Source organism: Bradyrhizobium sp. CCBAU 51745, from assembly GCF_028128715.1.
GTDB lineage: Bacteria > Pseudomonadota > Alphaproteobacteria > Rhizobiales > Xanthobacteraceae > Bradyrhizobium > Bradyrhizobium manausense.
In genome coordinates this window covers 1-57,671 of sequence record NZ_LBJP01000067.1, presented here as the reverse complement: position 1 = coordinate 57,671, position 57,671 = coordinate 1, and the positions used below count along the sequence as shown (strand labels likewise).

Genomic DNA, 57,671 nt, shown 5'->3' with positions numbered 1-57,671 from the left:
GCAGCAGTACGCCACCTCTGGCGATCCCGTCAGTCTGACACCGCCGATGCAGCCAGCGCGGCGCTACGACGACAATTACATCTATCCCGCCGACGGCAGCGACACCGGCGCGCGCTATCCGTCGCCGCGCCCGATCACCCGCCCCTATGGCACCCAGGTCTACCAGCAGCTGCCGCAACCGCAGCAGCCGACCTACGACCCGGCCTATAGCCAGCAGGGCTATTACTATCAGCCGCAGCCGCGCCAATACTATCAGCCGCGCAATTACTACTACCAGAACTGACGCTATTGCTTGAGCTCGGCATCGCCCCGACGCTGAACTCTCACGGGGTGGACGGCGCTGTCGATGCCGATTATTGGTCGGTGCGGCTTAGGCTGCCGTCCCTCTTGCCCGTCGCGGTTCACGATGTCATTTCGTCCTGCACACCTGCTCGGCACGATCTGTCTTCTCGCTGCAGGAGGAGCCATGACTGGCAACGCGATGGCTTTCGATCTCGAGGCGCATCGCGGCGGACGGGCGCTGCTGCCGGAAAACACCCTGCCGGCCTTCGCCAACGCACTCACGATGGGCGTGGACACGCTCGAGCTCGATGTCGGCGTGACCTCGGACGGCGAGGTGGTCGTGTCGCATGAGCGCGGGCTCAATCCCGACCTCGCGCGGGATGCTGGTGGCACCTATGTCGCGGCACCAGGCACGCCCTTCGTCAAGCTGCGGTTCGCCGACGTCAGGACCTACGACGTCGGCCGGATCCGGCCGGACAGCGCCTATGCGAAGCAGTTTCCCGACCAGCGTGCCGTGCCGGGGACTCGCATTCCCACGCTGAAGGAGCTGTTCGCGCTGGTGCGCAAATCCGGCAACGAACGCGTGCGCTTCAACATCGAGACCAAGATCGATCCCGATCATCCCGATGAATCGCTGGAGCCGCAGGCCTTCGTCACGAAGCTGCTCGGGGTGATCGAGGAGGAAAAATTCTCGGGCCGCGTCATGATCCAGTCGTTCGACTGGCGGACCTTGCTCCTCGTCCAGCAGCAGGCCCCGGCCATTCCGACGGTTTATCTGACACTGCAGCGCGGCCCGGCACCGACGATCGCCCTCGACAAGGCCACCAGCTGGACGGCGGGTTTCAACCCGGCCGATCACGGCGGCTCGCTGCCGCGGACCATCAAGGCCGCGGGCGGCGCGGTATGGTCGCCCTATTTCGGTGACGTGACCGCGGCACTCGTCGCTGAGGCGCATACGCTTGCGTTGCCCGTCGTGGTCTGGACCGTCAACAAGCCCGACGACATGACCCGGATGATCGAGCTCGGCGTCGACGGCATCATCTCCGACAGGCCGGACCTGCTGCGGCAGGTGGCCGGCGAGAAGGGCATAAAGCTGCCGGCAGGAACACCGGTCCAGCCGTAGGCCCTCCACCTTGTAGCCCGGATAGAGCGCAGCGAAATCCGGGAGCGGTGTGGCCCAAGGCGCAGGGGGGTCCCGGGTTGCGCTTCGCTCCATCCGGGCTACAAAGCGCTACTGCTCCCCGAACCGCAAGCGCCGGTACAGCGCGCCGAGGATGTTGGAATAGTCGTCGGTCCAGACCCCCACCTTCTCGTCCGCGTCGGTCTCCTCCCACTGCTTGGAGAACGCGAGCTTGCCGATGTCTTCAGCCTCGCGCGCGGAGATGACGACGTCGGTCGAGAAGATGTAGTCGGCATCGCGCCCCGAATCCTCGTCATAGACCCAGCTCTTCAGATCGTTGGCATCGGCAATGCCGACCACGACGGGCTCGAGATCGAGATGGCGGTTGGAGACGTGCATCACCACGGCGCCGTGAGGGGCGAGCTTGTCCTTATAGATCTTCATTGCCTCCTGGGTCGCGAGATGAATCGGGATCGCATCCGACGAATAGGCGTCGACGATGATGAGGTCATAGATGCCGTCGGGTTCTCTGGCGAAGGTGAGGCGCGCGTCGCCGATGACCGGCTTCAGGTCCGGCAGGCAGCTCGAGATGTAGCGAAAGTTTTTGGGATCGCGCGCGGCATCGACCATGGACTGGTCGATCTCGAAGAATTTCCAGTCCTCGCCGGGTTCGGCGGCGCAGGCGAGCGTGCCTGATCCAACGCCGATCGCCGCGACCTTGAGCGGCGCGCCTTTGCGCTCGCGGATCGCGGTGATGGCCTGACCGATGCCGCCATCCCGGTGATAGTAGGTGATCGGCTCCGGCCGGCCGGTGACCGGCGTGCCGTCATTGTTGCGGAAGCGCTCGGCGCCGTGAATCGTGGTGCCGTGCATCAGCACATGGAAATAGCCGCCCGGCGTCTCCACGATCTTGTGCACGCCGAAGAAGCTGCGCACCGTGGTGACGCGGCCTTCGTCGGCCGGATAGATTCGGATCAATGCGAGCGCGAGCGCGACAGTGGCAAAGATCTTCCAGCGACTGGCATTGAGTGCGAGCGCCAGCAGCGCAGCCAGCACGCCGACGGCGCCGGCGACCCAGACGCGCTGATCCTCGAGCCAGGTCGAAACATTGCCCGTCGTATAAGACGGTGCAATCAGCACGACCGCGAGCACGGCCAGTGCCAGCCAATACCATTTCACGATGACCGCAAGACGCTCGTTCGCCGACGGCCGGCACAGCGCGGCAAGCGCGATCAGGATCGGATATTCGGCGATCCATGAGAAGGTGAAGGGTGCGACGAGGCCCGCAAACAGGCCGCCGACCATGCCGCCGAACGACAGCGCGACATAGAACCCGGTGAGATATTTGGCGGCCGGGCGGGTCCGCGCCAGCTCGCCGTGGCAGGCCATGGCGATGACGAAGAAGCAGAGCTGGTGGCCGCCAAGCGTCAGCAGCAAATTCTGCTCGCCGCCGAAGGCCAGCAGGATGACGACGCCCGCGATCGCGACAGGCTGGAGCAACAGCATCCATTTGTGCGGCAAAAGCGGCCGCGACTGAAACACCACCACCCAGGTCAGCAGATACAGCGACAAGGGCAGCACCCATAGCAGCGGCGCCGCCGCGACGTCGGTGGAGATATGCGCGGTGACCGCGATCAGCAGGCCTGACGGGACTGCTGCGAGGAAGATCCAGCGCAGCCGCGTCACGATGCCTGGCGCCGGCGCATTGGACTGTTCGGCACGCATATCGGCCAATACAACCTTCGGCGAGCGCAACAGCAGCACGCCGCAAGCGGCGATCAGCAGGATCAGCAGGCCATAGCCGCCGGTCCAGAGCCGGTTCTGCGTGTGCAACGTGAATATCGGCTCCAGCAGAAAGGGATAGGACAGCAGCGCGAGGAAGCTGCCGATGTTCGAAGACGCATAGAGGAAATACGGATCGTGGCCATCAGGGTGGCCGGTGCGAACGAACCACGCCTGGAGCAGCGGATTGTTGGCAGCGAGCGCGAAGAAAGGCAGCCCGATCGACATCACGAACAGGCCGAGCAGCCACAGCGCATAGCCCGACGCCGGCGGCTCGCCATAGGCGCTGGCGATGCCGAGCGGCAGCGTCACGAAAGCCGCGATCAGCAGCACCAGATGCACCACGACCGGAACCACGCGGTTATTCACCTGCATCAGCAGATGCGCATAGGCATAGCCCGCCAGCAGCAGCGACTGGAAGAACACCATCGCCACCGACCACACCGCCGGCGAGCCGCCGAGCCGCGGCAGCACCATTTTCGTGAACAGCGGCTGCACCGAGAACAGCAACAGCGCGCTGACGAAAATCGCGGCCGTGTAGACCGTCAGCAGCAGCCGGTTGCGCGAGGCGGACGGCTGCTCCGTGGCGGCGGGTTGCACGATCGAATCCATGGGAGCTCCGGCATTCCTCCGGCGCGCGCCGGGCGCGCGCAATGGAGCACACCACGCCTGAACGGGCAATAAATGGTCTCGTGATGTTGCAGGCAGGAATGCTTGATATAGAGATGTCATTCCGGGGCGATGCGACGGGACCGCGAAGCGGGGCCCGGGGCATCGAACCCGGAACCTCGAGATTCCGGGCTCGCGCTTTGCGCGCCCCAGAATGACGGCAGGCAGAACAACGCGAATCCCTCATGACCGAAACCGACGTCGTCATCATCGGCGCTGGCCATAACGGCCTCACCTGCGCGGCCTATCTCGCGATGGCGGGCTTGCGCGTGCATGTGGTCGAGCGCCGCAGGGTGGTCGGCGGGGCGGCTGTTACGGAGGAGTTTCATCCGGGCTTTCGCAACTCGGTCGCGGCCTACACGGTGAGCCTGCTCAATCCGCAAGTGATCCACGACCTCGGACTTGCAGAACAAGGCCTGCGCGTGGTCGAACGGCGCGCGCAGAATTTTCTGCCCGCGCCTGACGGCAGCTATCTCCTCACCGGCGAGGGGCGGACCAAGGCGTCGGTTGCGCGGCTCAGCGCGCGCGATGCCGATGCGCTCGATGGTTTTTCGCGCGAGCTCGAGGACATCGCCGACGTGCTGCGACAGTTCGTGCTGCGCGCGCCGCCGAACCTGCTCGACAGTTTTGGCATCGGCGCGATCCGCGAGGCCGCGAATGCGCTGGCGACAGCCAACATCCTGCGCGCCCTGACGCTGGAGCAAAGCCGCAGCCTGCTCGATCTCTTCACCCGATCGGCCGGCGAGATGCTGGATGAACGCTTCGAGCACGATCTGGTCAAGGCGCTGTTCGGCTTCGATGCCATCGTCGGTAACTACGCGAGCCCTTATGCGGCCGGCTCGGCCTATGTGATGCTGCATCACGCCTTCGGCGAGGTGAACGGCAAGAAAGGCGTCTGGGGCCACGCCATCGGCGGCATGGGTGCGATCACGCAGGCCATGGCGCGCGCCGCCCGCGCGCGCGGCGTCACGATCGATCTCGATGCCGGCGTGCGCGAGGTAGTCGTCGAGCGCGACCGCGCCGCCGGCGTGGTGCTGGAGAACGGCACCATGATCCGCGCAAGATACGTCGCCGCCAACGTCAATCCCAAACTGCTCTACACGCAGCTGGTCGCAGCCGACGCACTGCCCGCAGATTTCCTCGCCCGCATCCGGCACTGGAAGAACGGCTCCGGCACCTTCCGCATGAACGTGGCGCTGGACCGCCTGCCCACCTTCACGGCGCTGCCTGGCGACGGCGATCATCTCACCTCCGGCATCATCGTGGCACCAAGCCTGGCCTACATGGACCGCGCCTGGCTCGACGCGCGGGTGCAGGGCTGGAGCAAACAGCCGATCGTCGAGATGCTGATCCCCTCGACGCTCGACGACACGCTCGCGCCGGCGGGCAAGCATGTCGCCAGCCTGTTCTGCCAACACGTCGCGCCGGACCTGCCCGACGGCAGATCCTGGGATGATCATCGCGAGGAGGTCGCCGATCTCATGATCGCGACGGTGGACAGTTACGCGCCGGGCTTTGCGGCAAGCGTGCTCGGCCGCCAGATCCTCTCCCCGCTGGATCTCGAGCGACAATTCGGCCTGCTAGGGGGCGACATCTTCCATGGCGCGCTGACGCTGAACCAGCTGTTCTCGGCGCGGCCAATGCTGGGTCATGCCGATTATCGCGGGCCCCTGAAGGGCCTCTACCATTGCGGCTCAGGGGCCCATCCCGGCGGCGGCGTCACCGGCGCCCCCGGCCACAACGCGGCGCAGGCGATCCTGCGCGATCACCGCAGCCTGTTCGCAGGCCGTGGATAGGTCTGTGGATGGGCTGTGGACAGACCTGTTGGCAGGGCTGTGGTGAAGCGGTGGGATCCTCACGTGACCGCCAGGTACATCGAGGGATCAAGCTGTGGAGAAGGGGCTGGATAGACCGCGGACAAGCCGGTGGAAGACTTCACGATCGCGATTGGACAACCTGTGGGCACAGGCGGCGATGTCAGCCTCGCTCGCTCCCAAAACGACATCGCCCACCAGGGGGCAACTCCCTAGCAGGCGGTCGTCGAAAAAAGCCGTCTATGAAGAAAATGGCCCCGCTGGGAAATGGGAGGCAGAAATCACTTCAAGGAGGTGCTAATCGAACCGAACTTGTCGTTCATCGTGGTACCCAGGCTGTTCACCACGGTGATGATGGCCAACGCGATGCCGGCCGCGATCAGGCCGTATTCGATCGCAGTCGCGCCGGATTCATCGGACCAGAACTTCAAAATCATGTGCTTCAAGACTCGCCTCCGTTTTTCATTCCGAGCGGTGTTGGTTGGAACGTCGGGGAATCTACGGAGCACAACCTACAGTTCGGTTAACCCGGGAACCGCAAGTTATGAGGAAAATTGGGAACAAAAGTTCTCCAAATTGAATCCAATGGAACCCTGAGCATGCAGCCTTCTCCCACCCATCGCGCCAGCTTTTCCATCGGCAACGAGGCTGCTGCCAGGCGTGTCGTCGACGTGCTGACGGAAGTCTTTTTCGAGGGCGATGCTGCGGTCGCCGCTTTCGAACGACCGGATGGGCAATGGGATGTCACGCTGCATTTTGCAGAGTCGCCCAATCACGAACTGCTCCGTGAACTCGTTGCAACTTCAGCAGGAAATGACATCGCCGCGACGCTTGCATTCGACACGGTCGAAGCCAAGGACTGGGTCAAGGCCAGCCTGGAGGACCTCGTGCCGGTGCCGGCCGGACGCTTCGTCGTCCATGGCAGCCACGACCGCGACCGCGTGGCGCCAAACAAGCTCGCCATCGAGATCGAGGCGGCCCTCGCCTTCGGCACCGGACACCATGGCACCACGCGTGGCTGTTTACTTCTGCTTGACCATGTCCTGAAGCGCGCGCAGCCGAAGCGCGTGCTCGATCTCGGCACCGGGACCGGCGTGTTGGGCATCGCCGCGGCCAAGGCGCTGCATCGCGCGGTGCTGGCCTCGGACATCGACCCGCCCTCGGTGCGGGTTGCAGCCGAGAACGCCGCCCTGAACGAAACAGGTCAATATGTGCGGGTGATCCGCGCCACCGGCTTTGCCGCGCCGGACTTTGCCAAAAGCGGCCCGTTCGACCTGGTGCTGGCCAACATCCTGGCCAATCCGCTGCGGCAATTGGCGGGCCCGATGGCCCGGCATCTTGCGCCCGGCGCTCGCGTCATCCTCTCCGGCCTGTTGACCCACCAGGCCCCCGCCGTGATCGCCGCCTACCGCGCGCGCGGCCTGGTGCCGCTGCGGCATCTGCGGATTGCGGGGTGGAGCAGTCTGCTGTTGCGGAAGATGGATTGAGCGAGCTGCCGCAGGATGGGCAAAGCGTACCGTGCCCACCGCTTTCGTCCGTGAACAGGAGATAGATATCGTGGGCACGGTGCTTTGCGCCTTTGCCCACCCTACGGCACCGTCGATGTGGCTACTTGATCGGCTTCTCGTCACCACGCGCCGAAGCGCGCAACGCCTGCCTCGCACGACGTTCGGCGAAACGCTCGATCATCTGGCTGATGAGGCCGCGCGGCTTCTTCGGTGTCGTTGCAGCCGGCGCGCGGCGCACCGGCGGCGAAATCTTCTCAAAGGTAAACGCTGGCATCGTGTGTCCCCTCGCCGTTGAGATGAACCACTTGCTCGAACTTCCCTGTTATCCGGACGAAGCGCAACTGCCGCATCCATTACTCCACTCAATTCGAATGGAACATTTTCAAGCACAGTCCATGCCAGATGAAAGGGTAATTGCGTCTACATTGCGGACTGATCCTCATGATCCTAAACTGAGCCATGTTCGAAGCACACTTCCAGACATTCGAGGAGCCCGAGGCCGGCGTCGCATTGACGGCGCGTCTGGCTGCGCTCCGTGAAGAACTCGCCCGCCGCAAGCTGACCGGCTTCGTCGTTCCGCGCGCCGATCAGCAGCAGAATGAATATGTGGCGCCCTCCGAAGAGCGGCTCGCCTGGCTCACCGGCTTCACCGGCTCGGCGGGACTTGCCGTGGTGCTGGCCCAGGAAGCCGCTGTCTTCGTCGACGGCCGCTACACCATCCAGGCCGCCAAGCAGGTCGACCCCAAGGCATGGGCGGTGGAATCGCTGATCGATCCGCCGCCGGAGAGCTGGATCTCGGCGCATCTCAAATCGGGCGATCGCCTAGGATTTGATCCGTGGCTGCACACTTTTTCGGCAGTCGAACGCCTTTCCGCCGCCTGCACCAAGGCCGGCGCCGAACTGGTGGCGGTCGACAGCAACCCGGTCGACGCAGTCTGGCAGGACCGGCCACATCAGCCGATCGCACCGGTCGCGATCCACGGCCTGCAATATGCGGGGGTCGCCGAGGCCGAGAAGGTGGCGCAGATCAAGAGCGAGATCGAGAAGCTCGGTGCCGAGGCGCTGGTGCTGTCGGACAGCCATGCTGTCGCCTGGACCTTCAACATCCGCGGCGCCGATGTCGCGCATACGCCGCTGCCGCTGTCCTACGCGCTGGTGCCCAAGGTCGGCCGTCCCACCGTATTCATCGACCACCGCAAGCTCTCCAATCTGACGCGCGACCATCTCGAGCAATCGGCCGACGTGCGCGAGCCCGACGCGCTGACGCCGACGCTGATGGCGCTGGCCAAAAGCGGCGCGGCGATCGCCCTCGATGGCGCTACCGCGGCCGAGGCGCTGAGCCGGTTGATCACGGAGGGCGGCGGCAAGCCGCTGCGCGGCAGCGATCCGATCGCGCTGCTGAAGGCGGTGAAGAACGCCACCGAGATCAAGGGGACGCAGACGGCGCACCGGCGCGATGCCATCGCGCTGGCGCGCTTCCTGGCGTTCATCGATCGCGAGGCAGGAAGCGGCAAGCTCACCGAGATCGACGCCGTCGAGGCGCTGGAGACCTTTCGCCGCGACACCGGTGCGTTGAAGGACGTGTCGTTCCCGACCATCTCGGGAACGGGGCCGAACGGCGCCATCGTGCATTACCGCGTCACCCGCAAGAGCAACCGGCGCATCGTGCCGGGCGATCTCCTGTTGATCGATTCCGGCGCGCAATATGAAGACGGCACCACCGACGTGACCCGCACCATGGCGATCGGCGAGCCGACCGACGAGATGCGCGACCGCTTCACCCGCGTGCTGCGCGGCCATATCGCGATCGCGCGCGCGGTCTTCCCCGACGGCACCACGGGCGCGCAGCTCGACACGCTGGCGCGGCAATATCTGTGGGCCGCCGGAATCGATTTCGAGCACGGCACCGGCCATGGCGTCGGCAGTTATCTCAGCGTGCATGAAGGCCCGGCGCGGATCTCGAAACTCGGCACCACGGCGCTGAAGCGCGGCATGATCCTCTCCAACGAACCAGGCTATTACAAGACCGACGCCTTCGGCATCCGCATCGAGAATCTCGAGCTGGTGGTCGCGGCCGACATCAAGGGCGCCGAGAAAGCGATGAACGCGTTCGAGACGCTGACCTTGGCGCCGATCGATCGCCGGCTCATTGACACAGCGATGCTGAGCAAGGACGAGCTGGCCTGGCTCAACGCCTACCACGCCCGCGTCCGTGCTGAAGTGGGGCCGGCACTGGACGAGGCGACCAGGGCGTGGCTGGATCAGGCCACAGCGGAGCTGACGGCCTAGACGATGCGCGCATAGCGCCACGCAACTGGCGCAACGCTCCAGCATCGCGCATAGCCGCATACCGAAACGACCATGTTCGCGGCCGCAGCGATGCGGCTAGTGTCGATCCATGCACGGTATGATCAGCCAACCGCCGGGAGCGGCAACCAACATCGCGACCTCGCGCGTGGTGTTGCTGCTGCTGGTCGTCATGACCGGCATCGCGCCGATCTCGCTCTACATCCTGGTCCCGGCGCTGCCCGTGCTGGCGACGAATTTCGGGCGGGACATCTCGATCGCGCAGATGACGGTATCGCTCTACATGGTCGGCATCGCGCTATCGCAGCTCACCATGGGGCCGCTGTCGGACAGATTCGGCCGGCGTCCGGTTCTGCTTGGCGGCCTTGCGCTGATGGTCGCGGCGAGCATCGCCTGCATCTTCGCGCAAGACCTGCCGCAACTGATCGCGGCGCGCTTCTTCCAGGCGCTTGGCGGCGCCTCCGGCATGGTGATCAGCCGCGCCATCATCCGCGACATCTACGAACGCGACCGTGTCGCCTCGATGATCAGCCTCGTGGTTGCCGCCCTGATGATCGGACAAATGGTTTCGCCGCTGACAGGCGGCCTGATCGAGACCGCATTCGGCTGGCGCGCGATCTTCTACGCCGTCACCTTCGGCGCGGTTGCCGTCGCAATCGGCATCGCAATCGCACTGCCCGAAACGCGCCGCGACCGCGCAGTCGGCAGCGGCGGCTTTCGCAGCGACGTCGGCGGCCTGATCAAGAGCCGCGCCTTCATCGGCTATGTGATGTGCCAGGTGCTGGCCTCGCAGATCATCTTCACCTTCGCCGGCGGCGGACCCTACATCGTCGTGACGCAGATGGGCCGGACCAGTGCCGAATACGGCGCGTGGTTCGCCACAACAGGCTTTGCGTATCTCGTCGGCAATCTGCTCTGCGTGCGCTTTGCGCCGCGGCACTCGCTGGAGAAGCTGATCTGGTTTGGGCTGGCCCTGCAACTCTGTGGCAGCCTGCTGAATCTGCTCTGGAGTTTGACCGGCTGGAACGAAGCTCCGAGCTGGCTGTTCGGCACGCAGATGATCGTGATGGTCGGCAACGCCTTCGTGATGGCGAACTCTGCTGCGGGCGCCATCAGCGTCCGCCCCGAAGCCGCCGGCACCGCGTCGGGCGCCATGGGCTTTCTCCAGCAGGGTATCGGCGCGCTGATGTCGCAATTCGGCGCCTATCTCGGCGGCCATTCCGCAACGACCCTGCCGCTGACCTCGGCCGTGCTCGCGATCTCGCTGCTCTGCGCCTGCATGATGATCTTCGTCGTGCCGCGCCGGGAGGTCATGGTGAGCGAGGAATTGATCGAACAGGCGGAGGAGGAAGAGAGCGGGATGATGTGAGGAGCGGCAAGCCGCCTCCGCCGTCATTGCGAGCGCAGCGAAGCAATCCAGAATGTCTCCGCGGCGGCAGTCTGGATTGCTTCGTCGCAAGAGCTCCTCGCAATGACGGGGTGAGAGCTCACTCCCCGATCAGCGCCAACCACTCATCCTCGGTGAGCACCTTGACACCATGCTTGTTGGCGTCCGCGAGTTTCGAGCCGGCACCGGGGCCGGCGACGACGAGATCCGTCTTCTTCGACACCGAGCCCGAGACCTTGGCACCAAGCCGCTCCGCGGTGGCCTTGGCCTCATCCCGCGTCATCTTCTCCAGCGAGCCCGTGAACACCACCGTCTTGCCGGCGACCGCCGAGTTGCTCTTCGGCTGTTCGGCGTCGACGATCTCGACCTCCTTGGTCAGCCGCTCGACGATGCCGCGGTTGTGGCTCTCGCCGAAATAATCGGCGATGCTCTTGATCACGGTATCGCCGATCTGGTCGAGCGCATCCATCTCCGCCATCGCCTCCTCGTCGCCCTTGGCGACCTTGAGGCAGGCGTCGTGGAAGGCATCCCAGGAGCCGTAGCCACGCGCCAGCGCGAGCGCGGTGGTTTCGCCGACATGGCGCATGCCGAGCGCATAGATGAAGCGCTCCAGCGCAATTCTGCGCCGGCTCTCGATGGCACTGAACAGATTGCGCACCGAGGTCGCGCCGTAGCCCTCGACCTCCTCGAGCTTGAGCCTGGAGTTGCGCTTCTCCAGCGTGAAGATGTCGGCGGGCTCCTTCACCCAGCCCTCATCGAAGAAATACTGGAGCTGCTTCTCGCCGAGGCCGTCGATATCGAAGGCGCGCCGCGACACGAACAGCTTGAGGTGCTCGATCTTCTGATAGGGGCAGGCAAACTCGCCGGTGCACCGCGCGCGCGAACCCTCTTCGCCGGTCGCGGTCTCCTCGCGCACGACGTCGGTATGCAGCGGGCACGGGCACTTCTTCGGGAAAGCGAATTCCTTCGCACCCTTCGGCCGCTTGTCGAGCACGACGTCGACGACCTGCGGGATCACGTCGCCGGCGCGCTGGATCACGACGGTATCGCCGATCCTGATGTCGCGCCCCTCGCGCAGCACCTCGCCCTTGTTGCCGATGCCCTTGATGTAGTCCTCGTTGTGCAGGGTGACGTTCTGCACGATCACGCCGCCGACACCGACCGGCTCGAGCTTGCCGACCGGCGTGAACGAGCCGGTGCGGCCGACCTGGATCTCGATGTCGCGCAGCACGGTCATGGCTCGCTCCGCCGGGAATTTATGTGCGATACCCCAGCGCGGCGTGCGCGAGACGAAACCGAGCCGCTCCTGCCAGTCGATGCGATCGACCTTGTAGACGACGCCGTCGATGTCGTAGTCGAGTTCGGCGCGCTGCTCCTCGATGCTCTGGTGGAACGCGATCAGTTCCTCGACGGAGTGACAGAGTTTTGTCAGCGGATTGGTCTTGAAGCCGCAGCGCTCGAACCAGTGGATCATGCCGGTCTGCGTCTGCTCCGGCATCGCGCTCATCTCGCCCCAGGCGTAGGCGAAGAAGCCGAGGGGACGCGAGGCGGTGATACCAGGATCCTTCTGCCGCAATGAGCCGGCGGCCGAATTGCGCGGGTTGGCGAAGATGGTGTCGCCCGCCGCCTTCTGCCGCTCATTGAGCGCGAGGAAGGCCTTCTTGGTCATGTAGACCTCGCCGCGCACCTCGCAGATATCAGGGATGTTGCGGCCCTTCAGCTTCTGCGGCACGTCCTCGAGCGTGCGGATATTGGCGGTGACGTCCTCGCCGACCGCGCCGTCGCCGCGCGTCGCCGCCGTGACGAGCTCGCCGCCCTCGTAGCGCAGCGACATCGACAGGCCGTCAATCTTGGGCTCGGCCGAAAAATTGATCTTGTCGTCGTCGAGCTTGAGGAAGCGCACGATGCGGCCAACGAAGTCGCGGACGTCCTCCTCGGCAAACGCGTTGTCGAGCGACAGCATCGGAACGGAATGCTGCACCTTCCTGAAGCGCCCTGACGGCGCCGCGCCGACCTTTTGCGACGGTGACTCCGCACTGACGAATTCCGGAAAGCGCTTTTCGATCGCATTGAGGCGCTGACGCAGGGCATCGTACTCGGCGTCGGTAACGGTGGGCGCGTCCTCTTGATAATAGCGCTCGTTGTGCCCCTCGATCTCGAGCGACAGCCGCATATGCTCGACCTTGGCCTGCGCCTTGGTGAGATCGGCGACGTCACGAAGCGGTTTGGATTTTGCTGCTCTGGCCATTATTACTTAAGGTTGTGGCTCGTCGTTCCGGGATGGTCCGAAGGACCAGACCCGGAACCTCGAGATTCCGGGTTCGCACTTCGTGCGCCCCGGAATGACTGTTGGGATGGGCTCGGAAATCATGGCGTACTACGTCTATATCCTAGCAAGCCGGCGGGACGGAGCAATCTATGTCGGCGTTACCAATGACCTTGTACGCCGCGTCTACGAGCATCGAATCAAGGCCGTGCCAGGCTTCACGAAGAAAATACAACATCACGCAGCTAGTTTGGTTCGAGACCTATGATGATCCAATCTCCGCAATATCGCGCGAGAAAGAACTCAAGAAGTGGAAGAGAGTTTGGAAAACCCAACTTATCGAGAAGGACAATCCGAACTGGAATGATCTCTACGAATCGATCTGCAAATGAGACGTCATTCCGGGGCGGCTCGAAGAGCCGAACCCGGAATCTCGAGATTCCGGGTTCGATGCTGCGCATCGCCCCGGAATGACGGTGGAGGTCTAAGCCGTCGCCGCCTTCAGCAGCCGCTCCGCGGCGGCCCGCGCCTCGGCCGTGATCTCGGCGCCGGCGAGCATGCGGGCGATTTCCTCGCGGCGGTGGTCGGCGGCGAGCGCATTGACGCGGGTGGCGACGCGCTTGCCCTTGTCGAGCGCGTCCTTGGAGATCAGCAGGTGCTGGTCGGCGCGGGCTGCGACCTGCGGGGCGTGGGTCACGGCCATCACCTGAACCTTGCCGGCGAGCCGTGCCAGCCGCGCGCCGATCGCATCCGCGACCGCGCCGCCGACGCCGGTGTCGATCTCGTCGAACACGAGGGTCGGTGCCGAGCCGCGGTCGGACAGCACGACCTTGAGCGCCAGCAGGAAGCGCGAGAGCTCGCCGCCGGAGGCGACCTTCATCATCGGCCCCGGCTTGGTGCCCGGATTGGTCTGCACCCAGAACTCGACGCGATCGAAGCCTTGCGGCCCCGGCGCGGCCTCGTCCGTCGTGACCTGGGTGATGAATTTGGCGCGTTCGAGCTTGAGCGGCGCGAGCTCGGCGTTGACCGCCTTGTTGAGCTTCTCGGCCGATTTCTGCCTGCCCGCGGAGAGCTTTTTCGCAGCGGCAGCATAGCGTGCGTCGGCCTCGATCGCGGCCTGCTCCAGCTTCTTCAGGCGCGAGGCGCCGGCATCGATCAGCACGACATCGGCAGCGTATTTGGCGGCGAGCGCGGCGAGGCCATCGACCGGCGTCGAATATTTGCGCGAGGCTGCGCGCAGAGCGAACAACCGCTCCTCGATGCGTTCGAGCTCGGCCGGGTCGAAATCGGTTGCGGCGAGGGCGGCCAGGAGATGCTGGTCGGCCTCCTCCAGTGCATTGATCGCGATGTCGATCGCCTTCACAGCAGGCTCGACCAGCGCCGGCGAATTGACGCCGCGACGCTCCAGCCGGCGCACCGCAGCCGACAGCGCCGCGACCGGCGAGTTGTGGCCGCCGACGACCTCCTGCGCCTCGCGCAGATCGGAGGCGATCTTCTCGCCCTGCATCATGGTGGTGCGGCGATGAGCGAGCGAGGTCTCCTCGCCGTCCTTGGGCGCGAGCTGCTTCAGCTCGTCCGAGGCATGGCGCAGATAGTCGGCTTCGCGCGCGGCGCGCTCCATGCTGGCGCGATGCTCTTCCAGCTCGGTGTTGGCAGTCCGGCGCGCATCCCAGAGCGCTTCGACGGTAGCTACGTCCCTTTCGAGGCCGGCAAAGGCATCGAGCAGGCTGCGATGGGTGGCGGCGTCGACCAGCGCCCGTTCATCATGCTGGCCGTGGATTTCGACCAGAGCGGCGCCGACCGCCTTCAGCGTCTGCACGCTGATCGCCTGGTCGTTGATGAAGGCGCGGGTGCGGCCGTCGGCGAGCTGGACCCGGCGCAAGATCATTTCGCCGGTATCTTCGAGCCCGTTCTCGGCCAGGATCTTCGTTGCGGGATGATGCTTCGGGATATCGAAGACGGCGGTCACCTGCCCCTGCTCCGCACCATGGCGCACAAGACCCGCGTCACCGCGGCCGCCGAGGGCCAACGCGAAGGCATCGAGCAGGATGGATTTGCCCGCCCCGGTCTCGCCGGTCAAAACCGCAAGTCCGGTGGCGAATTCGATATCGAGCCGTTCGATCAGGACGATGTCACGGATCGACAGACGCGCCAGCATGGAACCAGATTTCCTAGCCGAGACTTAAAGGCCAATCTTCTTGAAGGTCTGGCTGATCCAGGACCCCTGATTCTCGCTCGGCTCGAGACCGCCGGATTTTACAAGATTATAGGCGTCCTTGTACCAGCGGCTGTCAGGAAAATTGTGGCCGAGCACGGCCGCTGCCGTCTGGGCCTCGCCGACGATTCCGATCGACATATAGGCCTCGGTGAGGCGGTAGAGCGCCTCCTCGACGTGCCGGGTGGTCTGATATTGCGTCACCACGGCCTTGTAGCGGTTGATCGCGGCCGTGTAGTCGCGCTTCTGCATATAGTAGCGGCCGACCGCCATTTCCTTGCCGGCGAGCTGGTCGCGCGCGCCCTCGATCTTGGCCTTGGCGGAGGTCGCATATTCGGAGTTCGGATATTTGCGCACCACCTCTTCCAGCGAGGCGATCGCCTTCTCGGTGCGGCCCTGGTCGCGGTTGATGTCCGGGATCTGGTCGTAATGCGAGGCGGCGATCAGATATTGCGCGTAGGCGGCGTCCGGGCTGCCGGGATGCAGGGTGATGTAGCGGGTCGCAGCGCCGATGCAGCTGTCATAGTCGCCGCCCTGGTAGGACGCATAGGCCGACATCAGCAGCGATTTGCGAGCCCAGTCGGAATAAGGATGTTGGCGGTCGACCTCCTCGAACTTCTTGTTCGCCGCCTTCATGTCCTTCTTTTCGTTCATGAGGTACAAGCCCTCATTGTAGATCTTGTCGGCAGGCTCCTCGACGAAGGTGTCGTCCTTGTTGAGGAACTTGTCCCAGAGCGCGCCGGTGCCGCAACCGGCCAGCGGCAATGCGAACAGGAAGAGAGCAGCGGCTTGAAGCAGCCCACGGGCTCGCGGTGAGACCAAGAGAAATCCGCGCGTCATACGCTGTGCCGACATGAATTTAAGACCTGACGCCCTTTGGTGCGGTGCCCGCCAGCCCATGATCCCCGTCATGGGCGCGAAATGTGTCGTGGTGCCTGCCATGCGACCACGTCGGTGTGACCGGAAAACGATCGTTAACCCATCGGATAGGCAGGCATTCCGCCCGGATTAAGGCGAAAACGCCGCAATCCTAGTCGATCATGGTTACCAGGAGTTTCCCGGAGAAATCGCCGCTTGGCTGCCTGCCGCAGGCTTGGCTGCCTGCCGCAGGCTTGGCTGCCTGCCGCAGGGCTTGTCCGCCTGCGGGAACTGCCCTTCAGGACACGTCCGGCCCGTAGGCCGCGGCGATCCGGCCGCCGACGATACCGCTGCCAACCTCGACCACGGGCCGGCTGGTGCGGCGAGCTGCCTCACCCTCGACCACCCGCCATGCGGTGCGGTCGGCGAGCAGCGCGGTCAGGACGGCGTGGTTCAGCTTGTGGCCGCCACGCACCGAGCGATAGGCGCCGAGCAGCGGCAGGCCAGCCAACGCAAGATCGCCGATCGCATCCAGCACCTTGTGGCGGGCGCATTCGTCGGCGTAGCGCAGGCCCTCGGTGTTGAGCAGCCGCTCCTCGTCAAACACGACGGTATTCTCGAAGGAGGCACCGAGCGCGTAGCCAGCGCCCCAGAGCTTGGCAACATCGCCCATCAGACCGAAGGTCCGGGCGCGGCCGACTTCGCGGCGAAAGCGCTCAGGGCTCAGGTCGAAGCCATAGCTCTGCTGGCCGATGACGGGATTGGTGAAGTCGATTTCGACCTCGGCACGGAAGCCGTTGGCATAGGGCCGGAGCTCACCGAAGGAGTCGCCCATCTTGACCGAGACAGGCTTCAAAACCTGGATGAAGCGGCGCTGGGCCGGCTGGGTCACGATGCCAGCCTGATCAATTGCTGCGATGAAGGCCGCAGCGCTGCCGTCCATGATCGGCACTTCGGGACCATCGACTTCGATGATGGCGTTGTCGACACCCATACCCCGCAGCGCAGCAAGCACATGCTCGGCCGTGGAGATCAGCGGACCAGTGCGATCACCGAGCACCGTCGCGAAATCGGTTGCCACCACCTGATCGGCAGTCGCCTGAATCTCGCGGTCACTTCCCTCAAGGCCGGTACGGACAAAAATAAGACCTGCGTCCACAGGTGCAGGTCCAAGCGTGAGGGTAACCGGAAGACCGGAATGAACGCCGACGCCGGCCACGGTGGCTTGCGCACGAAGCGTTGTTTGCCGGCTAAACTTCATCAGGAACCGCCCCACTACGACCCATTGCGACTTATACGAGATCTGATTGATCGACCGAGATCGACCGTTCGAATCTCCGTATCCCCAAGTCACGCCAAACCATAGTCACTGCCCTAAACAGCGCCAACTCACGCTTTTTTACCGATTGTTACCCCAAACCCGCCGTATTCGCGCCAAGGCTTAACCAAATTGCACCTCGGTTTGGGGGCGTTACGAGCAGCTTTACTGAAACACCCAACAGGTAATTAATGATTTAAAATCAGTTGCTTGAAGATGAAATCCGGACCTGCATTGGGAAAAAGGAAAGGCCCCGGCAAGCTTCCCGCCGGGGCCTTTTTGCGTCTGCCTTATTGTAACAATTCTCAGGTTGCCTGCCGCCGCAGGAAGGCCGGGATATCAAGATGGTCGTCTCCCTGTGGCGCCGGCGCAACAGGTGCCGGGCGGCCATGGGCGTCGAGACCCTGCGGCGCGGGCCGGCGGGCGTACTCCGAGACCGGCTCGTTGGCGGCGATTTGCTGCGCCACCGACCGCTGCGGCTTGCGCTCGGGCAGCGCCGGCATCGCGGGACCAGCAGTGCGGGCGGCGATCGGGGCCTCGGTCTCCTCGTCGCGACGGCCGAGGCCGACATTGGCGAGTCGCTGGAGCAGCGACAGGCGGGTCTTCTGGGGCGTCTCTTCTTCCACCTCGCCACGGGCCTGACGCAGCTCGGCCTGGGCCGGCATCGGCAGCTCGTCGAGGCGCGGCATCCGGGGCGCGCGAGGCGGCGCACGCTCGGCCTGCGGCGGGATGAAGGTTTCCGGCGTCATCGGCTCCTGGATGGCAAGCGGGGCCTGCTCGGGTTCCGGAAACAGCGTGGGCTTCTGCGCGATCGGACGCACGGTGACGTCGCCATAGGTCTGCGGCGCGGGCGGGACTTCGGAAACGGCCGCTGCGATGGCGGCGAGCGCCGCACGCTCGACATTGGGACGGGCGGCGGCGGGCGCGGCCGCAACCGGGGCGGCGGCCGGGATCTGCGCTTCCATCTTCTGGGCACGCTCGGCCAGGCGCTGATTGTCGGCGCGAAGGCGCGCGGTGAGATCGGCAAGACGGCTCTCGGCAACAGCAGCGGGAGCCGCGGGGGCCTGCTGCAGCTGCTGCGGCGCGGCGTTCGCGACCGGAGCGGAGGTCGCCTGGCTGTTGCGGGCGATCGCGGCCTGCTCGATGCCGGTGGCAACGACCGAGACGCGGATCAGGCCGTCGAGCGCTTCGTCGAAGGTGGCGCCCACGATGATGTTGGCGTCCTGGTCGACTTCCTCGCGGATGCGGGTCGCGGCTTCGTCGACCTCGAACAGGGTGAGGTCCTTGCCGCCGGTGATCGAGATCAGCAGGCCCTTGGCACCCTTCATCGAGGAATCGTCGATCAGCGGGTTGGCGATCGCAGCTTCCGCGGCGGTCAGCGCGCGCTTGTCGCCGGAGGCCTCGCCCGTGCCCATCATCGCCTTGCCCATTTCCCTCATCACCGCTCTCACGTCGGCGAAGTCGAGGTTGATCAGGCCTTCCTTGACCATCAGGTCGGTGATGCAGGCGACGCCCGAATAGAGCACCTGGTCCGCCATCGCGAAGGCGTCGGCGAAGGTGGTCTTCTCGTTGGCAACCCGGAACAGGTTCTGGTTCGGGATGATCAGCAGCGTGTCGACCACCTTGTGCAGCTCGGCAATGCCGGCCTCGGCGGTGCGCATGCGGCGGCCGCCCTCGAAGTGGAACGGCTTGGTGACGACGCCGACGGTGAGGATGCCCATGTCGCGGGCGGTCTTGGCAATGACGGGGGCAGCGCCGGTGCCGGTGCCGCCGCCCATGCCGGCAGTGACGAACACCATGTTGGCGCCCGACAGATGATCACGCAGCTCGTCGATCACTTCTTCAGCAGCCGCAGCGCCGACGTTCGGCTGCGAACCCGCGCCGAGCCCTTGCGTTACCGCCGTGCCCATCTGCACGATGCGCTGCGCCTTCGACATCGTCAGCGCCTGCGCGTCGGTGTTGGCGACCACGAAATCGACGCCCTGAAGGCCCGCCGTGATCATGTTGTTGACGGCGTTGCCGCCGGCGCCGCCGACGCCGAACACGGTGATGCGGGGCTTCAACTCGTGAATATCAGGAACGTTGATGCTGATGGTCATGTTTGCCTCTCGATCACGCGCGCGTGGGTTCGCCCCGGCCTGCGGCCGCGGGAGTTGGTGAAATCAGACATTTGCGGAAAGCGGTCATCAAAAGCCCTCGCGTAGCCATCGTCCGACCTTTCCGAAATAGCCGCCGGTCCCTGTCTTGACCTGCTGCCGCGTATGCCGCGGTTCGACATGTTCGAGGTGAACATATTGCGGGTAGACGAGAAGTCCGGCCGGCACCGCGAACGCGGCGTTCTTCGCCTCGTTGGGCAGCCGGCCAAAACCGAGCGGACGTCCGACCCGCACGGGCCGGCCGAGAATTTGCGTTCCAAGCTCGACGAGGCCGGTCAGCTGCGAGGCGCCGCCCGAGAGCACGACACGGCCCTTGGGCTCTGCCGCGAAGGGCGAATCCTTCAGCTTGTCCCGAACCATTTCGAAGACTTCCTCGGCACGATGCTTGACGATGTTGGCGATAGTGGCGCGCGAAACGATCTGCGGCAGATCCTGGTCGTCACCGGCCGTCGGTACAGACATCAGCTCACGCGAGTCCGATCCGCCGGTGATGACGGTGCCGTATAACGTCTTGATTCGCTCGGCATCGGCAATGGTCGCCGAGAGTCCGCGCGCAAGATCCATCGTGATGTGTTGCCCGCCGACCGCAAATCCGGCCGCGTGCACGAAGCGGCCGCCGGAATAGACCGCGATCGTGGTGGTGCCCGCGCCCATCTCGATCACGGCGGCGCCGAGATCGGCCTCGTCGTCGGTCAGCACCGACAGGCCGGCCACATAGGGGCTCGCTGCCATGGCTTCGACATTGATGTGGCAGCGTTCCACCGCCAGCATCAGATTCCGCGCCACGGTGGCATCGCAGGTGACGACATTCATGTCGACGCCGAATTGATGCGCGACCATGCCGCGGGGATCGCGGATGCCCTTGACACCGTCGAGCGTGTAGCCGACCGGCAGCGCATGCAGCACGGTGCGGCCCTCGCCGGTGGCGTGGCGCATGCCGGTGGAGGTGACGCGGCTGACATCGGCCGGCGTCACCGCGCCGCCGCGGATATCGGCTGCAGCTTCGACGAGCTGGCCGGAAAGCCTGCCGCCGGAGACGGACAGCAGCACGGACTCGACCCGCACCTTGGCCATTTTCTCGGCAAGCCCGACGGCCTGGCGCACCGACTGCTCGCATTCGGCGAGATCGATCACCGCGCCGGCCTTCATGCCGCGCGACTGGATCTGGCTGTAGCCGATCAGTTCCACCGCATGGGTGCGGCCTTGCAGGGCTTCGCTCGGCGCCGACGGTTTCAGCCGCGCGATCATGCAGGCGATCTTGCTGGTGCCGATGTCGAGGCAGGCAACGAGGCCCCCGCGCTTGTGCGGCATCGGGCGCGTCTTCGGCGTCTGGGTGCGATCAAGACCGGTCATGCGGCGTCCCCGGCCTTCTTTTTCTTCTTGTCCTTGAACAGATCCTCGCGCGCCTTGGCGGCGTCGTCGGACAGCTGCACCACCAGACGGTCAGGCAGGCGCATGTCGATCGCGACGATGTCCTTCGAGAACAGGCGCTCGTCCTTGTCGAGCTTGGAGAGCGCGGCAAGTGCGTTGCCGACGTCCTGCTCCGGCAGGCGGACGTCGAGGCCGTCCTTCAGCCTCAGGTTCCAGCGCCGCTCACCGACATAGATCGCGGCCTTGGTCACCGAATTCACCTGCGGGTAGCGCGCCAGCAGCGCCAGGAAGTCGCGTGCCTGGGTGTCGGCGCCCTTGCCGACCACGAGCGGCAACGACAGGAACCGGCGCGAGACATAGGGCTCGAGCAGCGCGCCGTCGTCGGCGATGACGGAGAGCCGGCCGGCCTCTTGCCACAGCGCGAACGCCTTGCGCTCGGTGATCTCGATCAACAGCTGGCCCGGATAGAGCTTCAGCACGGTCGCATCCGCGATCCAGGGATTGGCCTTGAGCTTGTCGCGGACGTCGTCGGCATCGAGGAACAGCAGCGAGGAACGGCCGCTGACGCCGCCGATCGCGAGGATCTCGTCCTGGCTCAGCTGCTTGCGGCCGTTGATCACGACCGAGGTGATGCGGAAGCCGGCCGAATTGGCCATGGCGTTGCGCGCATCGCTGACCGCGGTGACGAAATCCTGGAGATGGCCGCCCTTGACGATGCCGAGGCCGCAGCTGCCGATCAGCAGCAGCACGGTCATGGTGATCCCGACCCGGCGCGGCAGATAGCGCTCGACCAGCGCCACCAGGCGCGGCGGCGGCTCACGCTCGACGACGACCCTGGGCTTGGTTTTCTTCTTGAGGGCGATGCGCTTCTCGGCGCGTTTATCTTCCACCCACTCGCGCAAAAGCACGACCGCTCCGATAGCGGCCGCCTTCAGGTCAGCTTGGGGCCTCAGCGATCTCATAAACGATCGGGTGAGGCTTCCTGCTCCATCCATTGCACGAGCTCGTCAACAGTTTGCCCACGACATTGCGCGGGTCCTGGCGAACATGACGTCTCGGACGTGCCGGGCCGGGTGATGGTCTTCGGCAGAAGAAGCCGCTCCCCTTCAAGCGTTCACCGATCGGGAACAATCCGAAACGGCTCACGCGCCGGCAGCCAAAACGCCATATGCGCCGCCAGCGTTAACCTTCGGACGTCCTGGTAAACAAAAGGTAAAATTCGTTAACGCGGGATGCTTTTTGCCCAGGCAAGTGAGGCAGTTGCGCCACGATGTCCGGCATTTTACCGGCTTTGGGCACCAAACTGGGCGTTTTTGCCGGTCCGGCCGTTAACCAATCCTAATTATTTCCGCACCCGCCGCTCGGCGAGCTCGATCAGGCCGCGGAGGAAGTCGACGAATGCGATGCCCTCGGCTTTCAGCGCCTTGGGGTAGAGCGAGGACTTGGTCAGCCCGGGCAGCGTGTTGGTTTCGAGATAGACCAGCCCCTTCTCCGAGACGATGAAGTCGGAGCGGGAATAGCCGGTGCAGGACATCGCCCGATGCGCCAGCATCGCCTGCTCTTTGAGCGCGGCGGTGATTTCGGGCGTGAAGCGGCCCGGGCAGATCTCCTGGGTCGTCGACAGCAGATATTTTGCGGCGTAGTCGAAACTGCCCTCGCCCGGAATGATCTCGATCGGCGGCAGCGAGATGATCGATCCATCCGGCCGCTCCAGCACGCCGCAGGTCGCCTCGATGCCCGCGATGTAGGGCTCGATCACATATTCTTCGTGCTTGGCGGCGTTGCGGACGGCGACGAGATCCTGCTTGGCGTTGACGAAGATCAGGCCATAGCTCGAGCCGTCGCGCGCCGGCTTTGCGATCAGCTTGCCGTATTCGGCGAAGGCGTCGTCGATGTTCTCGAGCGCGATGCCCACAGGCGGCGTCACGCCGCCGATCGCGGCAAAGCGCTTGGCCGCGATCTTGTCGAAGGCAAGATGCGAGGAGGCGGAGCCGGAGCCGGTGAAGGGCACGCCGCGCGTCTCGCACATCACCTGCAATTCGCCGTTCTCGGCGCTTCCGCCGTGCAGGCTCAGCACGAGAACACGGTCTTCCACCCTGGCCTGGTCGAGCGCCTGCGGAAGCGGAATGCCACGCGTGCCGGGCTTGAACTCGTCCTCGAACGGACGGCCATGCTCGAGCAGCTGCTTCGATTGCACGACATGCACCTTGTCCTCGACGTCCCAGAACCAGAGATCGGCCTCGGGCAATGCCTGATGCAGCGCCTGGGCTGATGCCACGGAAACCAGACGTTCGCGGTTGGAGCCGCCGAAGAGGATGGTGATACGCATGTTTCCTCGCATTTCGTCATTCCGGGATGGTGCGCAAGCACCAGACCCGGAATCTCGAGATTCCGGGTTCGCGCTCCGCGCGCCCCGGAATGACCGTTAAATAGGGATTCCAATCCGCTTGATTTCCCACTGCAGCTCAATTCCGGAACTTGCCTTTACCCGTTCGCGCACGGTCTCTCCGAGCGTCTCGATGTCGTGCGCGGTGGCATCGCCGGTGTTGATCAGAAAATTGCAGTGCATCTCGGAGACCTGGGCACCGCCGACCCGCAGGCCGCGACAGCCGGCCGCATCCACAAGCTTCCAGGCTGAGTGGCCGGGTGGATTCTTGAAGGTCGAGCCGCCGGTCTTTTCGCGGATCGGCTGCGCGCTCTCGCGGTGGCTCTGCACCTGCGCCATCCGCGCGCGGATCGCCTCTGCATCCCTGATCTCGCCGCGGAAACGCGCGGAGGTGAAGATGATGGAAGGATCGACGCCGCTATTGCGGTAGACGAATTTCATGTCGGCGTTGGGGAAGATGTACCTGGTGCCGTCGCGCCCGACGCCGCGTGCCTCGATCAGCACGTCCTTGGTCTCGCCGCCATTGGCGCCGGCATTCATCCGCAGCGCGCCGCCGATCGTGCCGGGAATGCCGAAGAAGAATTCGAGCCCACCGATATTGGCGCTGGCCGCGACCTCCGCGACGCGCTTGTCGAGCGCGGCCGCACCGGCGGTGACGGTATCGCCGCTCGCGGTGGCCTCACCAAAGGCGCGCGGCGCAAGACGGATCACCACACCGGCAATGCCGCCATCGCGCACGATCAGGTTGGAGCCGACACCAACGACATAGACCGGAATGTCGCTGGCGAGATGCGCGAGGAAATAAGCAAGGTCATCCTCATCCACCGGCGTGAACAGCACCTGCGCCGGACCGCCGACGCGAAACCAGGTGAGCTCGGCGAGCGATTGGTTCGCCAGCAACCGGCCGCGCAGATCCGGCATCGCGGCTTTGAGTGAGGGGGTGATGTCGGGGAAGGTCACGGCCTTACCCCAACGCCTTCAATTGATCCGGCAACGCATAGGCCCATTGCGTGATGTTGCCGGCGCCGAGACAGACGACGAGATCACCCGACTTTGCCAGCCCCTTGACGATTTCAGGAAGCTCCGTCGCCGCCGGCAGCGGGATCACCTCGCGATGGCCGTGGGCACGCAGACCTGCGACGAAATGATCGCGGTCGATGCCGTCGATCGGCGTCTCGCCCGCGGCATAGACATCGGCGACGACAACGGCGTCGGCATCGTTGAAGCAGGTGCAGAATTCCTCGAACAGCGATTGCAGGCGGGTGTAGCGATGCGGCTGCACCACGGCGATGATCTTGCCGTTGGTGGATTCCCGCGCTGCCTTGAGCACGGCTGCGATCTCGACGGGATGATGGCCGTAATCGTCGATCACGGTGACGCCGTTCCACTCGCCGGTCTTGGTGAAGCGGCGCTTGACGCCGCCGAAGCCGGCGATCGCCTTGCGGATCGCATCGTCGGAGACGCCGAGCTCGCGCGCCACCGCGATCGCGGCGGTCGCGTTGGAGGCGTTGTGGCGGCCCGGCATCGGCAGCATCAAATCAGGAATCTCGTGCACGGCGCCGGTCTTGCGATCGCGGAAGGCGACCTTGAATTTCGACCCGCCACCCATCGGCGTCAGGTCGAGCAGTCGCACGTCGGCCTGCGGGTTATGGCCGTAGGTGATGATACGGCGATCCTCGATCTTGCCGACGAGGGTCTGCACCACGGGATGATCGATGCACATCACGGCAAAGCCGTAGAACGGCAGGTTCTCGACGAAATGGCGGAACGCGTCCTGCACCGCGTCGAATGTCTTGAAGTGGTCGAGATGTTCAGGATCGACGTTGGTGACGATTGCGACATCGGTCGGCAGCTTCAGGAACGTGCCGTCGCTTTCGTCGGCTTCCACCACCATCCAGTCGCCGGCGCCTAGACGCGCGTTGGAGCCATAGGCGTTGATGATGCCGCCGTTGATCACGGTGGGATCGAGCCCGCCGGCGTCGAGCAGGGTCGCGACCATCGTGGTGGTCGTGGTCTTGCCATGCGTGCCGGCAATCGCGACGCAGCTCTTCAGCCGCATCAATTCGGCCAGCATCTCGGCGCGGCGCACCACGGGAATGCGCCGCTCGCGCGCCGCCATCAATTCCGGATTGTCGCGCTTGATCGCGGTAGAGACCACCACGACCTCGGCGCCGTCGACATTCTCGGCCTTGTGGCCGACGCAGACCTTCGCGCCCTTCTTGCGCAGGCGGTCGAGATTGTAATTGTCGGAGGCGTCCGAACCCTGCACGGCATAGCCGAGATTGACCAGCACCTCGGCGATGCCGCTCATGCCGATTCCGCCGATCCCGACGAAGTGGATGGGTCCGATCTCGCGCGGCAGTCTCATGTGGTTTCCTTGGGGTCATCGTCCGCGAAGGTGGACGATCCAGTATTCCGCGACGCCTGAGATTCAAATCAGCTGCGTCGTGTACTGGATGCCCCGCTTTCGCGGGGCATGACAAGGGGCTTTTTTGGCCATTCCGGGGCGGAACAGGCGTCAGAGTCCCGCAACCTTAACCACCAGATCGGCCAGCCGCTCGGCGGCATCGAGCCGGCCTGCCCCTTTGGCTGCGGCCGCCATGGCGGCGAGGCGCGCCGGCTCGGCGGCAAAGGCGGAGATCTCCGAGGCGAGCCGATCGGAGGTGAACTCGGTCTGCGGGATGCGGATCGCGCCGTCAACCCTGGCCAGCACGCCGGCATTGGCGAACTGGTCCTGGTCGATCGAGCCCGGCAGCGGCACCAGGATCGAGGGCCGCCCGATCGCGGCGAGCTCGGCCACCGTGCCGGCGCCGGAACGCGACACGATCAAATGATTGGAGGCGAGCCGCGCCGGCAGATCGGTGAAGAACGGCGCGAGCTCTACCTTGATCTTGAGCTTGTCATAGACCGCGCGCACGCGGGTCATATCCTCGTCGCGTACCTGCTGGGTCAGCACGAGACGGCCCCACAAAGCGGGCTCGAGCCGCTCGATCGCGCCGGGCACGATGTCGGCCATGATGCGCGCCCCTTGGCTGCCGCCGACGACGAGCAGGCGCAACGGTCCGTTCCCTTCAGGTGCGGCATAGGGCACCGCCGCCGCGGCGAGCACCGCGGGCCGCATCGGCGTGCCAACCGTGGTGGTCTTAGCCGCAAGCGCGGGATCGCGATCGAGCACGCCCGGAAGCGACGTCGCGATGGCCTCGACGCGACTCGACAGGAAACGGTTGGCGCGGCCGAGCACCGCATTGGCGTCGTGGATGATGCCGGGCACGCCGGCGAATTTTGCCGCAACCAGTGGCGGCAATGTCGGATAGCCGCCGAAGCCGACGACGGCAGCGGGCTTCAATCGCTTGATCAGGCTGTAAGCGGACAGCGTACCGGTGGCGAGCGTGAGGCCGGCATAAGCGAGCTGGATCGGATTGCGGCCGCGCGCGGTCTCGCTCGCGACGACGTCGATCATGTCCTTGCTGAACAGCCCGCTGTAGCGCAGCGCGCGGTCATCGGTGACGAGACGCACGCGAAAGCCGCGCCGGATCAACTCGACGCCGAGCGCCTCGGCCGGAAACAGGTGGCCGCCGGTGCCGCCCGCGGCGAGAAGAATCAGGGGAGATTGATCCATAATTCACGTTTTACAGTGTCTCCCCCGTCATTGCGAGCGCAGCGAAGCAATCCAGAATCCCTCCGCGGGGACAGTCTGGATTGCTTCGCTGCGCGCGCAATGACGAAGAACTACGCGTAGCTCCGCATCGCCTCGGCGTGGCCACTCGCCTCAACCTCGGTGCGCGGGCGCAGCCGCGTCAGCGCCAGCATCATGCCGACGCCATAGGCGAGCGACACGATCGAAGAGCCGCCATAAGAGATAAACGGCAGCGTCATGCCCTTGGCGGGGATGAGCTGGAGGTTGACCGACATGTTGATGGCGGCCTGGACGCCGAACAGGATCGCTAGCCCAGAGGCCGCAAAGCGCGAGAACATGTCCTCATTGGCATAGGCGCGCGACAGCGTGCGGATGACGACGAAGGCAAACAGCGCCAGCATGGCAAGGCACAGGATGATGCCGAACTCCTCGGCGGCGACCGCAAACACGAAGTCGGTGTGACTATCAGGCAGACTGCGTTTTGCGATGCCCTCGCCCGGTCCGAGCCCAAACCAGCCACCGTTGTAGAAGGCCTCCATTGCGGTATCGACCTGAAAAGTGTCGCCGGAGGCCGGATTCATGAAGCGCTTGATGCGGCCGGCGACGTGCGGGACAAACAGATAAGCGCTGAACAGGCCGGCGGCGCCGAGGCCGGCAAGCCCGAACACCCAGATCATGCGCATGCCCGCGATGAAGAACAGCGAGCCCCATACCATCAGGATCAGCATGGTCTGGCCGAAGTCCGGCTCCATCACCAGCAGCGAGACCAGCATCAAGAGCAACACCAGCGCCATCGAGGTCGCCGGCATCTCCGGTCGCCTGGTCGATTCCGCGAACAGCCAGGCGGCGATGACGACGAAGGACGGCTTTGCGATTTCGGAGGCCTGGATATTGACGCCGACGAGCGTGATCCAGCGCCGCGAGCCCTTCACCTCGGGTCCAATAGCGAGCGTCACCACGATCAGGATGATGCTGAGCGCGAAGATGATCAGCGCCGAACGCCGGATCGCGCGCGGCGACAGGAAGGAGACGCCGAGCAGGACCATGAAGGACGGCGCCAGGAACATCACGTGACGGCTGAAGAAATGGAAGGGATCGAGCCCGATGCGGGTTGCAACCGACGGGCTCGCCGCCAGCGACAGGATGACGCCGGTCAGCATCAAGAGCAGGATCGCGCCGAACAGCGGCTTGTCGACGGTCCACCACCACTCGGAAAAGGGGGTGCGTTCTTCACGGGAGAGCATGGGCGGCCGCTTTCGGACAGAGGTCCGTCCATTGGTCGCCGAGGTTGGTTACCGGAGGGTTAAGGGAATGCGGATGTTTCGAGATGAGCTCCGCAGACGCCACAAAACACTCTGTCATGCCCCGGCTCGACCGGGGCATCCAGTACGCCGCGGCCCCTCGGCTCAAGCACGGTCTCTGGAATACTGGGTCCCCCGGTCCTACTGCGCAATTGGGCACTGGCCGGGCGACGACAGCGGAGGAGCAGCCGCGCCCTCACACCACCGGCTTCACGCCCGGCAGCGCCTGCACCAGGTCGCGGAACTTGGTGCCGCGGATTTCGAAGTTGCGGTACTGGTCGAACGAGGCGCAGGCCGGCGACAGCAGCACGACGGCGTCGGCAAGCCCTGACGCTTCCGCATCGCGCGCGGCGTGCTCAACCGCGACATCCAGGGTCTGGCTGATCTCATGCGCGACCGCGCCCAGCGTACCCGAAAATTCCTGCGCGGCCTCGCCGATCAGATAGGCCTTGCGGATGCGCGGGAAGAATCCCGTCAGGCTGGTGATGCCGCCCGCCTTCGGCTTGCCGCCGGCGATCCAGAAAATGTCGGCAAAGGACGAGAGCGCATGGGCTGTAGCGTCCGCGTTGGTGCCCTTGGAGTCGTTGACGAACAGCACGTTGCCGCGGCGGCCGACCTGCTCCATGCGATGCGCCAGCCCCGGAAAGCTGCGCAGGCCGTTCTGAAGCACATCGAGGCTGATGCCCATCGCAAGCGCAGCGGCAGCGGCGCACGCCGCATTCTGCGCATTGTGCAGGCCGCGCAGCGAGCCGATGCCGCCGAGCTTGGCGATCTCGCTGCGGGCGCCGCCCGCGGTCCGCACGATGCTGCCGTGCTCGACATGAATACCTGAAGCGAGCGGATTCTTGACGGAGATCCGCACCACGTTCTTGCCGGCGCGATCGAGCCGGTCGGCGATGTCGCGGCACCAGCCGTCATCGACACCGACGATGGACGTGCCGCCTGCCTGCACGCTCGCAACCAGGCGCTCCTTCACTTCGGCGTAATGCTCGATCGTGCCGTGACGATCGATATGGTCTTCGCTGACATTGAGCAGGATGCCGACGGAGGGATCGAGCGAGGGCGTGAGGTCGATCTGGTAGGACGACATCTCGATGACGTGGACGCGGCCCGTGCGCGGCGGCTCCAGCGACAGGATCGCGGTGCCGATATTTCCGCCTATCTGGGTGTCGTAGCCGGCAACCCTCGTCAGATGCGCGATCAAGGCCGTCGTCGTCGACTTGCCATTGGTGCCGGTGATGGCGACGAACGGCGCGTTCGGCGCGTGACGACGCCGCTCGCGGCAGAACAGCTCGATGTCGCCGATCACCTCGACGCCCGCCTCGCGCGCCTTCAGCACGCTCCAGTGCGGCACCGGATGGGTCAGCGGCACGCCGGGCGCGAGCACCAGCGCTGCGAAATTGTCCCAGGAGGCGTTGCGCAAATCCGCGGTGATGAAACCCGCCTGCGCCGCCTTGGTGACATTCTCGGCATTGTCGTCGGCGGCGATCACTTCGGCGCCACCGGCCGTCAGCGCATGGCACGAGGCCAGCCCCGAGCCGCCGAGGCCAAACACCGCGACCGTCTTGCCGGCAAAGGATGTGACCGGGATCATGAATTCTTCTCCGTCATTCCGGGGCTCGCGAAGCGAGAACCCGGAATCTCGAGATTCCAGATCGCCGCTTCGCGTCGTCCGGAATGACGATTCAGAGCAGACAACATCATCACCGCAGCTTCAGCGTGGAAAGGCCGGCGAGCGCCAGCATCACCGAGATGATCCAGAAGCGGATCACGATCTGCGGCTCGGTCCAGCCAAGCTGCTCGAAATGGTGGTGGATCGGCGCCATGCGGAAGAAGCGCTTGCCCGTCAGCTTGAACGATACCACCTGCACGATCACCGAGACCGCCTCCAGCACGAACAGGCCGCCGATCACCGCAAGCACGATCTCGTGCTTCACCGCGACCGCGATCGAGCCCAGCATGCCGCCGAGCGCGAGCGAGCCGGTGTCGCCCATGAAGATCGAGGCCGGCGGCGCATTGAACCAGAGGAAGCCGAGCCCGGCACCCAGCAGCGCGCCGCAAAGCACCGCCAGTTCGCCGGTGCCGGCGACATATTTGATCTGGAGATAGTCGGCGAACACCGCGTTGCCGGCGAGATAGGCGATCAGCCCAAAGCTCGCGGTCGCGATCATGACAGGCACGATCGCGAGGCCATCGAGACCGTCGGTGAGGTTCACGGCATTGCCGGCACCAACGATGACGAAGGCGCCGAACACCACGAAGAACCAGCCGAAATGCAGCACGGTGTCCTTCAGGAAGGGGACCGTCAGCGCGGTCGAGGCGGGATCGCGGTTCAGCCGCACCAGCGCGTAGCAGGCGACCAGCGCGATGATCGCTTCGATCAGCAGGCGCAGCTTGCCGCCGAAGCCGCTCGTGGTCTGCTTGGTCACCTTGAGGTAATCGTCATAGAAGCCGACGAAGCCAAAGCCGAGCGTCACCGCCAGCACGATCCAGACGTAAGGATTGAGCGGATTGGCCCAGAGCACCGTGGCGACTGTCAGTCCGGACAGGATCATCAGCCCGCCCATGGTGGGCGTGCCCTTCTTGGCCAGATGCGATTGCGGACCATCGGTGCGGATCGGCTGGCCCTTGCCCTGGCGGATGCGCAAATGATCGATGATCCAGGGTCCGAACAGGAACACGAACAGCGCGCCGGTGGCAATTGCACCGCCGGTTCGGAAGGTGATGTAGCGGAAAACGTTGAGAACGGTGCGCACGGCACCGAAGCCCGGAAATGTGTTGGAGAGCTCTATCAGCCAGTAAAACATTCAGTCGGTCCTATGGCGCCTTTCGCGCGGCCTTCGCTCAGGCCCCAACCTCTGACGCGCATTCTCTGGTCTTCATCAGGGGTCGGGCGACCCCAAAAAAACCGGACGGCGCAAAGGGTGGGATTCGGAAACTGCGCCTTCCAAGCAGTTTACGCCTTTGCCTGCAAGGCGGCCACTAGGCCCGGCACAAACTTGTTGACCCAGAACATCTTCTTGCTGCCCTTGACAACCACGACATCGCCTGCCTTCAGCAGGCTAGCGACCTCGCTGGGTTTAAGTGTGGCAGGATCGTCGTGCCAGCCAAGCCCCTTGCCTGATGGAAGCGTGTCGTAGAGGTGCCGCATCAGGGGACCGACGCAATAGATGCCGTCGATGCCTTGGAGATGCGAAGCCAGCGCGGAGTGGTAGCGCGGGGCATCGTCGCCCAGCTCCAGCATGTCGCCGAGCACCGCAATGCGGCGACCGCCGGTCACGTTGCGCGCCTGCAGGCTTTGCAGCGCGGCAGCGACGCTCGCCGGATTGCCGTTGAAGCTGTCGTCGATCACGGTGACGCCGCCGACCGCCTGCTCGACGCCGCGGCCGGTCATGATGCCGACGCGATCGAGCTTGATCGCGAGCGTCGCGACGTCAAGATGGGCGGCATGAACAGAGGCGAGCGCGGCGAGCGCATTCTGCACGCGGTGCGGCGCGCCCGGCGTCAGGCTGAAGGCGATCTCCTTCTTGCCGATCGCGGCCACGACCTGCCAGCTCTCGCCATGCGGCGCGTGCTTGACCTCGTGCACCTCGGCATGCTCGCCGAAGCGCACCACCTTGCCCTTCCATTCCGACGCCTTGAGCCCGGCGGGGAGCACCAGCACGCCGTCGTCGGGCAGGCCGAGCGCGATCGACACTTTCTCGCGCCTGATCGCCTCCAGCGAGCCGAGCTTTTCCAGATGCACCGGCTGGACGTTGACGACGAGCGCGACCGTCGGCCGCGTCAACTCGCTGAGCCGCGCGATCTCGCCTGGCTGGTTCATGCCCATTTCGACCACCCAAAGGCTGGCGTCTGCCTTCGCATTGCACAGCGTCAGCGGCACACCCCAGAAATTGTTGAAGCTCGACGGGCTCGCATAGGCATTGGGATAGGCCGCCAAAAATTCCTTGGTGCTGGTCTTACCGGCGCTGCCGGTCAATCCGATCACGGGGCCGTTGAAGCGTGCGCGCGCGGCGCGGGCGAGACCCCAGAGGCCGTCGATCAGCGTGTCCTTGACGACGATCTGCGGGACACTGATGCCCGCGATCTCGTGCGGCACGATCATCGCGGCCGCGCCTGATGCTTCCGCCTTGTCCGCGAACTCCCAGCCATCGCGCGCACTGGCGAAGGCCGAGATGAAGCCGCCGCTCGGCGTGCCTGATAGCGCCACGAATAGACTGCCCGGCTTCACCAGGCGGCTGTCCTGGGTGACGAAGTCGATCGGGGTATCAGGGAATGATCCTGTTGCACCCAGCGCACGCGCCACCTCGGCAACCGTCCATAATGGCCCGCTCATGCGACCCTCGTTGCTAATGCGGCGGCGACCGCCTCGTGATCACTGAACGGCAGGACCTCGCTGCCGACGATCTGCCCGGTCTCGTGGCCCTTGCCGGCGATGAGCAGCGCATCGCCATCTTCCAGCTCCTCGATCGCTGCACGGATCGCGGCCGCGCGATCGCCGATTTCGCGCGCGCCCTTGGCGGTGGCGAGGATCGCGGCGCGAATGGCTTCCGGCTTCTCGCTGCGCGGATTGTCGTCGGTGATGATGACGCGATCGGCATTCTCGGCCGCGATCTCGCCCATGATCGGCCGCTTGCCGGCATCGCGATCGCCGCCGGCACCGAACACGACGATCAGTCTCCGCCTGGCGTAAGGCCGCAGCGCCTGCAGCGCCTTCGCCAGCGCATCGGGCTTGTGCGCATAGTCGACGAAAACAGGCGCGCCGTTACGCTCCCCGACCCGCTCGAGCCGTCCCTTGGCGCCTTCCAGATGTTCGAGGCTCGCAAACACATGGGCTGCATCGCTGCCGGTGCCGATGGCAAGGCCGGCCGACACCAGCGCGTTCTCGATCTGGAATTCACCGACCAGCGGTAGCCGGACTGCATGATGCTTGCCGCGATGTTCGAGGCTGAGCCTTTGCGAAAAGCCTTCGACCACGGCCTCGAGGAGGCGGATACCGTCGCCTGCCCCATCGCCGTTGCGTCCCACCGCCATCACACGCAGACCACGCGTCTTCGCGGCGTCGATCGCCTCCGCCGAGCAATCATGATCGGCCGAGATCACCGCGGCGCCACCCGATGGAACGAGCTCGCGGAACAGCCTGAGCTTTGCTGCAAGATAGTGCGCGACGGTCGGATGGTAATCCATATGGTCGCGCGACAGGTTGGTGAAGCCGCCGGCGGCGATGCGCACGCCGTCCAGGCGATATTGATCGAGGCCGTGCGACGATGCTTCGAAGGCGAGATGCGTCACGCCTTCCCGCGCGATCTCATCGAGCTGCCGGTGCAGCGCGATCGGATCGGGCGTCGTCAGCGAACCGTAGACGGTGCGCTTGGGCGAGACGAGACCGATGGTGCCGATGCTGGCCGAAGCGTGGCCGAGCCGTTCCCAGATCTGGCGCGTGAAGGCGGCGACCGAAGTCTTGCCGCTGGTGCCGGTTACCGCCGCGATCGTCGCGGGCTGGGCCGGGAAAAATCTGGCCGCCGCCAGCGCCAGCGCGCGGCGCGGATTGCCAACCGTGATGAACGGGACCTTGCACCCGTCGGGTGCGTGATCCCCGACCACGGCCAGCGCGCCGGCCGCGATGGCAGCGTCGATGAAGCGCGCACCGTCAGTCTTGCTGCCTGAGAGCGCAAAGAAGAGATCGCCCGGCTTGACCGCTCGGCTGTCGAGCGCAACGCCCGTCACCTCGAGCGCCCCCGCTATAGGCTCGATCGCGGCTTCATGGCCCAAAGCGTCTTGGCCTAAGAGGTCACGCAGCTTCATGGTCTTCCAGTCGACATGCCGCGCCGGAACGCCGAATCGTCAGGAAAAGCCGAATCAGCGGCGGCGGCGGCCACCCCAGTTGATTACTGGGTTGTCCTGGATGCTGCAAGAATAAGGCGGTCCGCGGGCGGCAAGTCGTAGCGGGGCTCGATGCCGAGCAGCGGCCCGATCCGGGTGATGACGTTGCCGGCGGTGGGAACAGCGTTCCAGCCCGAGGTGATGAAGCCGTAGGTCTCCTTCAGCGGCTGCGGCTCGTCGAGCATGATCAGGAGCTGGTACTTTGGCTTGTCCGCCGGCAGGATCGCGGTGAACGCGGTCAGCACTTTCTTCTTGGCATAGCGGCCATTGATCACCTTTTCGGCGGTGCCGGTCTTGCCGCCGATATAGTAACCGGGAACGTTGGCCCTCTTGGCGGTGCCGATCTCGGCATTGAGCCGCATCAGGAACCGCATCTTGTCCGACGTCTCGGGCTTGATCACGCGCTTTGCGACCGCCCGCGCCTCCTCTTCCGACCGCTTGAGGAAGGTCGGCGGAATCAGCAGGCCGCCATTGGCCAGCGCGCTGACGCCCATCACGGCCTGCAACGGCGCCACGGCCATGCCGTGGCCGAACGAGATGGTGATGGTGTTCAGATCGCCCCAGCGTTTCGGCACGATCGGCGAGGCGCTTTCCGGCAATTCGGTCCGCAGCCGTTCGAGCTGGCCCATCTTGCGCAGGAAGGCCTTGTGGGCCTCCACGCCCTGCGACAGCGCGATGCGCGCGGCGCCGACGTTGGAGGAGAAGGTGAACACCTCTTTCATGCTCAGGAAGCGGCCCTTCGGCTCGTCGTCATGAATCGCGAACTTGCCGTAGTGCAGCGGCCCGCGCGCATCCCACATCGAATCGAGGCCGTACTTGCCGGTATCGAGCGCCATCGCGAGCGTGAAGGCCTTGAACGTCGAGCCCATCTCGTAGACGCCCGTGGTCAGGCGGTTGATACGGTCAGGGTCGTGGGCTTCCTTGGGATTGTTCGGGTCGAAATCCGGCACCGACACCATGGCTATGATTTCGCCGGTGTTGACATTGGTGACGAGGCCGGAGGCCGCCTTGGTGTGGAACTTTTCCTTGGCCTTCAGCAGTTCGTCGCGCAAGGCGTGCTCGACGCGCAGATCGACCGACAGTTCGACCGGCTTTTGCAGGCGATCGGTCGCAAAACCGGCGCGATGGAGATCGGCGAGGCCCTGGTTGTCGAGCCACTTCTCCATGCCGGCGATGCCCTGGTTGTCGATATTGACCAGACCGATGAGGTGGGCGACCTCGTTGCCGGTCGGATAGACACGCTTGTTCTCGCGCAGGAAGCCGATGCCGGGAATGCCGAGCTTGTGGATGTCCTGCTGCTGCTTTGCCGTGATCTCGCGCTTCAGCCAGACGAAGCCCTTGCGCGTTTTCAGGCGGTCACGCACCTCGGCCTCGTCGAGATCGGGCACGGTCGCGGTCAACAGCTCGATCGCCTCGTCCTTGTCGATGATGCGGCGCGGCTCGCCGAACATGCTGGCGGCCTTGACGTCGGTCGCGAGGATCGCGCCGTTGCGGTCGACGATGTCGGGACGCGCGGTCGCAACCACTTCCTGCGAGGCGGCACGACGCGCGCTGTGGGCGTCGGCGCCGATCGCGAACATCACGAGGCGGCCGCCGATCAGGGTGTAGACGGTGGCAAAGGCGAGTATCGCAAGGCCGACGCGCGCACGCGCCTTCGCGGCGCGATCGACATTGCGCCCGTAGAGCAGGCTGCGGATCAGACGCCGGCGCCAAGGCTCGGCTGGGCGCGCGGCGGGTTTGGCCGGAACAGCGCTCATTGCTTGTCCTCGGGCTGGGGCACCGAGCCGGTCACGCTATCGGGATCGCTCGCGGCTTCGATGGTGTTGATCATGGACCCGATCGGATCAGGCTCGCCCGGCCGGAACATCCGCGGCGGACGATCCGGCAGGTTCTTCAGTGAATCATATTGCGTGCCGTTGACGGGCTTGAGCGGCAGATGCCGCTCGACCAGGCCTTGCAGGCGCAAGGGCGCATCGAGCCTGGCCCATTCGGAGCGCAGCTGCGCGATCGCGTCGCGCTGCTCGCGGATCTCCGCATGCAGCCGCAGCACCTTCTCGGTGCGCGCGGTGGAATCCATCTTGATCCGGTAGACATAGGCCGCCGCGAAGATCAGCGCGCCGATGACGAGAAGGTGGATGAAGCGCATCTGCTAGCCGCCCCTCATCACGTCGGAGAGTTTTGGCCAGGACGATGGCTCGTCGTCGTGATGCGCAGGCGCCGTGGTGCGCTCGGCGGCGCGCAGCTTTGCGGAACGCGCCCGCGGATTGTGCGCGACTTCTGCTTCGCCGGCGATCAGGGGCCGCCGCGTCAGCAGCTGGAAGCTCGGTGCTGTTTGCGCCACCTCCGGCAGATGCCGCGAGCCGCCGCCGGTCTTGGAACGCTCTGCGAGGAAATTCTTGACGATGCGGTCTTCCAGCGAATGGAAGGAAACCACGACGAGACGGCCGCCGGGCTTGAGCACGCGCTCTGCCGCGGCGAGCGCTGTCTGGAGCTCTTCGAGCTCTTCGTTGACGAAGATGCGCAGCGCCTGGAACGTCCGCGTCGCCGGGTGAATCTCACCGGGCTTCGAGCGCACCACGCGGCCGACGAGATCGGCGAGCGCGCGCGTGGTGGTGAACGGCGTCTCCTGCCGGTCCGCCACAATGGCACGGGCGATTCGGCGCGAATGCCGTTCTTCTCCGAAGAGGTAGATGATGTCCGCGAGATCGCCTTCCGAGGCACGCGCGACGACGTCGGCGGCCGTCGGCCCGGTCTGGCCCATCCGCATATCGAGCGGACCGTCGAGACGGAACGAGAAGCCCCGACCCGCCTGGTCGAGCTGCATCGAGGACACCCCGACATCCATCACGACGCCGTCGACCGTCTCGACGCCTTGCGAGGCGCAGACTTCGGCGAGATTCGAGAAACGGTCTTCGACCAGTGTCAGCCGGCCCGAAGCGCGCGCAACCAGCCCGGCGCCGCCGGCAATCGCGGTGCGATCGCGATCGATCGCGATGACGCGGGTTCCCGGCACATCGAGGATGGCGCGGCTGTAGCCGCCGGCCCCGAAGGTGGCATCGACATAGATGCCGCCCTCGCGCGGCGCGAGATGCGCGACCGCCTCGACGCCGAGCACGGGAATGTGCGGCGCGTCGCTCATGCGTCGCGCCCGCCGGGCAGACAGGTGAAATCGGCGGCGAAGCAGCCCATCACGCCTCGAATAACTCCGCGTCGCGGCGGTTCCACGACAAAGCCCCTCTTCAGCATGCTTGCCAGCATGCGCGCCGCGCCCGGTCGTCCCAGGCCTCAATCCCGGTGTTCCCAGTGGAATATGTCGGGCAGCCATGGGGATTCGAGCCAAAAACGCTTTTGGCCGCCTCCGGACGCGGGTCGGCTCTTCACCTCTCAGTAACGGCGCTTAGCGTTAAGAAAGCGTTGATCGGCTCACGACATCTCGAAAAGGTGCCTGGGTGGTGATGCGTCATCCACACACCAGGCGCAAAATGCACGCATTAACCGACCTGCGCGATTGCGCGGACCGGACAGTAAAGAAATAGTAAAGAGAAGGGCTTGGCCCAGCCGTCCTCCGATTCTGAGCTGTTTATGTCGTCCGGTCCGTCAACACCGTCGGGTACTGATTCGAAGCGTCAGCGCGTTCTCCCGGTTCCAAAGGCCGCGGCGAACATGCGGACGTTCGAGCCGGATTCGTCGATCGTCTCGGACATCATCCCGTCGCCCAATCACGGCGAGCGCAATAAGGGACGGCAGATCGACATGATCTTGCTGCACTACACCGGCATGCCCGACGTCGAGGGCGCGCTGGCGCGGCTGTGCACGGCCGGCACCGAAGTGTCGGCTCATTACGTCGTGCTGGAGGACGGCCGCATCGTGCAATGCGTGCCGGAATCGCGCCGCGCCTGGCACGCCGGCGTCTCGTCCTGGGCCGGCGAGGACGACATCAACTCCTGCTCGATCGGAATCGAGATCATCAATCGCGGCCATGATTGGGGCTATCCGGAATATCCGCTGCGCCAGATCGCGGCCGTGATCGCGCTGTGCCGCGGCATCATGCTCCGCCGCAAGGTAGCGCCGCAGCGCGTGCTCGGCCATTCCGATGTCGCGCCCGCACGCAAGAAGGATCCCGGCGAGAAATTTCCCTGGCATTCCCTGGCTAATTCCGGCGTCGGTCACTGGGTGACGCCGGCGCCAATCGTGCGCGGCGAGACCCTGATGCTCGGCACCATCAGCGACGCGGTGCTGAACCTGCAGCAGGCGCTCGCACGCTATGGTTATGGCGTGCCGCTGTCAGGCAAGTACGATGCCGCGACCATGGAAGTCGTTACCGCCTTCCAGCGCCACTTCCGCCCCGCGCGCCTGGATGGTATTGCCGATCACTCGACGCTGTCGACGCTGCAGGCGCTGCTGGCGAGCCTGCCGGCGGATGGGACGACGGCGGCGTCGAAATAAAACGGTCATTCCGGGGCGGTCCGAAGGACCGAACTCCGGTGCGCAATTGCGCACCTGAGAATCTCGAGATTCCGGGTTCGATGCTCCGCATCGCCGCGGAATGACGGTACTAGTCGCCCATCTCCCTTACCCGCCGCGCATACAGACGCCGCAACGGTTCCAACTGCGTTGCCGCCGTCGCTGCCGCATAGGCCTCGCGCGCTTCCTGCTTCCGCTCGAGGCGCCGCAGCAAATCCGCGCGCACGGCCGGCAGCAACTCGTAGCCGTCGAGGCCGCCGCGCGCGGTGATCGCCTCGACGAGATCGAGCGCGCGCGCCGGGCCGTCGACCATCGACACGGCGGCGGCGTGGTTGAGCTCGATCACCGGTGACGGATTGATGCGCAACAGCACTTCATAGAGCCCGGCGATCTGCGGCCAGTCGGTCGCCTCGAAGCTCGGCGCGCGGGCATGCAGCGCGGCGATCGCGGCTTGCACCGCATAGGGCTGCGGCCGGCCTGGCAGGCGCAGCGCGTCGTCGACGAGGCGCAAGCCTTGCTCGATCTGCGCGCGATCCCACAGCGAGCGGTCTTGCTCTTCCAGCAGGACGATGTCGCCGGCCGCGGTCTCGCGGCCAGCGCGGCGCGCATCGTGTAACAGCATCAACGCCAGCAGGCCCTTGATTGCGGCGCGATCGGGCATCAGACGGTCGAGCAGGCGCGCGAGCCTGATTGCCTCAGTCGCGAGATCGGGCCGCATCAGGTCGGCGCCCGAGGTTGCGACATAACCCTCGGTAAAGACGAGATAGATCACGGCGAGCACGCCGTCGAGCCGCGGCACCAGCGCCTCGCGCTCCGGCACCTCATAGGGGATGCCGGCGAGCCTGATCTTCTGCTTGGCGCGGACGAGCCGCTGCGCCATCGCATCCTCACCGACGAGGAACGCCCGCGCAACCTGCGCGGCAGAGAGGCCGCAGACGGTGCGCAGCGTCAGCGCGACCTGAACCTCGGCTGCGAACGCCGGATGGCAACAGGTGAAGATCAGCCGCAGCATGTCGTCGTCGAGCATCGCCGGCGGCTCGACCGGCGTATTCGCGTTGAGCTCGAGCTCATGCAGGAGCGCCTGCTGCTTGCCGCGAAAGGCGGCCTGGCGCCTGATACGGTCGATCGCCTTGTTGCGGCCGACATTGACGAGCCAGGCGCGCGGATTGTCGGGGATTTCGCCGGCCGACCAGCGCTCCAGCGCGACCGCGAACGCATCTTGCAGCGCGTCCTCGGCCAAATCGAAATCACCGACGAGGCGGATCAGGGTGGCCAGCGCCCGCCCCGCCTCGTCGCGGAAGATCCTGTCGATGTCGCTTGGTGTGATCAATTGTAGATCATGACCGGCCGGACCTCGATCGAACCCCGCTTCGCCTCGGGAACTCGCGCGGCGAGCGCAACGGCCTCGTCGAGATCCTTGGCCTCGACCAGGTAATAGCCGCCGAGCTGCTCGCGCGTTTCCGCGAACGGACCATCGGTGGTCATGGTCTTGCCGTCGCGCACGCGCACCGTGGTCGCCGTCGTGGTCGGCTGCAGGCCGTCACCGGCCTTGAAATGGCCGCTCTGGATGATCGACTGCGTGTAGGCGCCGTATTCTCCCATTAGCTTCTGGCGGTCGGCGGCGCTCATGTCGGTCATGTAGTTTTCGTTCCGGTAGATCAGCAGCAGATATTGCATCGCTTCACTCCTGTGGTTCGGCGGGATCGCCGACATCAGTCGAACGGGGCCGGCACCAAACGACATCTTCAGGATAAATTATTTCCGCCGCCGCGTGCGCGACGATCTTGGCTTGACGAAACCGTCACAAATGCCCATTGCGTTGTCAGTCAGTCGGCCGGACGGCCGCTCCGGCAGGTGCCGAAAGGCCGCCGGGGAGGAAAGTCCGGGCTCCCTTGACATACGGTGCCGGATAACGTCCGGCGGGGGCGACCCCAGGGAAAGTGCCACAGAGAACGAACCGCTCCCTCCTCGGAGGAAGTAAGGGTGAAAAGGTGCGGTAAGAGCGCACCGCGGGTCCGGCAACGGAGCCGGCATGGTAAACCCCACCGGGAGCAAAACCGAATAGGGACGGCGTAGCGGGCTGTTCGCTTTGAGCGATAACGCCGCGGGGCGATGTCAGGCCCGCCGTCCGGGTAGGTTGCTCGAGGCCGTGTGCAAACACGGTCCCAGAGGAATGGCCGTCACGTATCGCCTGCGCAAGCAGGCGGTGCCCTACAGAACCCGGCTTACAGGCCGGCTGATATCTTGCAACGAGGGGTTCGATGCTAGCGCATCGGACCCCTCACCATTTTGGACCGTGCGCGCAACCATTCAATTGCCGTCATTCCGGGGCTCGCGAAGCGAGAGCCCGGAATCCATCGTGCGACAGAGTTGGTGGAGGGATGGATTCCGGGCTCGCGACTTCGTCGCGCCCCGGAATGACGGCTGTGGGTTAAGCCACGATCTCCTGCAATACACCCATCAACGCCTCTGGCGCCGTCACGTTCGGCGCGTGGCTGGCGTCGAGCTCGAAATAGCGCCAACCATCCTCGCTCTTCGCGCGCCTTGCGAATTGGCCGAACACGTCGCCCGGCGGAATGCGGGCGCAATAGATGTAGCTCCGCGGCATCGCCGGTTCGCCGTGCTGAAGCTTCAGCTTCGTTTCGAAACATTTGATCGGCATGTTGATGCGGCGCGCGTTGAGCCAATCGAGATCAGCCTGCGGCGTATCTGATGGCGGCGGGTTCGGCGGGATGCGGTAGCCATCACCGGCGGCGGCTGCCTTGCGCATCGGCTCGCGTCCAGCTTCGTTGAGATCGAACAGCGACTGGCCGTCACGCGGCACGAAGGCGTCAAGATAGATCAGTTGCGTGATGCGCTCACGCGCGCGGTCGGCAACGCCGGTCGCGACCATGCCGCCATAGCTGTGGCCGAGCAGCACGATGTCGTCGAGATCCTCGAATTTGATGACGCCCAGGATGTCCTGGATGTGCGTGTCGAGATCGATAGCGGGACTGGCAAGATGCGCGCGTTCGCCGAGCCCGGTGTAGGTCGGCGCGACCAACCGGTGACCCGCCTGCGCCATCAGCGGATGCATCTTCCGCCACGACCAGCCGCCGGACCACGCACCATGACAGAGCAGGAAGGTTCTTGCGCGTGCGGCCATCGGCGTTTCCATCGTTCTTGTTTTGACGCGATGGAGTGTAGCGATGGCCGGCGCGATGTAAACGCCGCGAGCCGCCTCAGGCCGCGCGCGGCGCCTTCACGAGCACGGGCGCAAGCTGGCCCGCTTCGCGCCGCAGCTTGCTCGCCTCGAACCCGTGCATGCCGATCTGCCACTGCAGGCCGACGATGGCGCCCTTGGTCGGTTGTAGCAGCGCGAGCGAGGCAAACAGCGTCACCGGCAGCCACACCGCCAGTTGCAGCCAGACCGGGGGCGCATAGGCGGTCTCCACCGCGAGGATCGCCGGCACCACGAGATGGCCGACCACGACCATCACCAGGTAGGCCGGAAAATCGTCGGCGCGCTGGTGGGACAGCTCCTCGCCGCAATGATCGCAAGCGTGAGCCACTTTCAGGAAGCGGCCGAACATGTGCCCTTCGCCGCAGTTCGGGCACTTGCCGCGAAAACCGCGCCACATCGCCTTTGCCAGAGAAACTGAACCGGTCGCCATGACGACACCTCTTCCGTTTTGCTGATCCATACAATAATATACAGTTTCCATACATTCAAAGGATATGGACCCAAATTGCATGGATTGGACCCCTACAATCTCGGAGCTGTCAGGGCCGCGCTACCAGCGTATCGTCGAAGCCATGGAGGCCGACATCGCCGCCGGCCGGCTGGTGCGGGGACAGCAACTGCCGACGCAGCGCGCGCTCGCGAAAGCGCTGGGCATTGACCTCACCACGGTGACGCGCGCCTACACCGAGGCGCGGCGCCGCGGCATCATGGAGGCCCGGGTCGGCCAGGGCTCGTTCGTGTCCGAGACCAGCGCGCGCCGCGCCGTCGACCTGCCGCATCCGGTCGCGATCGATCTGTCGATGAACGTGCCGCCGCATCCGCTGGAGGCGCAGCTCGACGAGCGCATCCTCGCCGGCCTTGAGGCCCTTCGTGCGCAATCGGGTCTGACCGCGTTCCTGAACTACCAGCCGCCGGGCGGCAGCGCGCATGAGCGCGAGGTCGCCGCGCGCTGGATGCGCTCGCGCGTTCCACATGCGCAGGCCGACAAGCTCGTGATCTTTCCCGGCGCGCAGACGATCCTGTTCAACCTGCTCGCGCACCTTGCGCGGCCGGGTGACGTCGTGCTGACGGAGGCTCTCACTTTCCCTGGCATCAAAGCGGCGGCGGCGCAGCTCGGCGTCAGGCTCGTCGGCGTCGCCATGGATGACGGCGGCATCTTGCCCGATGCGCTGGCGAAGGCATGCCGCAGCTACAAGCCGAAGGCTGTCTATCTCATTCCGACGTTGCACAATCCGACCACCGCGACGCTCTCCGCCGATCGTCGTAACGCCATCGCAAAGATCGTCCGCGATGCCGATACAGACCTGATCGAAGATGATGCCTACGGGCTGCTCGAGCGATCGGCCTCGCCGATTGCGAACCTCATCCCTGACAGGACATATCTCGCGACCACACTGTCAAAATGCATCGCGCCGGCGCTACGCGTTGCCTATCTGCTGGCGCCCGACAGCGGCGCGCAGCTTCAGATGCGAGGCCATCTGCAAGCGACCGTGCAGATGCCAGCACCGCTCATGGTCGCGCTGGTGACGCACTGGCTCGAGGGTGGGATCGCCGACCGCATCATCACGGCCATCCGCAGCGAGGCCGTCGGCCGCCAGCAATTGGCGCAGCGCGCGCTGAAGGGGTTTCAGTTCCAGGCCAGGCCCGCCGCGCATCATTTGTGGCTGCGGCTGCCGGAGGGATTGGGCCGCCGCGATGTCACCGCGCAGCTGCTGCGCGAAGGGCTCGCCGTCGTGGCCAGCGACTCCTTCGTGGTCGATGGCGACCCGCCGAATGCGGCGCGGCTGTCGCTCGGCGCCGCGCGCAATCGTGCGGAACTCACGCAAGCACTCCGGATTCTGACCGGCGCGCTGCAAAGACCCGCTGATACCAGGCAGATCGTCTAAGGCGCGTTAGCCACCTTGTCTCACGCTGTCGAGAAATTGCTCGCGTTCGCCGGGTGCGTAACCCTGGGAATCTCGCGGATACATTCCATAGTCTTCACCGTATGGTGCCGCGCGGGGATAGATCGCCGGCCCGGATGGCGCGTAACCAAAAGCCGAAGCGGGGTCTGAGGCGCCCTGATCGGGACGAACAATATGGTGCCGGTGCGCGTGGTGCACCGTGGCCGCGTTCACAGAGCCCGCCAAGGCGATCAAGAGGCTCGAAGCCAGAATCATACGCATCGTTTTTCCTCCAATCGACAGCCGCCCGCCTCAGATACGAATCAGGTCGCGCTTTTCCAACAAGGAGCGGGTTCACGATTAATCACATCGGTGGCATCACCGGCGCGCCCCACCTATGGTTGTTGTCCATTGTCCACCCTGGACTGCGGAATCAGCGGGGCTACGCTCATCGAGCCGCGAACCCGAACTCCTATGCGGACGACCTGGGCATGTCGTTCGAAAATGCCCGACGATTGCAGGTCGCGGTTGCGTGCAAGCATGCATTGACCGCCACGTCCGCGGCCGTGCTATGCACGGTGCGGTGATCACGAGATCGCGCCAACAGGAACCTAAGGCTTGGAAACGTTCACGATTGCGCTGCTGCTGTTCGGCGCGCTGGCCGGTGGCTTCGTCTCGGGGCTGGCCGGGTTCGGCACGGCGCTGATGGCGCTCGGCATCTGGCTCTATGTTCTGCCGCCCTCGCTCGCGGTGCCCTTGGTGCTGATCTGCTCGGTGATCGCGCAGAGTTCGACGCTGCCATCGATGTGGAAGAGCTTTGACCTCTCGCTGGTGTGGCCGTTCCTGATCGGCGGGTTGATCGGCGTGCCAATCGGGACCACGCTGGTCGCCTCCGCCGATCCCAAGGTGTTCAGGCTGAGCGTCGGCGTCCTCTTGCTGATCTTCTCGAGCGCGCTGTACTTCAACAAGAAGCAGTTCGCCGTGACCTTCGGCGGCCGCATCGCCGATGGCGCGATCGGCTTTGCCGGCGGCATTCTGGGCGGCCTTGCCGGCCTGTCCGGCCCGCTCCCGATCCTGTGGGCCAACATCCGTGGTTGGAACAAGCACGAGCGGCGCGGCATCTTCCAGTTGTTCAATTTCACCGTGCTTGCTACCGCGCTGGTGTTTCAGACGGTCTCGGGCCTGGTCGCATTCAAGGTCGTCTGGCTCGCGATGGTCGCCTTCCCGGGCACGCTGATCGGCGCGTGGCTGGGAGCGCGTGTCTATCACGCGCTCAGCGACAAGCATTTTGGCGACGTCGTGCTCGGCCTGCTGTTCCTGTCGGGCGCGACGCTGGTCTGGAACAGCGTCAATGCGTTCTAGCTCTTCTTCGCCAGCGCCATGCCGCCTGCGACACCGACACCAAGCACGTAGATCCAGCCCGGCGTGAAGTCGAACAAATGGGTGTTGAGCAGCGAGGACAGTATGTTCTGCACCACGACCAACAGGCCGATCCAGCAGGCGAGCCCCTCGCCACGGAACATCAGCAAATGCGCAAACCACAGCGCGTAGAGCACCAGGACGCCCACCACGCCCCATTGCACCGCAACGCTCAGCGTCTGATTGTGCGGATTGCTGACGATCTCGCTGCGCAGCGGATCGACCTCCACATCCGCAGCCGCACCCGCGAACAGAGCGCGGATCGAGCCGGTGCCGTGGCCAAGCAGCGGCGCGTCCGCAACGAAGCCCAGGGATTTGCGCCAGTACTCCAGACGTGAGCCCATGCCGCTCACCTGCTTGTCCTCCACGCTCATCTCGTAGTCGCCCTGGAATTTCGCAACGGTCACGCGCAGATGCGGCGAGACCGCCCAGAGGAACACAGCCAACAAGGCCATCGCGCCCGCAGCCAGCAAGGCGGCGCGCCAACGCAGATGAAGGAGAGCAAAGACCACGAGCAGGATCGGCAGCGTCACCAGCGCGGTGCGCGAGACCACGACAAACATCATGTTGACGAGAAAGCCGGTCGCGATGGCCGTGAGCACGATCGCGATGCGGGCGCGTCCCTTTCGAAACAGCGTCACGATCGGATAGATCAACGCAATCGCGCAGAGGGCGAACTCCTGACTCTGATCGATATAGTTGCGCACGGCGACCCCGCTCTCGATCTTATAAGGTCCGCGCGACAGATAGAGCTTCAGCGACAGATCGGGGTCAACAGCCACGGCGAAGGAGACCAGCATGACCAGCGCGCAGGACGCCAGAAAGGCCGCGAACACCCAGATGCCGTAGGGCCAACGCTCGAACTGGTAGATCAGGAGCGGGATCACCAGGAGCTTCAACACCGGCCCGATCGCATGAATTCTCTCCGGCCATGGGGCACCCGACCAGAGCATGCCGACAAGCGCGAGGACCACCAGCGCGATCGGCAGCAGGCAGACCGGACGGAGCAGCGAGCGCGGGAAGTCGCGCAGGTCGAGGAACGCGAAGGCAATCAGCCAGGGGATCAGCGCGAACGTCGTCCCGGTCGTCGTCCACGGCAGCAGCAAAGCGATCAGCGCGACGAAACGAGCCGGCGTGCGGTAGCGCGCCGCCCAGATTGCCGAGAGCCAGGTCGCCGGCCGCCCCTCGTCCGCCACTCCGCCCATTCGTCCCTTCGACAACCCATTCCCGCGGCCCGGCAAGTTAGCCGGAGCCGCGGGGATGGAACAAGCCGTCGCTACGCCGGCTCGCGTGCCAGAGGCGCGCCGGGCTCGGGACTCGCCGGTGGTTCAGCTTTCTCCTCCGGCGTCACCAGCCGCTTCCTGAACTCACGGCGCAGCAACCACAGGCTCTGGACGGCCTGGAGCGTCGTCGCCGCATTCGACATGTACCAGACGTATTCGATCCGAAAGCCCGGCCGTGTCGAGAGCCAGATCGCCGGCAACGAGTAAGTGAGGACGCGCGTCGCCGAGCTCCACAGCACCGGCTTGGTGTTGCCGAGACCCTGGAACATGCTGGAGCAGACGAAGATCAGTCCCTGCGCCACCATGTTCAGCGAGATCATCTTCAGGAACAGCAACGCGACCATCATGGTCTCCGGATCATTCGAGAAGCCGGCGAGCAGCAATCCGGGCGCGAGCTGCACGAAGACAGTGAGCATGATCATCACGGCCGTCGCAATCAACGCCGCCTTGACGAACGTCTCCCGCACCCGCTCGCTATTGCCCGCACCGAAGTTCTGGCCGGCAATCGGCCCCGCCGCGAGCGCGACGGCGAGGGCCGGCATCTGGATCAAGCCGATGACGCGCGTGCCGATGCCAAAGCCGGCCTGGGCCGCCGGACCAAGGTCTCGCAGCACGTAGTAGATCGCGGCCATGAAGATGAAGATCATCACGAACTCGCCGCCCGCGGGCAGGCCGACATTGAGGATCCGTTTCCATTGCCGCAGCTGTGGACGCCACTGCGCCGGATGGAACGCGACGTAGCGCTCCAGCCTGTGGAAATACGCGAACAGCATCAGCACGCCGATGAACACGGCGATCGAGCTTGCCAGACCCGCTCCGGCGACACCGAACGCGTGTCCGGTGCCCCAGCCGGTGATCAGGACCGGCGCCAGCGCGATGTTGATGAGCACGGCGAGCACCTGCACCAGCATGCTCGGCCGCACGATGCCGGTGGCCCGCAGTGCCGCCCCCATCACTTGCGTCACGAATTGCAGCGCCAGCGCCGGCATGAACCAGTGGAAATAGGTGGCGCCGGCCTCGATCGTGGCCGCGTCGACCGAGATCGCGCGCATATAGGGGCGCGCCAGCGCCAGGCCGCCGAGCAGCGTCAGCAGCCCTGACAGCACCGACAGCACGACCGACTGGTTGAAGATGATATTGGCGTCGTCGCGATCCTTGCGGCCGACGGCATGCGCGATCAGCGCGACCGCGCCGACGCCGAGCATCTGCATCAGCGCGTTGACGAGGAAGCCGGCGTTGCCGGCCGCGGCGACGCCGGCAACGGCGGCATCGCCGAGCCCGGACACGAAGTACAGGTCGACGAGCTGGCAGATCATGATCGTGATCATGCCCGCCACGATCGGTGGCGCCATGCTCAGGATGTGGCTCACGATGGAGCCGCGCGTCAGGTCCTTCATGTCATTCCATCCTCGACGACGCGACGGCGGGATCTTCGCCCCGCCACCGCGCGTCATTCCGCCGCTGCGATATGCCCGAGCTCCACCACCTGGCGCTCGAACAGACTTCGATAGATGCCCCCTCGCTTGCTCGCGAGCATGGCATGGGTGCCCTGCTCGACGATCTCGCCGCGGTCGAACACGAGAATGCGATCGAGGCTCTTCACCGTCGACAGCCGGTGCGCGATCACGATCGAGGTGCGGCCTTTCATAAGCCGCTCCATTGCCTGCTGGATCAGCGCCTCCGATTCCGAATCGAGGCTCGAGGTCGCCTCGTCCAGGATCAGCACCGGCGCATCCGCCAGGAAGGCGCGCGCCAGCGCCACGCGCTGCCGTTCGCCGCCGGACAGTTTCACGCCGCGTTCGCCGACCAGCGTGCCGTAGCCCTTCGGCAGGCGCAGGATGAAATCGTGCGCGTTGGCCAGCCGCGCCGCCTGCTCGATCGCCTCCAGGCTGGCGCCGGGCCGGCCGTAGGCGATGTTCTCGGCCAGCGTGCGGTGAAACAGGATCGGCTCCTGCTGCACGATCGCGATCTGGCTGCGCAGCGATTGCTGCGTTGCCAGCGCGATATCCTGCCCGTCGATCAGCACGCGGCCGCCGGTGACGTCGTAGAGCCGCTGCACCAGCTTGACGAACGTCGTCTTGCCGGAGCCGGAGCGGCCGACGAGGCCGACACGTTCGCCGGCGCGGATCGTGAGCGACAATCCGTCGTAGAGCGGCGCGCGATGGCCACCATAGTGGAACGTGACGTCGTCGAACACGATCTCGCCGCCTTCGATCGCGATCGGCAGCGCGCCTTCGGCATCCGCAATGCCGATCGGCTCGTCATGGATCGCCACCAGTTCGTCCATGTCGTTGACCGAGCGCTGGAGGTTGTTGATGTGCATGCCGACATCCCGCAGGTAAGCGTGGATCACGTAGTAGCTCGTCAGCACATAGGTGACGTCCCCGGGCGAGGCGCGACCCGACATCCACAGCAGCACCGAGCCGCCGATCACGGACGCACGCAGGCACAGCAGCAGCGAGAGCTGCGACATGGCCGTGTAGTTGTAACGGAACCAGGTGCGACGCACGCGCGTGCGCCAACGCTTGATGACGCGGGCGAGCCGCGCATCCTCGCGCATCTCCGCGCCAAACGACTTCACCACCGCGTTGCAGGTCAGCGCGTCCGCCAACGTGCCGCCGACCTTGGTGTCCCAGGCATTGGAGACACGCGCGGCCGGCGCGATGTAGCGGGTCGAGAACAGCACCGTCATCGTGACATAGACAGCCGCGCCGAGCGCGATCACCGCACCGAGCGAGCCCCAATGCATGCCGAGCAGGATCATCGACCCGATCAGCACCGCAAGCGACGGCAGCAGCGCCAGCAGGATGGTGTCGTTCAGGAGATCGAGCGCCCACATGCCACGCGTGATCTTGCGCACGGTCGAGCCGGCGAAGGAGTTGGCATGCCAGTCGGTCGAGAAGCGCTGCACGCGCAGGAAGGCATCCTGCGCGACGTCAGACATGATCTTCAGCGTGAACGGCACGATCACCTGGAGGCCGCCCAGGCGCAACACCATCGACGCAGCGCCCAGGACCACGATGCCGCCCAGCGCCACCAGCGCGGCGTGGCGCGCATCGGGATCGGACGGCCCGCGCGTCAACGCATCGACCAGATGCCCTGAGAACACCGGCATGAACAGGTCGGCGACGGTCGCACCTAACAGGCCGACGGCGATCGCAAGCGCCCGCCCCGGCTGCTTCAGCCAGTGCCTGAACACGAAGGGCAGCACCACGCGGATCGCCGCGGGCTTTTTTGACAGAGCGGTCATGGCTTCATCCGGCCGCTGTTGCTGCGGGCCGGCTCCATCGATGGACGCAAGTCGGCCCGAAGGCCGCGACGGCGTCACGTAAGACTGATTTTGACTTGGAAAGCGGAACGATCGGGACCTGGAGCCCAATCGAAGCTGGCGGAAGAGGCCTCTAACAGGCCGCGTACATACCGAACCAGAAGAACATCGAGCGCGGGGGTACGATCTGCGAATGCGACGACATCATGCAAATCTCTCCCCGGTTCGATTGAAATGAGGTGCGCTTTATAGATGTGTCATTTGCGATTTGCAACGGGGCCTGCGCGAGATCACGCACGAGTGTTGCATTTTGGTGCGCATAACTCCGCACTGCACTGTCATGCCCCGGCTTGGCCGGGGCATCCAGTACGCCGCAGCGGCTGTGGCGAGAGCGAGCTTTCCAACGCGGGTCTCTGGGATACTGGGTCGCCTGGTCCCGGCTCCGCCAAGGCTACGCCGAGGCCCACACGAGCGCTCGGCGCGCCGAAGCTTCAGCGAAGGCGGCGAGCCGGGCGACGACACTGATCGCTTGGCCCGCTAATGCGCGTCGCCGCCGCTGCCGAACGGCGAGGCCGGCCTTTTCAGCAGGGTGACCAGCACGCTGAGGCAGAGGTAGAACAGCGTCAGCATGAAGAACGCGTCGCCAAAGCTCATCACCACAGCCTGACGGTGCACGATCTGGCTGAGCTGCTTCATCGCCATCAGCGCGGAGTCGCCGAGCCCCTGGAACTTTTGCTGGAGCATGGTCAGCGTTTCGGTCGCAGTCGCATTGCCCCAGGTCATGCGCTCCTGAAGGCGCGTGATGTGCAGGTCGGTACGATTATTGAGCACGGTGTTGATGACGGCGAGCCCGACCGCACCACCGAGATTGCGCATCAGGTTGAACAGGCCGCTGGCGTTCTTCACTTTCTCGGGCGCAAGTGTGCCGAGCGCGACGTTGTTGGTCGGCACCATCGCGAACATCATGCCGATGCCGCGCAGGATCTGCGGCATCAGCAGCTCGTAGAAATCGTAGTCGCGCGTGATCCAGGTCATCTGGTAGGAGCCGATCGCGAACACGATCAGGCCGAACGCGATCATGTAGCGCATGTCGAGCTTGGCCATGAGCCGGCCGACCAGCGGCGCGACCAGGAACATGGTGATGCCCGAGACGAACATGGTCTCGCCGATCATCAGCGCGCTGTAGCCGCGCACCTCGGCGAGATAGCGCGGATAGATGTAGGTCAGGCCGTAGAGGCCGATGCCGATGCAGAATTGCAGCGTGCAGCCGACGGCGAAATTCCGGTCGGAGAAGGTGCGCAGGTTGACGATGGGCTCGGCTGCCGTGAAGACACGCACGAAGAAGGCGATCGCTGAGACGGCGCAGATCGCGGCGCAGATCGCCACCGACGTGTCCTGCAGCCATTCATATTGCGGCCCCTCCTCCAGCACATATTCCAGCGTGCCGAGGAAGCCGGCCATGAACAGCAGGCCCCACCAGTCGAAGCGGTCGAGCAATTCGAAATGCGGCTCGTCGAAATCGACCAGCGCCCAGACGCCGAGGGTGATGCCGATGCCCGGCACGACGTTGATGAAGAACAGCCAGTTCCAGGACATCAAATCGGTGATGTAGCCGCCGACCGTCGGCCCGACGGTGGGAGCCAGCGTCGCAACAAGCCCGATGATGGGACCGACGATGTTGAATTTCGAACGCGGGAACACAGTGTAGGCGGAGGCGAACACCGTCGGGATCATGCCGGCGCCGAGGAAGCCCTGGAGCGCGCGCCACAGGATCATCTCTTCGATGGTCGTGGCGAAGCCGCAGAGCAGGCTCGAAATCGTGAAGCCGGCCGCCGAGATCGCGAACAGGAGTCGCGTGCCGAAAGCGCGCGACAAGAATCCCGACAGCGGGATCGCGATCACTTCCGCGATCAGATAGGCGGTCTGGACCCAGGAGACTTCGCTGGAGCTTGCCGACAGGCCGGCCTGGATTTCGCTCAAGGACGCCGAGACGATCTGGATGTCCAGGATCGACATGAACATCCCGAACACCATGATGATGAAGGCGAACAGCCGCTTGGGCGCGATGCGCTCCGAAGCGGGATCCGCCATCATGGCAGGTGAAGCAGTCGTGGCGTTCGCCATGGTGTCAGCTCTGGCTGGAGCAAGCTGCGAGTTGGGTACACCTCTCCCGCTTGCGGGAGAGGTCGGATCGCATCGAAGATGCGATCAGGGTGAGGGCTTTCTCCTCTCGGGGAGTCTCCCTGGAGGAGACACCCTCTCCCCAACCCTCTCCCGCAAACGGGAGAGGGAGCGCAGCGGCATTCGATGCGGCGGCGCGGCTCATGTCACCAATCCTACTGCGGATGGATCATGGTGGGATCGTCGAGATCGATCTCGCTGTCGGCGTCGGCAGCGCCCGTGTTGGTGTCGACGGTGGCGTAGACCGACATGCCGGCGCGCAGCAGGTTCTGCTTGGCGACCGACTTCGGCACGCGGATGCGGACCGGGACGCGCTGCACGATCTTGGTGAAGTTGCCGGTGGCGTTGTCGGGCGGCAGCAGCGTGAACACCGAGCCGGCGCCCGCCGCAATGCTGTCGACGACGCCGGAGAACTTGCGCATGCCGTAGGCGTCGACCTTGATCGTCACCGGCTGGCCGGGACGAATCCGCTTGAGCTGCGTCTCCTTGAAATTGGCGTCGATATAGACCTCGTCGAGCGGCACGACATTGCCGAGACGCTGGCCGACGGCAACGAAATCGCCGGCGTTGACGAGCCGGTTGGAGAAGATGCCGTCGACCGGTGCGCGCACCGCCGCAAAGCCGAGATCGCGCTCGGCCTTGGCGAGCGTGGTCTTGAGCTCGGCGAGCTGGGCCTGGGCCTCGGCCTGCTGGGCCTTGGCGACATCGACATTGCTCACCGCAACATCGTAGGCGGCCTGCGCGGCCTTGACTGCCGCCGCGCCCTGGTCGCGGCCGGCTTCCGAGCTCTCGAAGGTTGCGCGCGAGGCAAAGCCCTTGCTGCTCAGTGCCTGCTGGCGCTCATAATCGAGATCGGCGCGCTTGAGCCCGGCCTCCGCCGAGACGAGCTGCGCCTTGGCCTGCGCGACCTGGCTGTCGAGCGCCGCGACCTGGCGGCCGATGCGGTCGATGGTCGCCTGCTGGGTCGCGATCTTCGTCGCGGCGGCGTCGACAGCGATCTTGTAGTCGCCGTCGTCGATACGCATGATGATCTCGCCGGCATGCACCGGCGTGTTGTCTCTGGCCAGGATCGAGGAGATATGGCCGGCCACGCGCGCGCCCAGCATTGTATTGTTGGCACGGACATAGGCGTCGTCGGTCGAGACATAGAAGCGGCCGACCAGCGTGTAGTAGCCGGCATAGCCGGCGGCTGCGAGCGCCAGCACCAGGCCGACGCCCATCATGACGAATTTGCGCTTGCCAGGCTTCGGCGCCGCAGCGGCGGGGGCGGTCGGAGCCGGCTGATTGGTCACAGGCTTCTCCGGCGCCTCACTGGTGCGGCGCTTGCTTTCTTCGACCACATGAGACCGCAACTGCTCGGCGAGGGCTGCGGACGTCCCGGTCGCAGCTTCGCCGTTCGCCGTCGTCGTCTCCACCGCTTCCTGGCGAAGGACGCGCGCAGCCTGATCTCTCGATGTGGCCATAAAGGCCTCCCCAATAAAAACGCGATCGGGGGCAGCCGTCGCACGGCCGCAATCCCGCTCACCCATCCCAAATACCATTGACCGAACCGTTCGGTCAATATACTAAATATTCCTGGCGGGACCCTACTGGCCCGAATCCTTTATTTGGGTTCAATCACCCCAAGACCGCGCCAAGACCGCGCCAAAACCTTTGGAGACCCTGAACCAATGGTTGCTGCAAACCGCGAACATCTGCACGTCCTCCCGGACGAGGACAGCTCCAAGCGCCGCCAGATCCTGGCCGGCGCCCGCAAGGTGTTCATGGATCTGGGTTTTGACGGCGCCAGCATGGGCGAGATCGCGCGCGCGGCCGGCGTCTCCAAGGGGACGCTCTACGTCTACTTCGCCGACAAGAGCGCGCTGTTCGAAGCCATCCTCGAGGAGGAAGCGCTGTTTCACGGCCAGGTCGTGTTCAATTTCGACCCTGCGCGCGATGCCGAGACCACGCTGAAGGATTTCGGCCAGGCCTATCTGCATCTGCTCTGCCGACCCGGCGGCGGATCGGCGATTCGCACCGTGATGGCGATTGCCGAGCGCATGCCCGACGTCGGTCGCCGCTATTATCTGCGCGTGCTGGACAAGACCATCAACCGGCTGTCCGAATATCTGAAGGCCCATGTCGCCTCCGGCGATCTCGCCATCGACGATTGCGACCTTGCGGCCTCGCAGTTCATGGAACTCAGCAAGGCCTCACTCTTCCTGCCGCTCATCTTCCAGGCCGCGCCGCCGCCGTCGGAGGAACGCATGACGGAGGTGATCGACAGCGCAACGCGGATGTTCCTGGCCGCGTACAAGGCGAAGTGAGCGGAAGCCGGCGACGCGTTGCGCCTGCGGTTCGTGCCGCTTTATATTGCGCACCATGTCCCGTGACCTTCGCCCGCCGGTCGATATCCTCCATTATGAGATCGTCCAGGAACAAGCCTCGGCGCTTGGACGGATGGGCCGCACACTCGAGCAGGCGCTGGCGCGCCTGCGCGAATTCGACGCCGCCCATGAAACCTCGGAGTCGTCCTCGGAGACGCCAGCCGCGATGCAGCCTGTCAGGCGCAAGCTGGTGATGGAGGCCGGTCAGGCGCTCTGGATGTTCGTGGTCCAGCGCGAGGCCACGGGCCTGCGCGACAGCCGCCATATCATGCGGACCTACGACGTCCCGGCCGAGGTGCAGCGCTGCATGGGGCTGGCCCCGCCAACGAACGCCGCAAAACTCAAATCATGATCATCCCTGGTCGCCATCGCGCGCTGGTGCAGGACGTCTGGAACGAGCCAGCTGTCCGAACCGCGATTGCCGACATCGTTGCCGATGCCATCGCAGATTTCGATCCTGACGCGTTTTGGCCCGGTCATCCCGGCGACGATGGGGTGGGAGACGGCAACCCCAGCTTCTACTTCGGGGCGGCGGGCGTGATCTGGGCGCTCGACTATTTGCATCGGGTCGGCGTCAGCCCCGTCGCAACGGACTTTCGAGCAGTCCTGCCGAAACTCCTCGAACGGACCACCGCCAGATTCGAGAGCAATTCGCCGGCCGGCTATGCCAAACATGGCTCGCTGCTGTTTGGCGACATGGGTGCCGCACTTCTCGCCATGCGACTTGCTCCGACGCCGGCCTTGGCCGATCTCGTCCACGCGCGGGCCGAAGCGAATAGCGGACTTCCGATCCGTGAACTGATGTGGGGCATGCCCGGATCCATGCTAGCTGCGGTTCACATGGCCGAGATGACAGGCGAGCCGCGATGGCGCGCCCTGTTCGAGGTGCAGGCAGCCCGGCTGCTGGATGATCTGGAGGACACGCCGCAAGGCCCGCTCTGGACCCAGGATCTTTACGGCGCCAAGGACCGCTGGCTTGGGCCTGTCCATGGCTTCGCCGGCAACATCATCCCCTTGTTGCGTGGATGGGAGTTGTTGACGCCGGCACAGCAGGCGAAGGTGGCCGAGGTCGTGCCGAAAACCTTGGCCGCGAATGCGTGGTCGTCCGAGCTTGGAACCACTTGGGGCGCGCGAAGCAAGCGCGAGACGCCGCCGACCTTGTGTCAGCACTGCCATGGCGCCCCCGGCATGGTGACGACATTTGCCGACGCGCCGTTCGCGCCGCCTGACTTTGACGAGCTCCTGCTCGATGCCGGCCGGTATACCTGGACGGCCGGACCGCTGACCAAGGGTTCGAACCTGTGCCACGGCACCGGCGGTAACGGCTACGCTTTCCTCAAGCTCTCTCGCCGCACAAACGATCCGGTCTGGCTCGACCGGGCGCGCCAATTCGCGATGACCGCCATCGTTCAGTATCGCGGCTCCAAGACGGCCGTCGGCCGCGGCCGCTATTCGCTTTGGACCGGCGACGTCGGCCTCGCGATCTACCTCTGGGACTGCATCACCGGCGAGCCGCGCTTCCCGACGATCGACGTGTTCTGATACGAATGACGGCTAATCGTCCGAGAACTCGTCTTCCTCGTTGATCTTCTCGTGCTTGCCGCTCTTGCGCCCGCCAAGCGAGCCGGTCACGTAGGGATCGCGACTGTTCGCATAAGGATTGTGCTTGCCCGCGCGCGCGGCGACCTCTTCGCCGGAGACTGCGGCCGGCTGGCAGATCAGGCGACGGCTGGCGCGGCGCATCAAATCGACGTGGATGTGATCGTAGTGATAGACGTTGGAGCCCGGTGCCAGCACCGTGGTGAAATGTGCGCACGCGCCCGACTGAACGTCGCGCAGGAACCCCTGCTCTTCCGGCATGCCGTGCCAGCCGTCCTTCACGGTGATGCGGCGGCCGTCGGCAAGCGTGAAGGCGGCGATATCGAGCGCGTTGCCGAAGGCGTGCTCGGAGATATGGGCGTGCGGGTTGCCGTTCATGCCGCGGCAGGAATAGGCGGAGATCTGCTTGATCTCGACCACGCGGGCGCCGAACCAGCGCATCGCCGACGGCTGCACGCTGTCGGCAAACCAGCGGTCGAGCTCCGACACGATCGGACAGGCGAGCGTCGCCGTCGGCTTCACCGCGACGGGACCGACGGCAGTGACGGGATCGCCCTGCGCAGGGCCGAGGCGCGGCAATGGCTGTTGCACCGGCGCCTGTGAATACGGCGCTGGAGCGGGCTGCCGCGCCGGATAGCTCGGCGCATTCATGTAGCGCGCGGCACCCGCGGCGTCCGTTCCCTCGGGCGGCAGGTCGATCTCGTCTTCCTGCGGTGCGACGCCAGGCGCGCTGAGCGACACCGGGCCAGAAGACGCGCCATAGCCGGCGGGCTGGCGCACCGCGCTTTCGGGATAGTTCGAGCGCTGCGGATAGCCGGAGGCTGGATAATTCTGTTGCGGCCGACTCACCGGCCAACGCGGCTGGTTGCCGATATTGCCGGGCGGTCGCAACTCCTCGTCGGCGAAACCATAGCTGCCGGCGGGTTCACCGATGGCGGCGACCTTCAGCGGGAACTCGGCGCCGCACATGCCGGGGCCGGAGATCGGATCGATCCGGACGATGTCCGCGCTCTCTTTCACGGCGCCCGACTTCAGGCACGCCGCTTCGGCCTCGGCTCGCCACGGTTCGCGCTCGGCCTGGAAAAAGCCGCGTCCGCAACCCGCGAGCGAAACGAGGACGATGGAGCCGACGAGATACAAACGAACTCCGCGCGTCATGCGCGGCAGGTTCGGTGAATTTACTTAAAGACTCTTCAACGTGTTGATTTCAGCCTTCCTTAACCATGCCGGCCCCGCACGGCAGGCGCAGCCGGCAGCGAGGCGACGTTGGCTGGCCCCGGCAGCCGTTGTGAGGTCCGTCACAGAAGGCCGCAGCTGTCCGGCCTAGGGTCGAACCACATCGGGCCCAAAGGCGACTTCAATCCATCTCGGGACCCACACCATTTTCGGAGGTTGTCATGAACAAGCTCACCATCGCCGCCGCGGCACTCTTCCTCGCCTCGACCACGGTCGCACATGCCGGCAATTCGATCTCGTTCCAGATCGAAGGCCAGAACATCCGCATCGAGACGCCGCGCAATTGCGCCTCGCTCGATTGCGTCACCATCGTGGCGCCCGGCCTGTCGAACAAGCCGATCAGGCTCAACAACATCAACCTCAACGGCCTTGGCTCCTCCAAGGACGATGGCGACAGCACACCGCCCGCGACGACGGCGCAGCCGGCGCCGGCTCCGGTGCAGCAGCAGCCCGTGGCGCCAGCGCCGGTGCAGGCGACCGCGCCCGCTG

The 57,671-nt window shown here is 65.1% G+C and carries 44 protein-coding genes, 1 other RNA gene and 2 pseudogenes (1 of these 47 running past the window's edge); 15 read left to right on the top strand and 32 right to left on the bottom strand.

What is annotated here, in order from left to right; translation table 11 throughout:
• Both XH98_RS16350 and XH98_RS16345 read left to right on the top strand, forming a co-directional pair.
• A protein-coding gene (locus XH98_RS16350; protein ID WP_271619229.1) for a L,D-transpeptidase crosses the window boundary here: on the top strand, window positions 1–283 show its end. 500 nt of this gene lie to the left of the window's left edge; 283 of the gene's 783 nt are visible here — the last part of the coding sequence; its start codon lies beyond the left edge, outside the window; the stop codon is at window positions 281–283.
• A gap of 183 nt (window positions 284–466) precedes the next feature.
• Window positions 467–1,405 carry a glycerophosphodiester phosphodiesterase gene (locus XH98_RS16345; RefSeq protein WP_271619228.1) on the top strand — a complete coding sequence of 313 codons (939 nt, stop codon included), beginning with the start codon at window positions 467–469 and terminating at the stop codon, window positions 1,403–1,405.
• Between the two features lie 108 nt (window positions 1,406–1,513).
• Here XH98_RS16345 and XH98_RS16340 read toward each other — a convergent pair whose 3' ends face one another.
• The gene (locus tag XH98_RS16340) at window positions 1,514–3,796 is read right to left on the bottom strand and encodes a spermidine synthase (protein WP_271619227.1); all 2,283 of its coding nucleotides are present in this window, start codon (window positions 3,794–3,796) and stop codon (window positions 1,514–1,516) included.
• 242 nt (window positions 3,797–4,038) lie between these two features.
• Between XH98_RS16340 and XH98_RS16335 the strand changes: the two genes are divergently transcribed.
• Window positions 4,039–5,649: a phytoene desaturase family protein gene (locus XH98_RS16335; protein ID WP_271619226.1), complete on the top strand. Its 1,611-nt coding sequence runs from the start codon at window positions 4,039–4,041 to the stop codon at window positions 5,647–5,649.
• Between the two features lie 299 nt (window positions 5,650–5,948).
• Here XH98_RS16335 and XH98_RS16330 read toward each other — a convergent pair whose 3' ends face one another.
• Window positions 5,949–6,104: a Flp family type IVb pilin gene (locus XH98_RS16330; protein WP_083514188.1), complete on the bottom strand. Its 156-nt coding sequence runs from the start codon at window positions 6,102–6,104 to the stop codon at window positions 5,949–5,951.
• A 162-nt stretch (window positions 6,105–6,266) separates the two neighbouring features.
• Between XH98_RS16330 and XH98_RS16325 the strand changes: the two genes are divergently transcribed.
• A complete protein-coding gene (locus XH98_RS16325) occupies window positions 6,267–7,154 on the top strand; it encodes a 50S ribosomal protein L11 methyltransferase (protein WP_271619225.1) in 888 nt (295 codons plus the stop codon).
• Window positions 7,155–7,275: 121 nt separating this feature from the next.
• Here XH98_RS16325 and XH98_RS16320 read toward each other — a convergent pair whose 3' ends face one another.
• Complete coding sequence (locus XH98_RS16320; protein WP_271619224.1) at window positions 7,276–7,449, bottom strand: hypothetical protein; 174 nt, start codon at window positions 7,447–7,449, stop codon at window positions 7,276–7,278.
• Between the two features lie 185 nt (window positions 7,450–7,634).
• Here XH98_RS16320 and XH98_RS16315 point away from each other — a divergent pair, with 185 nt between their 5' ends.
• Window positions 7,635–9,464 (top strand): aminopeptidase P family protein, encoded by a 1,830-nt coding sequence (locus XH98_RS16315; protein WP_271602548.1) that lies wholly within the window; start codon window positions 7,635–7,637, stop codon window positions 9,462–9,464.
• 109 nt (window positions 9,465–9,573) lie between these two features.
• A complete protein-coding gene (locus tag XH98_RS16310) occupies window positions 9,574–10,851 on the top strand; it encodes a multidrug effflux MFS transporter (protein WP_271619223.1) in 1,278 nt (425 codons plus the stop codon).
• Window positions 10,852–10,969: 118 nt separating this feature from the next.
• On the opposite strand, the gene ligA is transcribed toward XH98_RS16310, so the two are convergent.
• Window positions 10,970–13,117, bottom strand: coding sequence for an NAD-dependent DNA ligase LigA (gene ligA, locus XH98_RS16305; protein ID WP_271619222.1), 2,148 nt, complete (start codon window positions 13,115–13,117; stop codon window positions 10,970–10,972).
• 121 nt (window positions 13,118–13,238) lie between these two features.
• On the opposite strand from ligA, the pseudogene XH98_RS16300 reads away from it, so the two are divergent.
• Window positions 13,239–13,527: pseudogene (locus XH98_RS16300) on the top strand (GIY-YIG nuclease family protein).
• A gap of 92 nt (window positions 13,528–13,619) precedes the next feature.
• On the opposite strand, the gene recN reads toward XH98_RS16300, so the two are convergent.
• From recN to rsmH, 18 genes are all read right to left on the bottom strand, one after another.
• Window positions 13,620–15,293, bottom strand: coding sequence for a DNA repair protein RecN (gene recN / locus XH98_RS16295; RefSeq protein WP_271619221.1), 1,674 nt, complete (start codon window positions 15,291–15,293; stop codon window positions 13,620–13,622).
• 24 nt (window positions 15,294–15,317) lie between these two features.
• Complete coding sequence (locus XH98_RS16290; protein WP_057754431.1) at window positions 15,318–16,205, bottom strand: outer membrane protein assembly factor BamD; 888 nt, start codon at window positions 16,203–16,205, stop codon at window positions 15,318–15,320.
• 301 nt (window positions 16,206–16,506) lie between these two features.
• Window positions 16,507–17,469 carry a UDP-3-O-acyl-N-acetylglucosamine deacetylase gene (gene lpxC / locus XH98_RS16285; protein WP_271602544.1) on the bottom strand — a complete coding sequence of 321 codons (963 nt, stop codon included), beginning with the start codon at window positions 17,467–17,469 and terminating at the stop codon, window positions 16,507–16,509.
• A gap of 362 nt (window positions 17,470–17,831) precedes the next feature.
• Window positions 17,832–19,625 carry a cell division protein FtsZ gene (gene ftsZ, locus XH98_RS16280; RefSeq protein ID WP_271602543.1) on the bottom strand — a complete coding sequence of 598 codons (1,794 nt, stop codon included), beginning with the start codon at window positions 19,623–19,625 and terminating at the stop codon, window positions 17,832–17,834.
• An 87-nt stretch (window positions 19,626–19,712) separates the two neighbouring features.
• Complete coding sequence (ftsA, locus tag XH98_RS16275) at window positions 19,713–21,035, bottom strand: cell division protein FtsA (RefSeq protein WP_057754425.1); 1,323 nt, start codon at window positions 21,033–21,035, stop codon at window positions 19,713–19,715.
• Window positions 21,032–22,048: a cell division protein FtsQ/DivIB gene (locus XH98_RS16270; RefSeq protein ID WP_271619220.1), complete on the bottom strand. Its 1,017-nt coding sequence runs from the start codon at window positions 22,046–22,048 to the stop codon at window positions 21,032–21,034. The genes ftsA and XH98_RS16270 overlap by 4 nt, the downstream gene beginning before the upstream one ends.
• A 347-nt stretch (window positions 22,049–22,395) precedes the next feature.
• Window positions 22,396–23,382 (bottom strand): D-alanine--D-alanine ligase family protein, encoded by a 987-nt coding sequence (locus XH98_RS16265; protein WP_271619219.1) that lies wholly within the window; start codon window positions 23,380–23,382, stop codon window positions 22,396–22,398.
• A 96-nt stretch (window positions 23,383–23,478) separates the two neighbouring features.
• Entirely contained in the window at window positions 23,479–24,399 is a 921-nt protein-coding gene (murB, locus tag XH98_RS16260; RefSeq protein WP_271619218.1) for a UDP-N-acetylmuramate dehydrogenase, read from the bottom strand.
• A 4-nt stretch (window positions 24,400–24,403) separates the two neighbouring features.
• Window positions 24,404–25,807: a UDP-N-acetylmuramate--L-alanine ligase gene (gene murC / locus XH98_RS16255; protein ID WP_271619217.1), complete on the bottom strand. Its 1,404-nt coding sequence runs from the start codon at window positions 25,805–25,807 to the stop codon at window positions 24,404–24,406.
• 150 nt (window positions 25,808–25,957) lie between these two features.
• Window positions 25,958–27,058 (bottom strand): undecaprenyldiphospho-muramoylpentapeptide beta-N-acetylglucosaminyltransferase, encoded by a 1,101-nt coding sequence (murG, locus tag XH98_RS16250; protein ID WP_442868594.1) that lies wholly within the window; start codon window positions 27,056–27,058, stop codon window positions 25,958–25,960.
• A 110-nt stretch (window positions 27,059–27,168) separates the two neighbouring features.
• Window positions 27,169–28,320, bottom strand: coding sequence for a putative lipid II flippase FtsW (ftsW, locus tag XH98_RS16245; RefSeq protein ID WP_271602538.1), 1,152 nt, complete (start codon window positions 28,318–28,320; stop codon window positions 27,169–27,171).
• A 253-nt stretch (window positions 28,321–28,573) separates the two neighbouring features.
• Window positions 28,574–29,971 carry a UDP-N-acetylmuramoyl-L-alanine--D-glutamate ligase gene (murD, locus tag XH98_RS16240; protein ID WP_271619216.1) on the bottom strand — a complete coding sequence of 466 codons (1,398 nt, stop codon included), beginning with the start codon at window positions 29,969–29,971 and terminating at the stop codon, window positions 28,574–28,576.
• Window positions 29,972–30,080: 109 nt separating this feature from the next.
• A complete protein-coding gene (mraY, locus tag XH98_RS16235; RefSeq protein ID WP_057754400.1) occupies window positions 30,081–31,184 on the bottom strand; it encodes a phospho-N-acetylmuramoyl-pentapeptide-transferase in 1,104 nt (367 codons plus the stop codon).
• A 149-nt stretch (window positions 31,185–31,333) separates the two neighbouring features.
• The gene (locus XH98_RS16230) at window positions 31,334–32,713 is read right to left on the bottom strand and encodes a UDP-N-acetylmuramoyl-tripeptide--D-alanyl-D-alanine ligase (RefSeq protein WP_271619215.1); all 1,380 of its coding nucleotides are present in this window, start codon (window positions 32,711–32,713) and stop codon (window positions 31,334–31,336) included.
• Window positions 32,710–34,182 (bottom strand): UDP-N-acetylmuramoyl-L-alanyl-D-glutamate--2,6-diaminopimelate ligase, encoded by a 1,473-nt coding sequence (locus tag XH98_RS16225; protein WP_271619214.1) that lies wholly within the window; start codon window positions 34,180–34,182, stop codon window positions 32,710–32,712. The genes XH98_RS16230 and XH98_RS16225 overlap by 4 nt, the downstream gene beginning before the upstream one ends.
• An 83-nt stretch (window positions 34,183–34,265) precedes the next feature.
• Window positions 34,266–36,017, bottom strand: a complete 1,752-nt coding sequence (locus XH98_RS16220) for a peptidoglycan D,D-transpeptidase FtsI family protein (protein WP_271619213.1) — start codon at window positions 36,015–36,017, stop codon at window positions 34,266–34,268.
• Window positions 36,014–36,406 (bottom strand): cell division protein FtsL, encoded by a 393-nt coding sequence (gene ftsL / locus XH98_RS16215; protein WP_237865919.1) that lies wholly within the window; start codon window positions 36,404–36,406, stop codon window positions 36,014–36,016. The genes XH98_RS16220 and ftsL overlap by 4 nt, the downstream gene beginning before the upstream one ends.
• A 3-nt stretch (window positions 36,407–36,409) precedes the next feature.
• Window positions 36,410–37,399 (bottom strand): 16S rRNA (cytosine(1402)-N(4))-methyltransferase RsmH, encoded by a 990-nt coding sequence (rsmH, locus tag XH98_RS16210; RefSeq protein WP_271619212.1) that lies wholly within the window; start codon window positions 37,397–37,399, stop codon window positions 36,410–36,412.
• Between the two features lie 524 nt (window positions 37,400–37,923).
• Here rsmH and XH98_RS16205 point away from each other — a divergent pair.
• On the top strand, window positions 37,924–38,706 hold the full coding sequence (locus tag XH98_RS16205; protein WP_271602532.1) for an N-acetylmuramoyl-L-alanine amidase: 783 nt from the start codon (window positions 37,924–37,926) through the stop codon (window positions 38,704–38,706).
• A gap of 109 nt (window positions 38,707–38,815) precedes the next feature.
• Here the strand turns inward: XH98_RS16205 and XH98_RS16200 are convergent, their stop codons facing one another.
• Together XH98_RS16200 and XH98_RS16195 are read right to left on the bottom strand one after the other, a co-directional pair.
• A complete protein-coding gene (locus tag XH98_RS16200) occupies window positions 38,816–40,051 on the bottom strand; it encodes an RNA polymerase sigma factor (protein ID WP_271602788.1) in 1,236 nt (411 codons plus the stop codon).
• A complete protein-coding gene (locus tag XH98_RS16195) occupies window positions 40,051–40,401 on the bottom strand; it encodes a YciI family protein (RefSeq protein WP_057754450.1) in 351 nt (116 codons plus the stop codon). The genes XH98_RS16200 and XH98_RS16195 overlap by 1 nt, the downstream gene beginning before the upstream one ends.
• A 149-nt stretch (window positions 40,402–40,550) precedes the next feature.
• Here XH98_RS16195 and rnpB point away from each other — a divergent pair.
• Window positions 40,551–40,968: RNase P RNA component class A (gene rnpB / locus XH98_RS16190), an RNA gene on the top strand.
• Between the two features lie 187 nt (window positions 40,969–41,155).
• Here the strand turns inward: rnpB and XH98_RS16185 are convergent.
• Complete coding sequence (locus XH98_RS16185) at window positions 41,156–41,869, bottom strand: alpha/beta fold hydrolase (protein ID WP_271619211.1); 714 nt, start codon at window positions 41,867–41,869, stop codon at window positions 41,156–41,158.
• A 76-nt stretch (window positions 41,870–41,945) separates the two neighbouring features.
• Window positions 41,946–42,407, bottom strand: coding sequence for a DUF983 domain-containing protein (locus tag XH98_RS16180; protein ID WP_271602530.1), 462 nt, complete (start codon window positions 42,405–42,407; stop codon window positions 41,946–41,948).
• Between the two features lie 49 nt (window positions 42,408–42,456).
• Between XH98_RS16180 and XH98_RS16175 the strand changes: the two genes are divergently transcribed.
• Window positions 42,457–43,833: an aminotransferase-like domain-containing protein gene (locus tag XH98_RS16175; RefSeq protein WP_271619210.1), complete on the top strand. Its 1,377-nt coding sequence runs from the start codon at window positions 42,457–42,459 to the stop codon at window positions 43,831–43,833.
• A 615-nt stretch (window positions 43,834–44,448) separates the two neighbouring features.
• Complete coding sequence (locus XH98_RS16170) at window positions 44,449–45,192, top strand: sulfite exporter TauE/SafE family protein (RefSeq protein WP_271619209.1); 744 nt, start codon at window positions 44,449–44,451, stop codon at window positions 45,190–45,192.
• On the opposite strand, the gene XH98_RS16165 is transcribed toward XH98_RS16170, so the two are convergent.
• The 5 genes from XH98_RS16165 to XH98_RS16145 all read right to left on the bottom strand — a co-directional run bounded on the left by XH98_RS16165 (window position 45,189) and on the right by XH98_RS16145 (window position 53,444).
• Window positions 45,189–46,454 (bottom strand): O-antigen ligase family protein, encoded by a 1,266-nt coding sequence (locus tag XH98_RS16165; protein ID WP_271619208.1) that lies wholly within the window; start codon window positions 46,452–46,454, stop codon window positions 45,189–45,191. The two genes, XH98_RS16170 and XH98_RS16165, sit on opposite strands and share 4 nt — an antisense overlap.
• A 71-nt stretch (window positions 46,455–46,525) precedes the next feature.
• Window positions 46,526–47,929 carry an MATE family efflux transporter gene (locus XH98_RS16160; protein WP_271619207.1) on the bottom strand — a complete coding sequence of 468 codons (1,404 nt, stop codon included), beginning with the start codon at window positions 47,927–47,929 and terminating at the stop codon, window positions 46,526–46,528.
• Window positions 47,930–47,982: 53 nt separating this feature from the next.
• The gene (locus XH98_RS16155) at window positions 47,983–49,782 is read right to left on the bottom strand and encodes an ABC transporter ATP-binding protein (protein WP_271619206.1); all 1,800 of its coding nucleotides are present in this window, start codon (window positions 49,780–49,782) and stop codon (window positions 47,983–47,985) included.
• Between the two features lie 555 nt (window positions 49,783–50,337).
• Entirely contained in the window at window positions 50,338–51,924 is a 1,587-nt protein-coding gene (locus XH98_RS16150) for a DHA2 family efflux MFS transporter permease subunit (RefSeq protein WP_271619205.1), read from the bottom strand.
• Window positions 51,925–52,136: 212 nt separating this feature from the next.
• A complete protein-coding gene (locus tag XH98_RS16145; RefSeq protein WP_271619204.1) occupies window positions 52,137–53,444 on the bottom strand; it encodes an HlyD family secretion protein in 1,308 nt (435 codons plus the stop codon).
• 207 nt (window positions 53,445–53,651) lie between these two features.
• Here XH98_RS16145 and XH98_RS16140 point away from each other — a divergent pair, with 207 nt between their 5' ends.
• The 3 genes from XH98_RS16140 to XH98_RS16130 are packed head-to-tail and all read left to right on the top strand — an operon-like array spanning window position 53,652 to window position 55,889.
• Window positions 53,652–54,287: a TetR/AcrR family transcriptional regulator gene (locus XH98_RS16140; RefSeq protein ID WP_271602523.1), complete on the top strand. Its 636-nt coding sequence runs from the start codon at window positions 53,652–53,654 to the stop codon at window positions 54,285–54,287.
• A gap of 55 nt (window positions 54,288–54,342) precedes the next feature.
• Complete coding sequence (locus tag XH98_RS16135; protein ID WP_271619203.1) at window positions 54,343–54,699, top strand: DUF6665 family protein; 357 nt, start codon at window positions 54,343–54,345, stop codon at window positions 54,697–54,699.
• Window positions 54,696–55,889 carry a lanthionine synthetase C family protein gene (locus XH98_RS16130; protein WP_271619202.1) on the top strand — a complete coding sequence of 398 codons (1,194 nt, stop codon included), beginning with the start codon at window positions 54,696–54,698 and terminating at the stop codon, window positions 55,887–55,889. Before XH98_RS16135 ends, XH98_RS16130 begins: the two co-directional genes overlap by 4 nt.
• 12 nt (window positions 55,890–55,901) lie before the next feature.
• Here the strand turns inward: XH98_RS16130 and XH98_RS16125 are convergent, their stop codons facing one another.
• Window positions 55,902–57,104: an extensin-like domain-containing protein gene (locus XH98_RS16125; RefSeq protein ID WP_271619201.1), complete on the bottom strand. Its 1,203-nt coding sequence runs from the start codon at window positions 57,102–57,104 to the stop codon at window positions 55,902–55,904.
• 239 nt (window positions 57,105–57,343) lie between these two features.
• On the opposite strand from XH98_RS16125, the pseudogene XH98_RS16120 reads away from it, so the two are divergent.
• Window positions 57,344–57,671, top strand: a pseudogene (locus XH98_RS16120) (DUF2147 domain-containing protein); the annotation flags it as partial.

What these genes read in the sequence shown, in the direction of transcription:
- XH98_RS16345 (WP_271619228.1), top strand. Translation starts at nt 467, where the DNA reads ATGACTGGCAACGCGATGGCTTTCGATCTCGAGGCGCATCGCGGCGGA.
- XH98_RS16340 (WP_271619227.1), bottom strand. Translation starts at nt 3,796, where the DNA reads ATGGATTCGATCGTGCAACCCGCCGCCACGGAGCAGCCGTCCGCCTCG.
- XH98_RS16335 (WP_271619226.1), top strand. Translation starts at nt 4,039, where the DNA reads ATGACCGAAACCGACGTCGTCATCATCGGCGCTGGCCATAACGGCCTC.
- XH98_RS16330 (WP_083514188.1), bottom strand. Translation starts at nt 6,104, where the DNA reads ATGATTTTGAAGTTCTGGTCCGATGAATCCGGCGCGACTGCGATCGAA.
- XH98_RS16325 (WP_271619225.1), top strand. Translation starts at nt 6,267, where the DNA reads ATGCAGCCTTCTCCCACCCATCGCGCCAGCTTTTCCATCGGCAACGAG.
- XH98_RS16320 (WP_271619224.1), bottom strand. Translation starts at nt 7,449, where the DNA reads ATGCCAGCGTTTACCTTTGAGAAGATTTCGCCGCCGGTGCGCCGCGCG.
- XH98_RS16315 (WP_271602548.1), top strand. Translation starts at nt 7,635, where the DNA reads ATGTTCGAAGCACACTTCCAGACATTCGAGGAGCCCGAGGCCGGCGTC.
- XH98_RS16310 (WP_271619223.1), top strand. Translation starts at nt 9,574, where the DNA reads ATGCACGGTATGATCAGCCAACCGCCGGGAGCGGCAACCAACATCGCG.
- ligA (WP_271619222.1), bottom strand. Translation starts at nt 13,117, where the DNA reads ATGGCCAGAGCAGCAAAATCCAAACCGCTTCGTGACGTCGCCGATCTC.
- recN (WP_271619221.1), bottom strand. Translation starts at nt 15,293, where the DNA reads ATGCTGGCGCGTCTGTCGATCCGTGACATCGTCCTGATCGAACGGCTC.
- XH98_RS16290 (WP_057754431.1), bottom strand. Translation starts at nt 16,205, where the DNA reads ATGTCGGCACAGCGTATGACGCGCGGATTTCTCTTGGTCTCACCGCGA.
- lpxC (WP_271602544.1), bottom strand. Translation starts at nt 17,469, where the DNA reads ATGAAGTTTAGCCGGCAAACAACGCTTCGTGCGCAAGCCACCGTGGCC.
- ftsZ (WP_271602543.1), bottom strand. Translation starts at nt 19,625, where the DNA reads ATGACCATCAGCATCAACGTTCCTGATATTCACGAGTTGAAGCCCCGC.
- ftsA (WP_057754425.1), bottom strand. Translation starts at nt 21,035, where the DNA reads ATGACCGGTCTTGATCGCACCCAGACGCCGAAGACGCGCCCGATGCCG.
- XH98_RS16270 (WP_271619220.1), bottom strand. Translation starts at nt 22,048, where the DNA reads ATGGATGGAGCAGGAAGCCTCACCCGATCGTTTATGAGATCGCTGAGG.
- XH98_RS16265 (WP_271619219.1), bottom strand. Translation starts at nt 23,382, where the DNA reads ATGCGTATCACCATCCTCTTCGGCGGCTCCAACCGCGAACGTCTGGTT.
- murC (WP_271619217.1), bottom strand. Translation starts at nt 25,807, where the DNA reads ATGAGACTGCCGCGCGAGATCGGACCCATCCACTTCGTCGGGATCGGC.
- murG (WP_442868594.1), bottom strand. Translation starts at nt 27,058, where the DNA reads ATGGATCAATCTCCCCTGATTCTTCTCGCCGCGGGCGGCACCGGCGGC.
- ftsW (WP_271602538.1), bottom strand. Translation starts at nt 28,320, where the DNA reads ATGCTCTCCCGTGAAGAACGCACCCCCTTTTCCGAGTGGTGGTGGACC.
- murD (WP_271619216.1), bottom strand. Translation starts at nt 29,971, where the DNA reads ATGATCCCGGTCACATCCTTTGCCGGCAAGACGGTCGCGGTGTTTGGC.
- mraY (WP_057754400.1), bottom strand. Translation starts at nt 31,184, where the DNA reads ATGTTTTACTGGCTGATAGAGCTCTCCAACACATTTCCGGGCTTCGGT.
- XH98_RS16230 (WP_271619215.1), bottom strand. Translation starts at nt 32,713, where the DNA reads ATGAGCGGGCCATTATGGACGGTTGCCGAGGTGGCGCGTGCGCTGGGT.
- XH98_RS16225 (WP_271619214.1), bottom strand. Translation starts at nt 34,182, where the DNA reads ATGAAGCTGCGTGACCTCTTAGGCCAAGACGCTTTGGGCCATGAAGCC.
- XH98_RS16220 (WP_271619213.1), bottom strand. Translation starts at nt 36,017, where the DNA reads ATGAGCGCTGTTCCGGCCAAACCCGCCGCGCGCCCAGCCGAGCCTTGG.
- ftsL (WP_237865919.1), bottom strand. Translation starts at nt 36,406, where the DNA reads ATGCGCTTCATCCACCTTCTCGTCATCGGCGCGCTGATCTTCGCGGCG.
- rsmH (WP_271619212.1), bottom strand. Translation starts at nt 37,399, where the DNA reads ATGAGCGACGCGCCGCACATTCCCGTGCTCGGCGTCGAGGCGGTCGCG.
- XH98_RS16205 (WP_271602532.1), top strand. Translation starts at nt 37,924, where the DNA reads ATGCGGACGTTCGAGCCGGATTCGTCGATCGTCTCGGACATCATCCCG.
- XH98_RS16195 (WP_057754450.1), bottom strand. Translation starts at nt 40,401, where the DNA reads ATGCAATATCTGCTGCTGATCTACCGGAACGAAAACTACATGACCGAC.
- XH98_RS16185 (WP_271619211.1), bottom strand. Translation starts at nt 41,869, where the DNA reads ATGGCCGCACGCGCAAGAACCTTCCTGCTCTGTCATGGTGCGTGGTCC.
- XH98_RS16180 (WP_271602530.1), bottom strand. Translation starts at nt 42,407, where the DNA reads ATGGATCAGCAAAACGGAAGAGGTGTCGTCATGGCGACCGGTTCAGTT.
- XH98_RS16175 (WP_271619210.1), top strand. Translation starts at nt 42,457, where the DNA reads ATGGATTGGACCCCTACAATCTCGGAGCTGTCAGGGCCGCGCTACCAG.
- XH98_RS16165 (WP_271619208.1), bottom strand. Translation starts at nt 46,454, where the DNA reads ATGGGCGGAGTGGCGGACGAGGGGCGGCCGGCGACCTGGCTCTCGGCA.
- XH98_RS16160 (WP_271619207.1), bottom strand. Translation starts at nt 47,929, where the DNA reads ATGAAGGACCTGACGCGCGGCTCCATCGTGAGCCACATCCTGAGCATG.
- XH98_RS16155 (WP_271619206.1), bottom strand. Translation starts at nt 49,782, where the DNA reads ATGACCGCTCTGTCAAAAAAGCCCGCGGCGATCCGCGTGGTGCTGCCC.
- XH98_RS16150 (WP_271619205.1), bottom strand. Translation starts at nt 51,924, where the DNA reads ATGGCGAACGCCACGACTGCTTCACCTGCCATGATGGCGGATCCCGCT.
- XH98_RS16145 (WP_271619204.1), bottom strand. Translation starts at nt 53,444, where the DNA reads ATGGCCACATCGAGAGATCAGGCTGCGCGCGTCCTTCGCCAGGAAGCG.
- XH98_RS16140 (WP_271602523.1), top strand. Translation starts at nt 53,652, where the DNA reads ATGGTTGCTGCAAACCGCGAACATCTGCACGTCCTCCCGGACGAGGAC.
- XH98_RS16135 (WP_271619203.1), top strand. Translation starts at nt 54,343, where the DNA reads ATGTCCCGTGACCTTCGCCCGCCGGTCGATATCCTCCATTATGAGATC.
- XH98_RS16130 (WP_271619202.1), top strand. Translation starts at nt 54,696, where the DNA reads ATGATCATCCCTGGTCGCCATCGCGCGCTGGTGCAGGACGTCTGGAAC.
- XH98_RS16125 (WP_271619201.1), bottom strand. Translation starts at nt 57,104, where the DNA reads ATGACGCGCGGAGTTCGTTTGTATCTCGTCGGCTCCATCGTCCTCGTT.